The sequence below is a fragment of the Vibrio owensii CAIM 1854 = LMG 25443 genome (assembly GCF_000817815.1).
GTDB classification, from domain to species: domain Bacteria; phylum Pseudomonadota; class Gammaproteobacteria; order Enterobacterales; family Vibrionaceae; genus Vibrio; species Vibrio owensii.
Genome location: NZ_JPRD01000015.1, coordinates 112,561 through 169,753, shown reverse-complemented (window position 1 = coordinate 169,753; position 57,193 = coordinate 112,561). Strand labels below are relative to the sequence as shown.

The 57,193-nt window shown below is 39.9% G+C and carries 65 protein-coding genes (2 of these 65 running past the window's edge); 45 read left to right on the top strand and 20 right to left on the bottom strand.

Translation table 11 applies throughout. From position 1 onward, the window contains the following. On the top strand, positions 1-1,433 hold the 3' end of the coding sequence (locus H735_RS09465) for a conjugal transfer protein TraG N-terminal domain-containing protein (RefSeq protein ID WP_080641555.1). 2,656 nt of this gene lie to the left of the window's left edge; the window shows 1,433 of its 4,089 coding nt (coding positions 2,657-4,089); its start codon lies off the left edge, out of view; it ends in the stop codon at positions 1,431-1,433. 46 nt (positions 1,434-1,479) lie between these two features. Here the strand turns inward: H735_RS09465 and H735_RS09460 are convergent, their stop codons facing one another. Further along, the gene (locus H735_RS09460) at positions 1,480-2,874 is read right to left on the bottom strand and encodes a hypothetical protein (protein ID WP_020194389.1); all 1,395 of its coding nucleotides are present in this window, start codon (positions 2,872-2,874) and stop codon (positions 1,480-1,482) included. Positions 2,875-3,040: 166 nt separating this feature from the next. On the opposite strand from H735_RS09460, the gene H735_RS09455 reads away from it, so the two are divergent. The 6 genes from H735_RS09455 to H735_RS09430 are packed head-to-tail and all read left to right on the top strand — an operon-like array spanning position 3,041 to position 7,107. Next, positions 3,041-3,847, top strand: coding sequence for an OmpA family protein (locus tag H735_RS09455; RefSeq protein ID WP_020194388.1), 807 nt, complete (start codon positions 3,041-3,043; stop codon positions 3,845-3,847). After that, positions 3,840-4,304: a hypothetical protein gene (locus tag H735_RS09450; RefSeq protein WP_020194387.1), complete on the top strand. Its 465-nt coding sequence runs from the start codon at positions 3,840-3,842 to the stop codon at positions 4,302-4,304. Before H735_RS09455 ends, H735_RS09450 begins: the two co-directional genes overlap by 8 nt. Continuing rightward, positions 4,291-5,481, top strand: coding sequence for an EAL domain-containing protein (locus tag H735_RS09445; RefSeq protein ID WP_020194386.1), 1,191 nt, complete (start codon positions 4,291-4,293; stop codon positions 5,479-5,481). Before H735_RS09450 ends, H735_RS09445 begins: the two co-directional genes overlap by 14 nt. 16 nt (positions 5,482-5,497) lie before the next feature. Continuing rightward, positions 5,498-5,905 carry an H-NS family histone-like protein gene (locus H735_RS09440; protein WP_020194385.1) on the top strand — a complete coding sequence of 136 codons (408 nt, stop codon included), beginning with the start codon at positions 5,498-5,500 and terminating at the stop codon, positions 5,903-5,905. Continuing rightward, positions 5,906-6,670 (top strand): hypothetical protein, encoded by a 765-nt coding sequence (locus H735_RS29630; protein WP_020194384.1) that lies wholly within the window; start codon positions 5,906-5,908, stop codon positions 6,668-6,670. Beyond that, a complete protein-coding gene (locus tag H735_RS09430; protein WP_020194383.1) occupies positions 6,652-7,107 on the top strand; it encodes a hypothetical protein in 456 nt (151 codons plus the stop codon). Before H735_RS29630 ends, H735_RS09430 begins: the two co-directional genes overlap by 19 nt. A 62-nt stretch (positions 7,108-7,169) precedes the next feature. Here H735_RS09430 and H735_RS09425 read toward each other — a convergent pair whose 3' ends face one another. Both H735_RS09425 and H735_RS09420 read right to left on the bottom strand, forming a co-directional pair. Next, on the bottom strand, positions 7,170-8,390 hold the full coding sequence (locus H735_RS09425; protein WP_152447573.1) for a YdgA family protein: 1,221 nt from the start codon (positions 8,388-8,390) through the stop codon (positions 7,170-7,172). 6 nt (positions 8,391-8,396) lie between these two features. After that, a complete protein-coding gene (locus tag H735_RS09420; RefSeq protein ID WP_020194381.1) occupies positions 8,397-8,831 on the bottom strand; it encodes a hypothetical protein in 435 nt (144 codons plus the stop codon). A gap of 88 nt (positions 8,832-8,919) precedes the next feature. Here H735_RS09420 and H735_RS09415 point away from each other — a divergent pair, with 88 nt between their 5' ends. Beyond that, positions 8,920-9,672 carry a hypothetical protein gene (locus H735_RS09415; RefSeq protein WP_020194380.1) on the top strand — a complete coding sequence of 251 codons (753 nt, stop codon included), beginning with the start codon at positions 8,920-8,922 and terminating at the stop codon, positions 9,670-9,672. Positions 9,673-9,706: 34 nt separating this feature from the next. Here H735_RS09415 and H735_RS09410 read toward each other — a convergent pair whose 3' ends face one another. From H735_RS09410 to H735_RS09400, 3 genes are read right to left on the bottom strand one after another with little or no spacing between them, the layout of a single operon-like run. Next, positions 9,707-10,453, bottom strand: a complete 747-nt coding sequence (locus tag H735_RS09410; RefSeq protein ID WP_020194379.1) for an SDR family oxidoreductase — start codon at positions 10,451-10,453, stop codon at positions 9,707-9,709. Next, positions 10,450-11,586: a hypothetical protein gene (locus H735_RS09405; RefSeq protein ID WP_020194378.1), complete on the bottom strand. Its 1,137-nt coding sequence runs from the start codon at positions 11,584-11,586 to the stop codon at positions 10,450-10,452. Before H735_RS09405 ends, H735_RS09410 begins: the two co-directional genes overlap by 4 nt. After that, positions 11,583-12,719, bottom strand: a complete 1,137-nt coding sequence (locus tag H735_RS09400; protein WP_161624573.1) for an ABC transporter substrate-binding protein — start codon at positions 12,717-12,719, stop codon at positions 11,583-11,585. Before H735_RS09400 ends, H735_RS09405 begins: the two co-directional genes overlap by 4 nt. A 483-nt stretch (positions 12,720-13,202) precedes the next feature. On the opposite strand from H735_RS09400, the gene H735_RS09395 reads away from it, so the two are divergent. After that, complete coding sequence (locus tag H735_RS09395; RefSeq protein WP_020194376.1) at positions 13,203-13,820, top strand: hypothetical protein; 618 nt, start codon at positions 13,203-13,205, stop codon at positions 13,818-13,820. Positions 13,821-13,918: 98 nt separating this feature from the next. Next, entirely contained in the window at positions 13,919-14,878 is a 960-nt protein-coding gene (locus H735_RS09390; protein ID WP_020194375.1) for a S49 family peptidase, read from the top strand. Positions 14,879-15,177: 299 nt separating this feature from the next. Here H735_RS09390 and H735_RS09380 read toward each other — a convergent pair whose 3' ends face one another. Further along, positions 15,178-16,032: a Dam family site-specific DNA-(adenine-N6)-methyltransferase gene (locus H735_RS09380; RefSeq protein ID WP_080641553.1), complete on the bottom strand. Its 855-nt coding sequence runs from the start codon at positions 16,030-16,032 to the stop codon at positions 15,178-15,180. A 181-nt stretch (positions 16,033-16,213) separates the two neighbouring features. Here H735_RS09380 and H735_RS09375 point away from each other — a divergent pair, with 181 nt between their 5' ends. The 6 genes from H735_RS09375 (at position 16,214) to H735_RS09350 (ending at position 23,180) form a co-directional block, all read left to right on the top strand. After that, the gene (locus tag H735_RS09375) at positions 16,214-17,488 is read left to right on the top strand and encodes a tyrosine-type recombinase/integrase (protein WP_020194372.1); all 1,275 of its coding nucleotides are present in this window, start codon (positions 16,214-16,216) and stop codon (positions 17,486-17,488) included. A 45-nt stretch (positions 17,489-17,533) separates the two neighbouring features. Continuing rightward, positions 17,534-18,424, top strand: coding sequence for a competence protein CoiA family protein (locus tag H735_RS29625; protein ID WP_020194371.1), 891 nt, complete (start codon positions 17,534-17,536; stop codon positions 18,422-18,424). A gap of 245 nt (positions 18,425-18,669) precedes the next feature. Further along, a complete protein-coding gene (locus H735_RS09365; RefSeq protein ID WP_020194370.1) occupies positions 18,670-19,410 on the top strand; it encodes a helix-turn-helix transcriptional regulator in 741 nt (246 codons plus the stop codon). Positions 19,411-19,511: 101 nt separating this feature from the next. After that, entirely contained in the window at positions 19,512-20,138 is a 627-nt protein-coding gene (locus H735_RS09360) for a hypothetical protein (RefSeq protein WP_020194369.1), read from the top strand. After that, complete coding sequence (locus H735_RS09355) at positions 20,135-21,760, top strand: type 2 periplasmic-binding domain-containing protein (RefSeq protein WP_020194368.1); 1,626 nt, start codon at positions 20,135-20,137, stop codon at positions 21,758-21,760. Before H735_RS09360 ends, H735_RS09355 begins: the two co-directional genes overlap by 4 nt. Then, positions 21,750-23,180, top strand: a complete 1,431-nt coding sequence (locus H735_RS09350; protein ID WP_020194367.1) for a VWA domain-containing protein — start codon at positions 21,750-21,752, stop codon at positions 23,178-23,180. The genes H735_RS09355 and H735_RS09350 overlap by 11 nt, the downstream gene beginning before the upstream one ends. Before the next feature lie 92 nt (positions 23,181-23,272). Here H735_RS09350 and H735_RS09345 read toward each other — a convergent pair whose 3' ends face one another. The 5 genes from H735_RS09345 to H735_RS09325 form a co-directional block, all read right to left on the bottom strand. Beyond that, complete coding sequence (locus H735_RS09345; RefSeq protein ID WP_020194366.1) at positions 23,273-23,587, bottom strand: hypothetical protein; 315 nt, start codon at positions 23,585-23,587, stop codon at positions 23,273-23,275. A 4-nt stretch (positions 23,588-23,591) separates the two neighbouring features. Further along, positions 23,592-23,969: a hypothetical protein gene (locus H735_RS09340; protein ID WP_020194365.1), complete on the bottom strand. Its 378-nt coding sequence runs from the start codon at positions 23,967-23,969 to the stop codon at positions 23,592-23,594. Between the two features lie 169 nt (positions 23,970-24,138). Then, entirely contained in the window at positions 24,139-24,354 is a 216-nt protein-coding gene (locus tag H735_RS09335; protein WP_020194363.1) for a hypothetical protein, read from the bottom strand. Between the two features lie 113 nt (positions 24,355-24,467). Beyond that, on the bottom strand, positions 24,468-25,145 hold the full coding sequence (locus H735_RS09330) for a hypothetical protein (RefSeq protein ID WP_152447572.1): 678 nt from the start codon (positions 25,143-25,145) through the stop codon (positions 24,468-24,470). A 92-nt stretch (positions 25,146-25,237) separates the two neighbouring features. Beyond that, the gene (locus H735_RS09325; RefSeq protein WP_020194361.1) at positions 25,238-25,618 is read right to left on the bottom strand and encodes a hypothetical protein; all 381 of its coding nucleotides are present in this window, start codon (positions 25,616-25,618) and stop codon (positions 25,238-25,240) included. A gap of 425 nt (positions 25,619-26,043) precedes the next feature. Here H735_RS09325 and H735_RS09320 point away from each other — a divergent pair, with 425 nt between their 5' ends. From H735_RS09320 to H735_RS09260, 13 genes are all read left to right on the top strand, one after another. Next, positions 26,044-26,568 carry a hypothetical protein gene (locus tag H735_RS09320; protein ID WP_020194360.1) on the top strand — a complete coding sequence of 175 codons (525 nt, stop codon included), beginning with the start codon at positions 26,044-26,046 and terminating at the stop codon, positions 26,566-26,568. Next, on the top strand, positions 26,561-26,905 hold the full coding sequence (locus H735_RS09315) for a hypothetical protein (RefSeq protein WP_020194359.1): 345 nt from the start codon (positions 26,561-26,563) through the stop codon (positions 26,903-26,905). The genes H735_RS09320 and H735_RS09315 overlap by 8 nt, the downstream gene beginning before the upstream one ends. Before the next feature lie 284 nt (positions 26,906-27,189). After that, positions 27,190-27,393, top strand: coding sequence for a hypothetical protein (locus H735_RS30800; protein ID WP_152447571.1), 204 nt, complete (start codon positions 27,190-27,192; stop codon positions 27,391-27,393). Between the two features lie 7 nt (positions 27,394-27,400). Further along, positions 27,401-27,697: a hypothetical protein gene (locus H735_RS09310; protein WP_095665239.1), complete on the top strand. Its 297-nt coding sequence runs from the start codon at positions 27,401-27,403 to the stop codon at positions 27,695-27,697. 401 nt (positions 27,698-28,098) lie between these two features. Then, the gene (locus H735_RS09300) at positions 28,099-29,091 is read left to right on the top strand and encodes a P-loop NTPase family protein (RefSeq protein WP_080641552.1); all 993 of its coding nucleotides are present in this window, start codon (positions 28,099-28,101) and stop codon (positions 29,089-29,091) included. 92 nt (positions 29,092-29,183) lie between these two features. Further along, positions 29,184-29,309: a hypothetical protein gene (locus H735_RS31855; protein WP_020194356.1), complete on the top strand. Its 126-nt coding sequence runs from the start codon at positions 29,184-29,186 to the stop codon at positions 29,307-29,309. 6 nt (positions 29,310-29,315) lie between these two features. Further along, positions 29,316-29,579: a hypothetical protein gene (locus H735_RS09295; RefSeq protein ID WP_020194355.1), complete on the top strand. Its 264-nt coding sequence runs from the start codon at positions 29,316-29,318 to the stop codon at positions 29,577-29,579. Positions 29,580-29,584: 5 nt separating this feature from the next. Then, positions 29,585-29,950: a hypothetical protein gene (locus H735_RS29620; RefSeq protein WP_020194354.1), complete on the top strand. Its 366-nt coding sequence runs from the start codon at positions 29,585-29,587 to the stop codon at positions 29,948-29,950. A gap of 4 nt (positions 29,951-29,954) precedes the next feature. Next, the gene (locus H735_RS09285; protein ID WP_020194353.1) at positions 29,955-30,263 is read left to right on the top strand and encodes a hypothetical protein; all 309 of its coding nucleotides are present in this window, start codon (positions 29,955-29,957) and stop codon (positions 30,261-30,263) included. Between the two features lie 189 nt (positions 30,264-30,452). Further along, positions 30,453-32,270 carry a hypothetical protein gene (locus tag H735_RS09280; RefSeq protein ID WP_020194352.1) on the top strand — a complete coding sequence of 606 codons (1,818 nt, stop codon included), beginning with the start codon at positions 30,453-30,455 and terminating at the stop codon, positions 32,268-32,270. 200 nt (positions 32,271-32,470) lie between these two features. Then, positions 32,471-32,866: a hypothetical protein gene (locus tag H735_RS09275; RefSeq protein WP_020194351.1), complete on the top strand. Its 396-nt coding sequence runs from the start codon at positions 32,471-32,473 to the stop codon at positions 32,864-32,866. Between the two features lie 966 nt (positions 32,867-33,832). Continuing rightward, complete coding sequence (locus H735_RS09265; RefSeq protein ID WP_080641551.1) at positions 33,833-35,287, top strand: Calx-beta domain-containing protein; 1,455 nt, start codon at positions 33,833-33,835, stop codon at positions 35,285-35,287. A 214-nt stretch (positions 35,288-35,501) separates the two neighbouring features. Continuing rightward, a complete protein-coding gene (locus tag H735_RS09260) occupies positions 35,502-36,314 on the top strand; it encodes a hypothetical protein (RefSeq protein WP_020194348.1) in 813 nt (270 codons plus the stop codon). Here the strand turns inward: H735_RS09260 and H735_RS09255 are convergent. Continuing rightward, entirely contained in the window at positions 36,311-36,724 is a 414-nt protein-coding gene (locus H735_RS09255) for a helix-turn-helix domain-containing protein (RefSeq protein WP_020194347.1), read from the bottom strand. The two genes, H735_RS09260 and H735_RS09255, sit on opposite strands and share 4 nt — an antisense overlap. Positions 36,725-36,855: 131 nt before the next feature. Between H735_RS09255 and H735_RS09250 the strand changes: the two genes are divergently transcribed. From H735_RS09250 to lolE, 7 genes are all read left to right on the top strand, one after another. After that, a complete protein-coding gene (locus tag H735_RS09250; RefSeq protein WP_020194346.1) occupies positions 36,856-37,527 on the top strand; it encodes a hypothetical protein in 672 nt (223 codons plus the stop codon). Between the two features lie 128 nt (positions 37,528-37,655). Further along, entirely contained in the window at positions 37,656-37,817 is a 162-nt protein-coding gene (locus H735_RS30795; RefSeq protein ID WP_020194345.1) for a hypothetical protein, read from the top strand. Positions 37,818-38,338: 521 nt separating this feature from the next. After that, positions 38,339-40,747: an Ig-like domain-containing protein gene (locus tag H735_RS09245; protein WP_020194344.1), complete on the top strand. Its 2,409-nt coding sequence runs from the start codon at positions 38,339-38,341 to the stop codon at positions 40,745-40,747. A 243-nt stretch (positions 40,748-40,990) separates the two neighbouring features. Continuing rightward, positions 40,991-42,958, top strand: a complete 1,968-nt coding sequence (locus H735_RS09240) for an Ig-like domain-containing protein (protein ID WP_020194343.1) — start codon at positions 40,991-40,993, stop codon at positions 42,956-42,958. Between the two features lie 329 nt (positions 42,959-43,287). Next, positions 43,288-45,024, top strand: a complete 1,737-nt coding sequence (locus H735_RS09235) for a methyl-accepting chemotaxis protein (RefSeq protein WP_020194342.1) — start codon at positions 43,288-43,290, stop codon at positions 45,022-45,024. Positions 45,025-45,289: 265 nt separating this feature from the next. Next, positions 45,290-45,979, top strand: coding sequence for a lipoprotein-releasing ABC transporter ATP-binding protein LolD (gene lolD, locus H735_RS09230; RefSeq protein ID WP_020194341.1), 690 nt, complete (start codon positions 45,290-45,292; stop codon positions 45,977-45,979). Positions 45,980-45,998: 19 nt separating this feature from the next. Next, positions 45,999-47,243, top strand: coding sequence for a lipoprotein-releasing ABC transporter permease subunit LolE (gene lolE, locus H735_RS09225; RefSeq protein WP_027726558.1), 1,245 nt, complete (start codon positions 45,999-46,001; stop codon positions 47,241-47,243). A gap of 82 nt (positions 47,244-47,325) precedes the next feature. On the opposite strand, the gene H735_RS09220 is transcribed toward lolE, so the two are convergent. Next, positions 47,326-48,552 (bottom strand): tyrosine-type recombinase/integrase, encoded by a 1,227-nt coding sequence (locus H735_RS09220; protein ID WP_020194338.1) that lies wholly within the window; start codon positions 48,550-48,552, stop codon positions 47,326-47,328. Between the two features lie 86 nt (positions 48,553-48,638). Here H735_RS09220 and H735_RS09215 point away from each other — a divergent pair, with 86 nt between their 5' ends. The 5 genes from H735_RS09215 to H735_RS09195 all read left to right on the top strand — a co-directional run bounded on the left by H735_RS09215 (position 48,639) and on the right by H735_RS09195 (position 51,631). Next, positions 48,639-49,028, top strand: a complete 390-nt coding sequence (locus H735_RS09215; RefSeq protein ID WP_020194337.1) for a hypothetical protein — start codon at positions 48,639-48,641, stop codon at positions 49,026-49,028. Beyond that, positions 49,015-49,554 (top strand): hypothetical protein, encoded by a 540-nt coding sequence (locus H735_RS09210; protein ID WP_152447570.1) that lies wholly within the window; start codon positions 49,015-49,017, stop codon positions 49,552-49,554. The genes H735_RS09215 and H735_RS09210 overlap by 14 nt, the downstream gene beginning before the upstream one ends. 160 nt (positions 49,555-49,714) lie before the next feature. Further along, entirely contained in the window at positions 49,715-50,257 is a 543-nt protein-coding gene (locus tag H735_RS30790; RefSeq protein ID WP_152447569.1) for a hypothetical protein, read from the top strand. Positions 50,258-50,268: 11 nt separating this feature from the next. Beyond that, positions 50,269-50,790 carry a hypothetical protein gene (locus H735_RS09200; protein WP_020194334.1) on the top strand — a complete coding sequence of 174 codons (522 nt, stop codon included), beginning with the start codon at positions 50,269-50,271 and terminating at the stop codon, positions 50,788-50,790. 184 nt (positions 50,791-50,974) lie between these two features. Beyond that, positions 50,975-51,631 carry a hypothetical protein gene (locus tag H735_RS09195; RefSeq protein ID WP_020194333.1) on the top strand — a complete coding sequence of 219 codons (657 nt, stop codon included), beginning with the start codon at positions 50,975-50,977 and terminating at the stop codon, positions 51,629-51,631. Position 51,632: 1 nt separating this feature from the next. Here H735_RS09195 and H735_RS09190 read toward each other — a convergent pair whose 3' ends face one another. The 3 genes from H735_RS09190 to H735_RS09180 all read right to left on the bottom strand — a co-directional run bounded on the left by H735_RS09190 (position 51,633) and on the right by H735_RS09180 (position 53,660). Beyond that, a complete protein-coding gene (locus H735_RS09190; RefSeq protein ID WP_020194332.1) occupies positions 51,633-52,304 on the bottom strand; it encodes a helix-turn-helix domain-containing protein in 672 nt (223 codons plus the stop codon). Between the two features lie 219 nt (positions 52,305-52,523). Then, positions 52,524-53,036 (bottom strand): hypothetical protein, encoded by a 513-nt coding sequence (locus H735_RS09185; RefSeq protein ID WP_020194331.1) that lies wholly within the window; start codon positions 53,034-53,036, stop codon positions 52,524-52,526. 15 nt (positions 53,037-53,051) lie between these two features. Continuing rightward, on the bottom strand, positions 53,052-53,660 hold the full coding sequence (locus H735_RS09180; protein WP_020194330.1) for a BrxR family helix-turn-helix transcriptional regulator: 609 nt from the start codon (positions 53,658-53,660) through the stop codon (positions 53,052-53,054). A gap of 263 nt (positions 53,661-53,923) precedes the next feature. On the opposite strand from H735_RS09180, the gene H735_RS09175 reads away from it, so the two are divergent. Genes H735_RS09175 through H735_RS09165 form a run of 3 tightly spaced genes read left to right on the top strand, consistent with a single transcriptional unit; the run spans position 53,924 to position 55,391 of the window. Then, the gene (locus tag H735_RS09175; RefSeq protein ID WP_020194329.1) at positions 53,924-54,196 is read left to right on the top strand and encodes a hypothetical protein; all 273 of its coding nucleotides are present in this window, start codon (positions 53,924-53,926) and stop codon (positions 54,194-54,196) included. A 22-nt stretch (positions 54,197-54,218) separates the two neighbouring features. After that, complete coding sequence (locus tag H735_RS09170) at positions 54,219-55,103, top strand: 3'-5' exonuclease (RefSeq protein ID WP_020194328.1); 885 nt, start codon at positions 54,219-54,221, stop codon at positions 55,101-55,103. A gap of 30 nt (positions 55,104-55,133) precedes the next feature. Continuing rightward, entirely contained in the window at positions 55,134-55,391 is a 258-nt protein-coding gene (locus tag H735_RS09165) for a hypothetical protein (RefSeq protein ID WP_152447568.1), read from the top strand. Between the two features lie 97 nt (positions 55,392-55,488). Here the strand turns inward: H735_RS09165 and H735_RS09160 are convergent, their stop codons facing one another. Beyond that, a complete protein-coding gene (locus H735_RS09160; RefSeq protein ID WP_020194326.1) occupies positions 55,489-55,923 on the bottom strand; it encodes a hypothetical protein in 435 nt (144 codons plus the stop codon). 155 nt (positions 55,924-56,078) lie between these two features. On the opposite strand from H735_RS09160, the gene H735_RS09155 reads away from it, so the two are divergent. Further along, complete coding sequence (locus H735_RS09155; protein ID WP_020194325.1) at positions 56,079-56,408, top strand: DUF1294 domain-containing protein; 330 nt, start codon at positions 56,079-56,081, stop codon at positions 56,406-56,408. A 45-nt stretch (positions 56,409-56,453) separates the two neighbouring features. Here the strand turns inward: H735_RS09155 and H735_RS09150 are convergent, their stop codons facing one another. Together H735_RS09150 and H735_RS09145 are read right to left on the bottom strand one after the other, a co-directional pair. Next, the gene (locus tag H735_RS09150; RefSeq protein ID WP_020194324.1) at positions 56,454-56,792 is read right to left on the bottom strand and encodes a hypothetical protein; all 339 of its coding nucleotides are present in this window, start codon (positions 56,790-56,792) and stop codon (positions 56,454-56,456) included. A gap of 12 nt (positions 56,793-56,804) precedes the next feature. Further along, positions 56,805-57,193, bottom strand: partial view of a hypothetical protein gene (locus tag H735_RS09145; RefSeq protein WP_027726557.1) — the 3' portion only. Its footprint extends 127 nt past the window's final position; the window shows 389 of its 516 coding nt (coding positions 128-516); its start codon lies beyond the right edge, outside the window; its stop codon occupies positions 56,805-56,807.

Below are 57,193 nucleotides of genomic sequence, written 5' to 3'. Positions count from 1 at the left end.
GTAAATTATCCGAGGCTGACCTCAAACGCATTTCTAGTCCTGGTGCTGAAGCCAATCTAAGTATCAATGATGAGGCTCGCGGTGAGTACCAGGCACTAAGAGCAAGTGCTTTGAGGAATGCATTTGAATATATGAATAACCTTTCTGACAATGCATCGTACTTAAACGCTGATGAAGCTATGGGCGCGTCAGGTGTTTACTTCCAGCATGAGGGTTCTCAAAATATCGGTGGTGCTGGTAATTATGCCGGTGGACGCCTTGATGATATTAAAGCGTATGGCGATAAGTTGGTTCAAGTGTCTGAAAACGCATTGAATTCAGAAGTACTTCCGAAACTGACTGATGTAGAGGTTGATAAGCAACTTGCAACTACAGTAGCGAACGGTCAGAAAGCCGTTAATCAAAATATTGACCACCTTAACAGTGAACTCGGTGATATGGATGGTCAATCGGGAGAATCTGTAGTTGCTAATGGTAAGCGTGTAGTTACGGCTCAGCAGAATCTGGAAACTGTAGTGACTGCAGAGACGAATACTGTTGATGGATTGGTTGGAGGACAACTTGTAGATCCGGACTCTCCACAGGCTAATGCTCGACAAGACCTAGCAGAAGGTCAAAAGCGAATCGCGGGTACAGCATCAGATATTATTAACATAGGTCGTCAGGACTTAGTTGATAGAAATTCTGATATGACAAATGACCTTCTTCATACCAACTTCACACAGGACGATATAACAGAAGTTCAAAAACCAGCTAACATTAGGCAAGGGCAGGAAGCTTACAAAGATCTGCAGGCAGTAAGAGACTTTACTGATGATAAGTTAAGTGGTGGCGTTCTAAGTAATAACGGCAAGTTAAACTCATTACTAGATGGCTATAATTCATTTGACGGCGGTGAGAGTCAGAAAGGCCTAGAAAGGTACCTTGTTGAGAGTAATAGATATAATGCTGAGGATGCACAGAAAGTTGCATCTGAGTATCAATCCCTTCGTTCGGAATTTGATAATGAGGTTGCTGGCCTATCGAAAAACGACGGTGCGAAGAAGGTGTTTGCTCTAATCAATCAGGACAGTGATCTGGCTACAACTACGAACACTGATGACTTCCGTAAAAAGCTACTTTCTCACGAAAATAACTCACAAGCTTTGGAAGGGTTAGAAACAGCTAATGTTTCATTGAACGCTCCTTCTGGTGTGGCTTCTAGTCCTGTTCCTACGCCAACACCATCGTCAAAGAAGGAAGGTGGTGTTACTGGTATGCTTAGTGAAATCACTGAACGTTCTGGTTTGGATTTACCAGGTAGTGAATCTGTCAGTGAGTTCATTCCTGGGGCTGGAGGTGACAGCGGAAAAGGTTCTGATGAAAAAGGAGCAGAAGAAACAAAAAGATCTGACCCTTTGCCAAATAAAACATTCACGCCGCGACCTTTTTAGAAACGGTAAACCAATCGAAACCGCCTTCATCTGAAGGCGGTTTCTTTTAGCTTTTAATGATACTGAGCTCTACCGTGGAGTTGTCATTGACCAGTGATTTATCGACGTCTAACCATGGATACTCAATCTTGATTTCCTTAGAACAACGAGGGTAGTCGGTTTCATCAGTAATTGTTTTTCCAGCTGGTTGTACTGTCCAATCGTTCTTGATAGAGCGCCCGTAGTTTTCGTAAAAGATGAAAGGCTTCTTCGCTTGGAAACTGCCAATACGCACTCTCATGTAATAGATCACACCCTCGGCGTCAGGTTTTAAGTAGTCGGAATCAAGTTGAAGATTTGTTGAGTAAGACTTTTGGCGATTGATGTGGCGTTTGGATACCTCACCAGTGTTTAAAGATTCGAACAGAACGTTTTGGTAAGACGCATTCAATGAATACACATAACCTTCATTATCTTTTTTACCTAAGTATTCACAACCACTACGAAGTGGAGTTATTCGCCCAAAAGCCTTCTCTAGTTTACTCATTAATTGGTCATCTTCAGACCACCAATACTTATAGCCACTACTATCGTCATCACTGCGTTTAACGGTCGTAACCTTGTACCATATCTGGTTCTCTTTTACGGCTCTGATTTTTAGTTCAAGAGGCCTATTCAACTGTCGCTCAAAACTGTCGATAGTATATTGCTTAACTTGAGCATTGAGTTCTTCTAATAAGGTCTGCTCACTAGTAAGTTCCCGCTTGCGCTCAATTTCTCTTAAAATATCATCAGCTTTTTGTTTTTTCTGGAAGAGCTCAGCTTGCCCAATAAGATTGACATTTCTTTTGATGTTTACGCGGTTATAGTTCTCAGTTTTTTCGGTTAAGACGTCTGCAATTAAAGAATCGATTTTGCTACTATTTTCTGATGTATAGAGAGTCCGCAGCATGGAGAGTTTCGCATTAATTTTAGAGTCATTATGAAGAAGTTCGTCAAGCTCTAATTCCCGTTGTTCTTTGACATTTAATTGAGCAATCTGTTGTTCCAATGCTTTACCATCAATGCTTACATCGGCAGTAAGTTCGATGCTCAGCGAGTTGTTTTGACCAGAAGTAGTTACGTATTTCTCATTCGAGATTTGAACCAGTCCAGCTGCAATGAATCTTACTCTTTCAGAGTATTTTTTGTTCGTAATTGTCCTTGTTGTAGAAATGTATGTAGGTAGTTCTGAAGATGCTTTTTGGATGAGCTTTTCTTTAGCGCCAGCCTTTGCCGAGACCAATGATTCATGCTCACCAACAATGTATGACACAGTCATTTTCGTTGTTGTTTGCTGGCTTACTATTTGACTACTTTGTTTCGCATAAGTTGGTAGACAAAAGCCCATAAAATTGACTAGCAAAAGGCTAGTAATTAGAACGGTTTTTTTGCGGTGTAACATTGTACGACGGTGTTTCATCTCTAGACCTTTTGACGGTTTTTGTTTGGCTTTTACTGATGCAGTATATCACAGCTGACTTACGGCTCGCTTGACACCGTATTTAGATCAGAAAGACTAGCTTTTTTAACGCGGAATGGTATCCTAAAGGTCCTTCATATTATTTTTCACAAACAGAGATTGACCAATGCGCAAATTGAGCGGATTGTTTACTCCGGCATTAGTATGTCTGCTGTTGAGTGCGTGCTCTTCTAGCCCTGACGATGCTGGCTGTAACGAAGATCCATTGACTAGAGGTAACTCTGCATCGAACATGTCGTATGCAGATTTGTTCCCAGCGCCAGCGAACCTAACTGGCTTTGAAAATATTTACGATCGGTACAGCAACCTTGAAACACTATATTTTACTGTCGATTTCTACTTTGTTGATGGGTCTTTGCTTGTAAACAACGCAGACCATGCTCTCATTAACCCCGGTGAATATAATCACTGGTTAGTTACGCAGACTGGTAAGCACTATAAAATTACCAATGGTGAAAATGATGTGCGTTTGGCCTTAATCTCCAAACGAAACATTGATGCGAAGAATATCCTATCAGACCTTCCTGAAGATTATCGCCACAGTGTACGTTCGGTAAGTACTAAATCTAAGCAAACTAGCGAAGGTAATAAGGTAGTCGCAGTGCATAATGGCAAAAAGGTCTATTTCGCACATGATAGTGACTCGGTAACTACCAAAGAGTCAATGACGTTACAGGATGTGAAAGAGTATCTTATTGAACATCCTGGGAAGGTTTTACTAATCCGTGGAAGAGCTGACAATTCTGGCTCTGACATTTATAACCAAGGTCTAAGTAAACGAAGGGCAAATTCAGTAAAAAAAGAACTAGTTAAGCTGGGTATTAAACCAGAAAGAGTTCAGCTTTCATGGTCTGGTGAATTTGGAAGCGGTAAAGGTCCAGAATTCCGTGTTGCTGAGTTAGATTATGAGTAAATATCGTATCTCAGAGATGTATGCCGATGGAGTGTATATCGATACCAACTGGATTTCTGGCCGTTGGGTGATGATCCTAATTTGCTTTTTACTTTGCTATGGATACCTAGACGCTGCTAGTAACGGTTACCCCAATGTGGCTTTGTTACCAATTTTAAGTTTAGCCGCACTGCCTTTTTTCTTTGTTCGAAAGCGACTGTCTATCTATCAAATCAAGGAATCCTTCGTAGTGGTTATGGAGACACGGATTTTAGAATTTGATATTCGCTCGAAAAAGTGGGAAGTGCCGAAAGACCATCTTAGCTTCAACAAAGGCAAAGAGTCAGGGAAACTATTTAAACGATATGAATCATCCCTTGATACAGTGGATGGCAGGTCGATAGTAATGTTGGGAGAACTTAAGAATGCTCAGGCAGAATTCATTGAAAAGCAGCTATTCCGTGATGAACACTCCTGATAGCAACGCTAATTTTCTAGATAGCAATGATACGAAATCTTTACTCATTATTTCAGTTATGGGTGGTACGTCAGCAAGTAATTTTGAATTTGAGAATGTTGATCTATTGTTTTCTCAACAGAAGACTTTCATTAACGACCTTGTAGACGAGATGCAGCTGCACTCAGTAGATGTCATTTCAATCGTTCGGTTGTCAAATACAAAGATATTAGTATCTTTTGACAGCAGTGTAACACGCGCTATTGTTGATGATTTACTATCAGATCTTTCACTATTTAGTTCATCAAGATTAACGATTACGTATGATTATTTTGAGTTGCACAAGACCTTGAGTAATGATGTCCTGGACTTTATATCTTCATGCGTTAATGAAAGTAACCAATCGCGAATCTATGAACTTTTGGATATGTTTCAGAACGGAGATACCTTTTTTTCAAAGAAAGAATTAGAAAGAGCTTTCGCTAACAATGAGTTTGTAGCACATGTTCAATCTATAGTTGATCTGGCAACAGGCAAAGCCCGCTCCCTTGAGGTCCTCTGTCGTTGGCAGCATCCAGAACTAGGTTTATTGTTTCCAGGTGCATTTTTGCCAAGCATTCTTGCAAATGGAAAAGAACTTGAGTTTGATATTTACATGCTCAAAACCGTGAAGGAAATGATGTTTTCAACTTCGTTACCGCTATCACTAAACATCAACTGTAGTTCATTGCAGTCTGAAGAGTTTGTTAAATCAATTATTGAATTTGTAACTCATTCTTCGATCGGAAATCGCTTGAAACTAGAGCTAACTGAATTGGCAAGCATAGGCGATCATTCAGTTTGTCACAACAACATAACTAAGCTTCAATCACATGGTGTTTATATATCATTAGATGATTTCGGGTCTGGACTTACAAATCTAAATTACCTTACATATTTAAAGCCTGATGAGATTAAGCTTGATAAAGTCTTACTTGATGCCGCATTAGGTAATGACCTGATGCATTCAAGCCTAGCAAAGCAAATGATTTGTTCAATTGTCCAATGGGTTGAGTCAATGCCGAATGTTCAGCTTGTAGTTGAAGGGATTGAACGTGACGATCAGCGGGCCTTTTTGGTTAAAAGCGGCGTAGCAGTGGGGCAGGGATTTATCTATGGCAAGCCATGCCACATTGAAGATTTTTCATTAATAGAATAGAAATTAAAGAGGACATATGAGTCACGTCAATCATACTCAAAACTCTACGGATGATTTCAACTCTGACAAACAACAGTCAGGCGAACTAGGAAGTGGTGTTGAGAATTTACCGAATGACCAGAGTGGAAAGGGTGCTGAGCAGGCTAGTCCGACAGCCCAAAAGAGACGTAAGCGGAGTAATACCAAGATTAAGCATGTATTCAATAATCGAAATATGCTTAATTCACAAATGCAAAAAGCGTCATTAGCCGAATTAAAATCTGCCTCAGAAGCACTTACTGAAACAATTAAAACTCGGGAAGAAGAGGAGCAACGAGCAAAGGAAAAGCTTGAACAGGATAGAGCAGCTGCGGAAAGACTACTAGAGCAAGCAAAAGCTGGAGGTATCGACCCAGCAGTTTTGGCAGAGGTATTTGCAAGTTAAATGCAGAACCTAATCGTTTTCCTCACAGTTTTGTGGGTGATTAGCTTCATCTCTCAACGTTGTGATCTGATTTTGATAAGAAACGGGCATAAATTTCTGGTTTTTATGTCCAGCATGATTGGCACACCAGTGCATGAGTTGTCTCATGCAATTGCTTGCCTGTTATTCAAGCATAAGATAACAAAGATTGAGATGTTTTCACCAAAACCCAACGGTCAGCTGGGTGTTGTTGAGCATAGTTACAATCCAATGTCTTTCTATCAGAAGGTTGGGCTTTTTTTTATTGGAATAGCACCGGTTATTGGTGGTGCCTTATTCGTGAAATTTATCTCGTCAACGGTTTGGCCCGGAGTCGATTTTGATTTATTGATGGACCGTGTTCTTAGAAATATACATCAATATGGTCTGTTGGAAGGTATTTCTAACTATATGTACTGGACAAAAGAACTTCATTCACATTTATTTAGTGTGAATGGAAGTCTTTATCTTCTGTGGGGGTTTGCAATGCTTTCAACTTTGAAGCATATATTCCCATCAAGAAGTGATATTAAAGGGGCATTATTAGGTATACCAACTTGCGCGGCTCTATGCTACACGGCTTGGTTAGTTAACCCGGCGTGGGTATCGAGTAGTGTAAGCAACGCACTGAAATATTTAATTTCAGTATTATGCAGTTTCGGCTGTCTATTAATATTTTTTCAACTAGTAATGGTGCTTGTTAGCACTTGCATAAAAAGGATCTCAACATGTTCAAATCAGCAGTGATTTTGCGCAATATTGCGCTGTTCGCATCTTTAGCGCTTGCTTTTACAAGTGCGGGTAAAGCTATGGAGTTAAGCATTGCAGGTGCAATAAGCTCAGGGGTAGCACTATTGGTTATCCAGTATATTGTATCCGGCATCGGTGCAAAAATGATGAACAACAAGAAAAATCAAAATGCCTCTCCATTAAAGAAGGCTTTGGTTGCTTCAGGCTTTTCTGTCGCTGGATCTATTACTGAAAAAGTTATCAAAGATAAGTACCATGGCGCTGCTTCGAAGGTCTTCTTATTCGCTCCAGTAGCAGCGTTGGCTCTTTGCGCTACTCAGTTTGCACTCGGTACTGAGTCCTACTGGTTACTTGGTCTTCTTATCTCGGCGTCGTTTTTTTTGGCTATGCAGCCAATTTATATGGCACTTCAAAAAGAAGAATCTATTGCTTAACAAGTTTATTCAAGTATAAAAAAAGCCCGCATCATGATGCGGGCTTTTTTATATGGATAGAATTATAGGTTAATAACTTTACCATTTACATTGGCAGTCATGTCACGGAACTGAATTTTAGTACTTAACTGGCCTTCATTGTTTTCAATAAGGCCATCAGATAGAAAGTTCTGTAACCATATTGGGTCAATCATCATGCTCGCATCACTAGCTGGTAACATGACTGTTGCATCTACTATCAATGATTCCAGTATAGAGAAAGCATTGTCTTTATTGATATAGTCTTTTGAATCCTTTTCAAAAGAAAGACTAGCATCAATTACGGTTTTTACTGGCTTATAATCATCCGCTGTTAAGTGAAGTTTAACATTGGCATTATTGGCAGCAAGATCAAAGACGTTTTCAAGCACCTTAGTAGTAAATTCAGTTCGGTTTACTGAATCAACTGATTGAACTAAATCTGTGGCATTCTTAAAGAGTTGAACAGAGGTTTCCGGGACCAGGTTTTTTGCTTGAAGCTGAAAGTTGACATCATCTGTATTCGTAATGCTATCAGCCGTAAATTTAACGTCTAAATCTAAAACGCCATCATGCCCTTTTTGCGTTACAACGGCACTAGGTTTTTTTGCGATGGATACATTACCAACACTGACACTTTCGCTTCTAACTGAAATTGTATAAGAATTGGCATCTGTGATATTCCACATTGCACGCGGTTTTACAATCTTAGTAATCCCACCCAATGTGTTGATTGAAACATCTTCAGACGGTGCAAATACGACATCTGTTTTCTTTGTTTCATGGTCTCTATCGACGATAACTACTGATGCTGGCAGATTAATCGAATTCTGTTCGCTTACAAATTGAAATGGCTCCAGTTCTACCTCAACATGATCGGACTGTAACTTGTGCACTCCAAATGCCGTTGCTCTTAAAGCTTTTGTTTTTGGATTCATAATTTGTGAAACCGCACTTACAGTGTCATCGCTGTTCGCAATTAACTTGGTTTGTGAATAAACACCTTTATTTTGAAAGTCAAGCTGAAGAAGCGACACAACCTTCCATTCATAACCATACCAATCTGAGCAATCGGATGTTACGGCCATGACGCCACTATTCATTGAATATGTAGGTTCTGAGGTTTTCATACAGTATCCACTGTTTGAAAGCGTTTCGTGAAATTTCTGCGCAACATAATATTGCCCACCCCAATATCCGACTGCTGATGCGGCTACGGCAATACCAGCTACAACACCAAAAGCAATTTTAGTTTTCTTTAACATGATCATTTATTCCTGCGTGATAAGGACACAAATTTCCGGTGGAGCACTTCGCACCTGGTCTTTCCGAAGAACCACATAATTTAATTCAAGGCCACTAGTTTGAGACACAACCTCAGTTTCATAGGAACTATCATTAGTTAGACGTTCGAATGATGAAATTGAAGTGGTATTAGCGTGAGTACTCAAAGCTGCTGAAGCAAGCATTAATGCTATGTTTACTTTTGATGCACATGCAGAAAAAGCTAAGACAGGTTCCCCAGACTTTGAAATGTAACTAGCGCCAGTGAAGTAATCACTATACCAGTTTTGAAGCCCGCTATCCATGTTATCAGTACTGTACTGTACCTCCGCCGTTTCTGTTGCGTAGGACGTAATTGAACCAGTAACAAGTGCAATAAGGACTGCACTAAAGGCTATTAATGCTTTATAATTTAGTCTCATCCACTTCTTTCTTATGATTAATTTTATTACTTGGCATTGTACCATCACCTCACTGTATGTGCGTGTCCGTGTAATTAGATCAGGCATTATGATTTTACAAACTTTTTTTGACTTGAGTTGCACTACTCATACCCGTCTAATTTGGGCATTTAGAGACTCAGCCAATGGCGGTTGGTCATCATCACTTTCTGGTTCAATTACAATTCCGGCTATCCTTGTATCTAATGCTGAGGTCGCTCGATTTGAATTGGCTTGCATTCATCATATTTTTGTTCGACATACACTAAATTATGCTGGCGAAGGCTCTAAGCTCAATGTGGTCGTATCAAACGATTCTGCTTATAAAACGCTACTCTTCGCATTAGGTCGTGAGCCAGAAAAAGACCGAATTGCGTCATGTCTAGATCAGGACGCAACTAGACGGCTGGCATTTTATGCGGATTTTTCAAAATATGTATTTCCGGAAGCTAAGGTTGATTTCGAAGGACGGGCGGCGCTAAAGAACCTACCAAGTAAATTGCGGCATAAAGAGCATTTCACATTTGCAGATGTCGAGCAGTATCGATTAATACGATTACCTTCAATGAAGCAAGCTGAAAATGATGCTGACGTGATTTTCACTAAGAAAGGTCTTGAAGATTTCAATAAAGAGCTGTCGGCTACAAACATAAAGCCTAAAAATGTTCTAAAGGCAATTTCTACGGCATTTATGAATAGTGAACTGGTGAGGGAAACATCTGAACTAATTATTCGTTACTCAGTTAGTTATGGCATCTATTTCGTAGCAGCAGTAGATGAGATTTCGGGAGGTCTATCAGTAACATCGGTGTATAGAAGATAGAGTTCCCGCCTTCATTGGAGGGAACTCTATTGCTCTAGTAACCTTTAAAAAAGCCGCCATCTAGCATTATGTTTTGCCCAGTCATATGATTTGATAGTGGTCCAAGAAGAGCCATTACAGCACCAACTACATCGTCAATTGATGCATACTTTCGAAGCGGCACGTTCGAAACTTCGTTTTTCATAAGTTGTTCAAACGAAATGTTTTGGTCTAAGGCCTTATTTTTCATTTTCTCTGTGTAACTAACTGTCATAACACCACCAAGTGATAGTGTGTTTACTGAAATACGCTTTTCCCCAAGAGTTAGTGCCATGGCTTTTGCTTGTCCTAACCAGGCCGAACGCAGGCAATTGTTTGTAGCATAATGGGTAAGGGCAGATTTGGAGCTAATGCCCGAAATCAGCACGATTTTTGCACCATCGTTAACAGCATTACCTTCAAAAAGTTGACGTAAAAGACTTAGTGGGTTGATGAAATAATTTTTGTATAGTTCGGCCCACTCTTCATCAGAAGGAAATATGTTAGAAGATGGTGGTATCCTTGGTATTATAAAGACTATTCGGTCAAGCTTGCCTGCATCAACTATCTTTGCGGATGCAGCTTGAACGCTACGTGTATCAAAAAAGTCTAATTCAACAGAAAATGCTCTGTCTTCTGCAAAGTCGCAAAGCGACTGGAGTTTGTTTTGATCTCTACCGGTTAGAATCAGGTTGTCTTCAGTTAGCGCTCGAGCAATCTGGCTCCCCATACCTGAAGTTGCACATGTAATAAGAGTATTCATGAAGCTGCTTTGTCCTCAATTAGATTGTTATTGTTAGCAAGGAGTTGGATAAACGCATCTCTGCAAGCATTAGTAACTTCAACTTCCTCCTCGCCAGTTTTACTTTTTAAAATCACTTTCAACTTCTTACCGGACTCAATTAATGTGACATGGTTTCGGTTTCCTATATATGCCTTATTGAGCATGACCTTTCTATTAAGGTGTATGAAATCGACATGAAAAGCAGTCATGATATCTGAAAGAGAGCTACGGAAGCTTCTTTCTTCTTTGGATTTCGAATAGATTTTGGCGTCTGGATGATAATAGGAAATGTAAATAACCTCATCATTGATTGGAAAAACCTTTTTATTACCATTTGAAATCTTTTTTAGGATACTAATTCTTGCTTCATCAGTGGTTTCGACGTAGCTCTGTTCAAGAGCTTTTCGTATTTCTAATTCCTTTTGAGCGAGTTCATTCTGGTGCTTGGCTTTTAACTCAGTAATTGCAATTTCATGGTTCTTATCTTTTTCATAAACCTTTGAATCAAAGATGTTTTTAGCAGCTTTAATGTCAGTTTCAACTTTGATACTAGCTTTTTTTAGCTCAGCACGATACAGCATGTAAATAAGTAAGACAGAAAGTAGATTTATCACTAAATTGAGTGTTATGAATCCTTTCTTGTTGCGAATTTGTTCATAAAACGGTGCTGTACTCTTTGTAGAGATGTAATACTCAACCGTGCCAAGGGACTTTGCGCCAACTTTTAACTGTATTTCACCAGTAACCAGTTCAAGTTCTTTCGCATTACTCGTTAGTCGAGTAAGGGTTGTGCCAGTGGTGCAGTTGGTGCGATGTTCTTGATCTCTGTTATTGAAGTTATGGATGGTAGCAGAGATACACATCCCTGCATTAATTGAATCAGCATTGTAAGCATTGATGAGTGTGGAGATGCTATCATTCACACCGTCAATATTGTAGGTGTACACTCTATCTAGAAATGAGTCTGTATGTACCCATGCAGCTATAATGCTCTTAGTGATGTTGATGTTCTTGTCCGGAGTAACAGTCGTGCTCGTTACACCAAAAAGGAGCAGGTTTAACCCAATGATTATGCCAGAGTAAATTACTAATCGATTCTTTATAGCTTTCATTTGATGCCTTCATCGAATTTCAGTGTTTTGACAAGCTGATTTCCGTCTGAGGTGATTTTGTAAAGGTACATTGGCTTGTAGTTGTATCCCGCTTCATCGAAGTTCATGGGGCTACCATCCATAGTTGTGATATATCCCGAAGACCGCAGAACATTAATAGCATCGGATTTTGATGTTAATTTTTCTAGTCTGGAGCTTTCATCAATAACAAGTCTTAGAAGGTCATATGAGTATGTTGTTAGAAATGTACTTTTGTCTTTTGGACAGTACGCTTTGACGTAAGCGCGTAAATCCCTGCTGTTAGGCCCTTTGACTTCACCATTCCAATTTTTGACAAACTGCAGGTCAACATTATCCGAAAATTCTTCTACTACATCATAGAACTCACTTCGACCACCAACAGAGTCGGTACCTAAAATAGTTATCTGTTTTTGGCTTGCGACTGCAGCCGTATAAACCATAGCAATGTGTGGATTAAAAAGTGGGGCAAATACCACATCACCATCTTTCAGGCCTTGCATAAATCCATTTATGGTCGTTGATTTGTAATTTGAATTATAAATCTTGATGTCTGGATTCAGCTTCATTAATGAATGAACGAATTGATTCGCAATTGTAGAAGAATATTGGTCCCCAGAGTTTCGAAGGATATGTATGCTGTCTTGCTTATGGGATTTGATAAAGTGTCGAGCTAATAATTCAGCCTGAATCCTATTGGACGGCATGATCGACAAGCCAAGCTTATGGTCTTTGATAACTTCAGTTGATGACGCGGACGTGACAAACGGTGTGTTGAATTGAGTCAGAATTCTCGAGGCTACCTGTGCTTCTTTAGATATCAGAGGTAAAAGAACTATATCTACATCTTTAACAAGAAGCTCCATCACTGCATCTGCCGTACCTTTTGCTGACCTTTTATTTTGTACAAAAACGAATTCAAGGTCTTGTGTTCTTTGGCTTGCTGAAGATGAAAGGTTTTTCAATATGCACATTTTTTCGGCATTAGAAGGCGAACTTTCAGCATTAAGACTGCCGACAATTATGCCTACCTTTGTGGCAGATGCTTGAAATGTAAACACCATCATTATCAAACCTAATGCGCAAGTAAGGATGGTGTTTTTAGCAGGTTTCATTGTAGTCATGAACGAGTAAACTGAGCATTTCATATTTCTCAGGTGTCCTATTCGTTAAAATATTCCATCGGGCTTTGATGTCGTAACGTGTTGTTTTCAAAGCGTTTGTCGGATTTTTTTAATAAACTTCATATTCTAATTCATCCTAGTGAACCAATTCTACTTTAATTTACCTAAAAATGACATAAAATTTACAGTCATATCCACAAGGTACATAGTGGAAACTGGAAAGTTGAACTGTGCATTTCGGAGGTGCAAAGTTTATTGGCTTTCCTGGCAAGTAGAAAACGGCGCTGAGTCACGGAAAGTCCGGCACGTTTTGTAAGTTGATAGTCTGAATGTAAATTTGTGAGCTATGTATAAAGCATAATTAATGTAGCCGCATTATAGTATAAGCATTCAAACGATTATCTTTTGTCTATTTTCGTCTGCCTCTGCATCAGACAGAGTGCGGAACTTTTGAGTTGTTGTGTGTAAAGAATTATGAGTATTTTCGCTACAGAACTAATAAAAGCAGATGGCTGTCTATCCCCAATTGATTCGTATGATATCTCATCATTATTGAATGAGTCCGATGATGTCATAATGACATTCTTTTATAATGACCCCTTATCTACGATATCTTTGGCCTCGACTCACCTACAGAGTAAGTTTGTTGGTGTTAAAGAGGCTGTAATATTTCGTGAGAATAATCGCTTAAACAGGGCATTGAACAAAATTAGAGTTCGCATTAGTGAGCTGCTCACTGAATGCGATGATTTTGACTACAATAGATTTATCAACATTGTGGTTCAAACACGCTCAGCTATTGATACCATTTGTAGTGACGAGAGATGGAAAGACTCTGTTAACGTTGATTCTTTGATTTCGGCTGCGATGATTGCTATAGCATTGAAACACCTTCCCGACGATGTCATTCATTACTCTTTAATGGGCCATGAGATAGATGCTTTCCTTTCCGACGAACTCTATCAGCTAACTCAAAGCTCTCGCAAAGTAGTATCAATCGATCGCACAGAGCCACTTTTCGATGAGTTGGCGGCGATGCGAGCAATCAACCGTTATGTGATTGAAAAAATCAGTATTGCACCATTTTATTAATTGTAAATATTCTTTGCTATTATGTTTCTCGCCATTAGAATTGAAGTTGTATGTATGCAAATAACATAACTATAACTTCAATTTAATGGAGAGTTTCCATGTCTAAATCCGATCCAGATGAGTCAACCACTAATGTGTTGATTGATATTAGAAATCAGCTTTCAAAGCTTTCTCGCCGTTCTACATTAAAGTCATTCGTACCAATTTTCTTTTTTCTTCTTGTAGGCGTTCAAATGTTTGTATGGCTTGGTGAAGACCCAAACGAGATCCCTGACAAGCCTCATATCGCTTTAATCAAAATTGAAGGGGCGATAGGCCCGGGAAGTAAGTATGGCGATGCTATGAAGATCGTGGCTGCATTAGATCAAGCTAATAACAATGACAACGTTAAATCGATTCTTATTGAAGCTGATTCTGGTGGAGGTAGCCCAGTTCATGCAGAGATCGTTAGTAACGCAATTGATGACATCCGAAAGTCTGGGAAAAGGGTTGTTTTCTCCATCGGTGAGATTTGCGCTAGTGCGTGCTTGTATATAGGAAGTCAGGCTGATGAGGTTTATGTTCATCGAAACTCTCTTGTTGGTAGTGTCGGTGTTAAAATAGAAGGTTGGGGATTTACTAAGTTGATGAACCAAGTAGGCATTGAACGCCGTTCATATTCGAAAGGGCAGCATAAGACTTTTCTTGATCCATTCCAGCCTGAGGATAGGGTTGTAGCCGAGCACGTTGAGGATAACATCTTGACACCTCTGTTTGGTGAATTTAAACGAGTACTAAAAGAAGGTAGAGGAGACAAACTTTCAGATGACCCACGAGTTTTGAGTGGGCTCGTTTGGACTGGAAGTGAAGCGGTTGATTTAGGCTTGGCTGATGAGATTGCGGATAGTTGGACACTCCGGGAGAAGCTAAAAATCCAGTATGTTGTCGATGATATTATTGCCTACAATAAAAAACGAATAAGAGTGAAAGACTTACTAACATCAGACTTTTACTCAGAGGTCATCAGCAAGACGTTATTGACGATATCTGAGTCGTCGGATGGCAAATTAATGTACTGAACTTTGTCAGCATTTAACAAGGGTAGCTTAGCTACCCTTTTTATTATTAGCGATTTGTCTATATTTGAATGCGCGCTTTAAACTAATTACTCCTAAGGTTACGGCTAAGCCAAAGTCAAGTAGAGCCTTTAGTTTTGTTTCTGTAGTATGGACGTCTGTTTGTGTGTAAACGCTTAAAATGCCAAGTGCGCATGTTATAGCAAAGAAAAATACGAGACAAAACCAGAAGGCTTTAAGAACGGCATACTTCTCTACATCCTTCTGGGTTGCTTTTCTAAGTTTTGGTAATCTCATTTTGGTTATACTCGGATTTTTTGTAATTCTGGACATAACGTTCTAACACGTTGCGTCGTAAAATTTTTCAACGCAATGAGCTCAAACTCCGGTTTGCGTTCAGTTACGTTTCTGCTTATTCGTCTTGGAACCAGCGATTTGTATATGCTGTACCCAGCATCTTTGTATGCATGAATTAGAGGTTTGCTTTTAATCGAGTTGGTAGCAATGATAGGGCAGTTGGCCTTATCTAATGTTTCGATAACTTTTAATTGGTCTTCGAAAGTGAATTTACCATTGTACCCAGTAAATGTCCCCTCATATGGCGGGTCAGCAAGGATTAAGCCAGCGCCTTCAATTCCATCCACTTGTGTAAAGCATTTGTTTGTAAATTCCCACGTTTTTACATGTTGACCGAAGTTCTTGCATAATTGGAGCTTTTGATGAGGGTAGCGTTTGTAATCACCAAACGGTACGTTCAATCTTCCTGTTCGCTGTGCTTTTCGGAAAAGACCATTATAGCCTACGCAGTTAATGTAGTAGAAAATGCTGGCGAGCTCTTCACCAAAATCATTGCTTTCAACTAGGTCGTTATATCTATCCCTGTATTGGTAATACGCTTCCTTTTCTACGGTAAGTCCAGAGTCGGGAATGAAGCCTGATTTTAGATGGTTGTAGAAGCTGATTAAAGGCTTATCTACGTCATTAGCTATTACATTATTGAACCCATAGAACAACGAAAAGCCAAGCGAGCCGGCAAATAGTTCAACAACGGAATCATTCACGTCTACATCTTTTTGGATTAAGCGAGCTAAGCGTTTAGCCAGCCACATTTTATTTCCAGCCCACTTTAAAGGGCTTACAACTACTGGTTTTTGCATGGCATTAGAAACTTGTTGACAGAATTGCTCTGAAATTAGTAAGTAAGAGGTCGCATTTATTTTGCTATATTGTAGTATATAGGCATATGACAATTGTTTCTAGGGGTAATCCCAAATCATCTGGGTGCTCTTTCTAACTGCCTGTATTGCGGCAGTAATTTCTGATAAAAGTGGTTTAGCTATGCAATTTTACCCTCTGTTCCCACCCATTGGTAGCATTGAAGATTATACAGTTTGCGTTGAAAGTTCGTTGCTTACAACAATACGCAAAATCCCCACGGCTATGGCAAGTTATGAATGGGCCATTGAGTATCTGAAAGAATTTGATAATCAACCAAACTCTTTTCTCGCTGTGAGAAAGGATCTGAACCTGTTTTTTAACTGGGCATGGTTAGTTGCTGGCAAAGATATCATTGAGTTAAACCGTGTTGATATGAATGATTTCATCAAATTCGGGAACACCCCACCACTGGAACTTATTGGCAAGAATAGCCCGTCAATGTTCCTGGTTGATAAGAAAACAGGTCAGGTCTCAATCAATCCAAATTGGCTACCATTTACCAACAAAAAACTTCCACAACCTTATCAACGAAAGCAATCATCTTTAACAGCTCAGTTATCGAATTTGTCAGGTTTTTTCATATTCCTTGCTGATGTTGATTACTTCGAAAAGAATCCAGCAGCTGTTGCCATCAGGAACTTAACATCAAACCGGTTCTCAAACTTGGCTGTTGATGATGACGATATGAAGGACAAAGCGCTAAATGGACTTCAGTTAAAATATGCGCTCAGAGCTGTTGAGCAAATGGCTAAAGAAGACCCTGTTAGGCATGAGCGTACTCGTTTTTTAATTTACTTTTTGTTACTAGCGTATCCGCGAGTCAGTGAAATTAGTGCAAGATTTGGATATTCGCCAACCATGAGCGACTTTAAAATGCGTAGGGGGGAAGGACTGAAAAAACACTATACATTTTTCATCCCCTCATCGAAAAGAGGGAAAAGCAGAAACGTTATGATTACTCAACGTTTGCTCGATGCTTTGAGTCGATATCGTAATTATTTGGGGATGTCAGACTTTCCTTCAAAAGATGATAACACTCCCTTATTTGTGAGGCATCGAGCTGGCACTCATGGAAGGCAGGCGCACGAACTCAATGCTAACTTAGGTAAGGGTCAAATCGGGGAGTTAGTTAAAGCTGTATTTGCTCGAGCAGCCTCATTACTTCGAGAAGATAATTACTTCGAAGATGCAGATGATATCACCGGTCGCTCCTGCCACTGCTGGCGTCATACTGGAATTTCAATGGACCTTCATTCTGGACGCCCAAAGATGGTTGTAATGAAATGCTCTGGTCATAGCACAGAAGCTGTACTGGCGATTTATACGCACTCTGATATTGAGCAAAGGGCAGAATCGTTAAGTCTAAAAGATTCATACATTTTTGATAGCCTATAGCGTTTAACAGCAGTAACTGTTTGAGACATTTGAGGGGAATTGTATATGTCATCAAATCTTATTCCTTTTGGTTTACATATTTCGTCTGGCCGATTATTGGATATTTCAGAGGTAGAGCGCGGTAAAGCGTGTGAGTGCGTATGCCCAGCTTGTAAACAAAGGCTAGTGGCACGATTCTGTGTCGATCGTTCGGACCACTTTGCTCATGATAAAGATTCAAGCGATCAAGGTGTCAATGAGATTGAATGTTCACTGAGTTTTTATGTTGCAATGCGATTGATGATAAAACAGTGCCTGCGAGAGATGCCGGATCTTCTCGACTTCACTATTCCGCCATTGGAATTTAATCTTGGAATGAAGGACCGTAGCGGTAGATTGCATGAGTATAAGCACACCGTCACAGAACCTAAACAAGTTAACTTAAGGAATGTTGTCGTAGAGACAAAACTTGATACTTACGATATCGATGTGGCATCAACCCTTGGTGATTATGTTATAGCCCTCCACTTTTATTATCCAGGTAGAGAGCGTTTCAGTGGTGAAGTGGACTCAAAGGTTTGTCTGATCGAGATTGATTTAACTGAGTTGGATTCTATTTATCGTGATTTCGGTAAGGATGAGGAAATCGACATAAGCTTTAAAGAGCGGGTTGTTAGATTTGTATTTGGGAGCATCATGGCTAAGTCCTGGTTTAGCCACCCTCTAAAAGAAGAGTCATACCAGATTGCAACTGAACACCTTAGAGAAGTCGTAGCAAAGGAGAATGAGTCTTTGAAACGCATTTTTAAAAGTAAGGAAGAACGATACGGAAAGCATAAAGGAGCAGGGGATTATTATTGTCCTCGCTGCGATGTTGCATGGTTTAGCGAGCATAAAGGCACATCCTGCGACCGATGTTTTTTACCAGGCAATCCTCTTCCATTTAAACCTCAGTAGCTTTGTGTTTAGTTTGAATTTTAATGAATCGACGGTCCCTTTCCGGGACTTTTTTATTATGAGCGGGCTAGGGTGGTTTTCTCTTCAAAGTGACGAAACTTGAGAGTCTATTGTTATCTTATTGATATATATAAGATGTCTAGTTCATGTCTACCTTGTGTCTAGTTAATGTCTGGCTTTGTTTCTTGAGTGAGATTACAATTTACACAAATCTATAGGCCATCAAACACTACGGAGAGTTACTCATGTCTGTATCAGTTCATCTGCCAGCTTTGAAAGATATTCGGGTTGCGAAAGGTTTTACTCAAGAAGCATTGGCCGCAGCAATTCATAAAACAACTAAAACTATTTCACGCATCGAAAACGGTGACCCGACATCAATTGAGACCGCCAAGCTTCTTGCGCAGGTATTGGAGCTGAAGTCTTTCGCGCAACTTCAATCAATTGAATCGACAGGTTTGTTTAAGCAATTTTTAAAGGAGATTTTTTCCATTGTCGCGTCTTCGTGGACTTCGACTATGAAATATCTTCCATTTTTTGTTTTCTTCAACATGTGCGTAAATGTGGGAAGTACGGATTTGGGTGTTTTAGATACACCGATTACGCTAGGAATGGTCTTAGAGTCTGCAGGGAAGTGCATTATCCCACTATTCACATTTAGTCTCGGATTTAGTAGTTACCGCTTTGCTGATTCTTATTCAGGTGAACTATACACGAGTGCGTTTAATCAATGGGTCAAATCAGAGTCTAACTTGAAGTATGTTTCTGATACGAATATAACACTAGGTCTATGCTCAGCTGCAGCTGGTATAGTTCTCCCAGTTATCTATAACAATACTGATGTTTCTAATATTAGTCTTTTACCATTGTTTCTACTGTCCTTAGTCTACATAGTCGGGGTGGTAGCTTATGCGTTTCTCTTTAATCGACTAATCACAGGTTGCTTTGTACTTTTGAGGAACTTGAATCACAACGCAACACGCTAGTTTCCCATTATTGCAAAGCAATAAGTCAGTTTTGTCTTATTGCTTTGTAGAAGAGCATATAATATGCTTTAAAATCTTCATACAAACTTCTGGAAAATTTGATGGCACACGCTAATACCGGCAAATCCTGTGTTGCACAGGAACTGCTTTCGTATGTACTTTCTGATCGCGTTTCTGTTGAATCTACTGAGTTCTTGCCATTGTCAGCCGCTTCGATCTTACTTAATTCTACAAGTACGACGTTGAAACAACGTATAGAACAAGGTGAGTTAAGAGAAAAGTCATTTATTACTTCTAGCCCTGTAACCAGAACTTTTATTGGTGTTGAGGCAGGTGGTGTTAAACGTCTACTTCTCGAGCGGATAAAGTATATTGAGCTGATAAGAGAGCATGTTACTAACGTTATAAAGGCTAAAAGTCTAACTTCTTATGGTGCGGTATTAGACCTGATCGAATTGGACTGGAAATCTCCACCAGCACGTAAATTGTCTAACGATATCCTCGATCTACTTAATGATGAGAGCATTGGTAACATAAGTTCTTCAAGTTCATGCATGATAACCGCAGTTGTTATTTCGAAATCCAAAAACATGCCGACAGAACATTTCTTCAGCAAAGCCATTGAGACCGGTTTACTTGAAAAGGATGCAGATCAGATTCAACGAGTTACGTTTTGGAAAACTCAGCTTGAACTTGTTTACGAAAAATACGGGGATGATACAGCATGAAGAGTCTATCAATTTTCAAAAGATTATCACTCACTGTAACTTTTCTTCTTCCATTCTATGTTAGTGCCGATAGTGAGTCACACAATGTTACACCGCAAATAGAATACAACATTGTTTCTCCCGGACCTCACTCCTTAGCTTTGGCTGGCAACATTAATGATATATTTCTCTTGGCTGCAAATGGGTCGGATAATCAAACGGCTCCTAAATCACTTTTTTATAAGAATTCCATAAGCTTTTCTGCATTAACGAAAAAAACCTATAAGGAGCAGTTTAGTGATTATACGGCGGGAGACACGCCCTACTTCCGTGGTACTTACGAGTCAGTTGTTCAACTAGCATCAGATGTACAAAATGTGCCTGAATTAAAACCAGTAGTGATCTATCAGCTCAATGAGCCTGTAGGGGACATGGTATTAGTGGTTAATTCATCGATTCAGCATCTCTCTGACTTGTGTGGTAAAGAAGTATTCGCTCCAGACACAGGTTACTCTACAGCCATGATCAATGTTCTGATTAAGTCCATTACATGTGACGATAAACCATCAATAAATTGGTCAAGCAGCAAAGAAATAATTGAATCACTGAGAAATGGAAAATCGGTAGCATCTTTTGTATCAGGGTATTCATTAAAGAAAGTTAATCTAAGTTCGACCAATTATCGCATCTTGTTGGACGATACGGTTGCTCCGGAAATCTCGGGGGACGTATTAGCTGTTCGTAGTGATTTTTATGAGAACAGGCGATACCTCGTCAATAAACTGGTAAAAGGGATTGAGCAATCCAAGTTAAAAATCCAAACAGTAGCAAGCGACGATCGTTATATGGAACCCTTGGACCGGTTGAGTTTGTCTATGTCTCTGCTAATGACTGGTGATGAAGGTGTGGCAGAAATAATTAGAGAACATTTAATCCAAACCTCAATGGATCGCAATAACCTTAATGTAGTGTTGTTCGATAGTGGTAGTAGCAATTATTTTGTTGAGAAAGTGGACAAAGCCAATGATGCACTTCTGAATCTTGGTGTTATTAACAAGCCTTCAAAACCTAGTTTGGGTGATATGTATGATCAATTGCTTTCTTACGATAGCGAAATGCAACGTGATAGTCGCTACCCCATAAAAAATAAGATAGCCGACATAAGGTCATCTTTGTTCAGTTTTTCTGTTGGATACGGCATAGAGCAAACTGATTTCTCACATAATCAATATGCTGTGGTTTATGACAAAGTTGCAAAACTGTTGGAAATGTTCCCTGGTACGTCATTAGTGATTACAGGACATGCTGACCCAATAAATTTCATTAGAGCGCTGGAACGTAATGCTTCTCTTGCTGACTTGAATATGATCAAGCAGGTTGATAAGAATCACTCGCTAATTCTAGCTGAGCTCGTCAAGGCATCGTTACTGAACCATATTGAGTTCAGTGCTAACGACACTGAACAGATACAGGTTTTTACTCGGGGCAAAGGGATATCGGAGCCATTGTCTGGTGGCTGTCGCCATGGGGTCTGCAAGCCAAAGTCTTGGAGCGAATGGAAAAGTAATCTTCGCGTTGTCATAGATGTTGTACCATCAAAGTCATCTCAATTTGAGGTAATAGAGGTAAGCGGTGAGCAATAAATCGAAATCAGCACTAATAGTGATCCTATTAGCAAGCATCGCAGGTTGTAATAAGGATACTGGTACTGTAAGTAAAACAACAACTTCGGGAACTGAGGTTAAAGAACAGGCGCTTCCAATTAAGCGTATAGTCTATGCGAATAATGCTTTGGATGAAAACTGGTTTGATAACTCTAACGGAGCTCAAATGGTAGGTGGTGAATCGAATTTAAGTAGCATGATGGCAAAGAATGTGTACCTCATTCTAGATGCGAGCTCAACTACGACAAAATCATCATGTTTTGGCTATGGTTCTAAGCATCAGGTGATGGAATCCGCTGTGTATGATTTTATCGATGAGCTCCCGAGTAATACAAACCTTGGTGTAATCAGATTCGACGCTAATGGTCCAAATGAAATAACTTCTTTGGAACCTGTAAATGGTACGTTCCTTAAGCAACTGTTAAGTGAAACCAATGCTGGTGGTGAAAATCCATTAGCGATAACGGTTAGTTATGCATATAAGAGTCTACAGAAGCAAGCAATAAAGCAGCAGGGATATGGTGAATATCACATTGTTTTACTAACTGATGGCGGTAGCGACAATGAAAGTGAATTGCTTGCTGCTACAAGAACTATCACTGAGTCTTCACCTGTGGTGATCCATGCATATGATTTCTGTCCAAGAAGTAACAATGTCCTATCTTCAAAGAGCAATATTGATTATAAACCATTGCTTAATGAAGAAAATCTCCGCAACGCAATCCAAAACACTTTCCCCAGAGTTTCAATGTCCTATGATGCTCCTTTTAAAGAAGGTGAAAATGACTCCAGCTTAGGCGAGTTAGAATTCGATGAACAAGAAAGTTCGACGGAAGCCATTAAGTCAATTGACGATGTAGAAGTAGATCAGTCTGCTGAAGTTGATAGAGACTTGGCCCAAAAATTAACTCCTCAATCAAACCTGAAGCCCGTTAAAGAAACTCATATAGATCTTGTTGATGATACGGTGTCTATTGACGATAAGCCGTCAGAGGCTTATCTAATTGAAGTTCCCGCAGCTATTGCAATGGAAGGTTCAAAACATCAGCAAGTTAGTGATGCAAAACAGGAGTTGGAGGCGAATGGTTTGGCTAAAGAGAGCCCCATGCCTAATAAAGAGAATGAATCGAAGTTGATTCACAAATCAGGAGTAGAAAAAGGATTTGATAAGGGCGAGTTCAAGACAGAGCCAGACGTAGTATTTGAAAGTGCAGTTGAAGAAGTGGCAGAAACTGATACTACAGACAGTTTGAGCAGTAATGTGCTCCTGGCTGAGAAAAAAGAAACCCCCGCTGATCAAAAAAACATTATTAGTAATGCCCCGACCAATGAGAGTGCCCCATCTAAAGCTGTCGTGTCGGATGTTGAAATTGATGTGACTGTAGTTAATGAGCAGTGACTAAGCGAAGATGAATATAAGAAAAATCAAAAAACCGACTCAGAGTCGGTTTTTTCTTTAATGCTTACGCAGGAAGTGAAGTTCTGCCAGTGTTAAAGCCGGTACAACTTACTCAGGTCTATCGCGAGGTTAGACTTTGAAGATATTTCTTCAATCTTCCTTTCAAGCCTTGCAGTAAGCAAACGGCGAGTTGTCTCAAGGCAATTGTTAGGGAATGTATGAAAATCAGCTCTAAATTTCGCAAATTGGAAGTTTTCAATGTGGCCTAAAAGCCTGTTAGACTCTGCTTGATTAGCTATCGTTGTAAAAGAGTGCTCTCGGACAATAATGTTGATAATTTTTCTTTCAATGGCTTCGTGAGCACATGGCTTTAATTCAGCTGTATTGCGAAGGTTTGTTTTTTCCATTCGGTCATGTCTTTAAAAAAGGGGATGGATCGACTGTGAGAAAAGCATTATTTCTAATGTTATGATCGAATCTAATGAATGCCCCTTTTCTGCAGAACCCTTCTTTATTTGATGTGGCGTACTTTAAAACTTTAAAATGTGTATGAATCATCAAAACAGCTTTTGCTTGAGTCATGCACTCACCAGTTTTCTTCCACGTCCCATCCACTAAATCAATAGTATCTACCTTGAGTTGCTCAAATGTGGTTACTGCTCTAATTTGATTTGCTGGTCTAGCGTTTAATCGAAAGATAACAAAAACAACTAATAGGAGCATAAGTACCAATATCATGTCTATTGGTTCTATTAGGTTTAAGCGTTTGGGAGGTTTTAAAGTCATCATTGTTTTACCTACCTTTCACATTAGTTGTCAGGCTTCGTTTTCTGTTTCATCTAGCTCGGCCTGAGTGAAGCAGAAACATTCAAAGCACTGACCTAAAGGAGCTCCTAAACAGGCTTCACATTCAGTTACGGTTTGCAATTTAGGCATATCCTTAGTCTCCATTTTCAAATCATTGTAAATGCGTAAGGTCTTGTTCAAATTGTTCTGCATTTGAAATCCGTGACCACGGTATGTCGCCAATCCGCTCGACTATAAATGCCTGATTTGCTGCGCGATCAATTGCCACAATCCCTTTAGTTTTATCTCGGACATAGTGATCAGATAACTGCTTTGATTCTGACCAACCCGTTTGGTTTAAATATTCCAATATTTCAGATAAGTCCATTTGTTTTCCACGTTTAGATAATAGATTAGATGTGCCACAACACGATTCGAATCCATGTATTTTAAAGCACATCTAGGTTCGTTGCATGTAATAGCAGTAAGAGTAGTTTCGTTCTATGCAGCCAACAGCAACAACTCTAAGTAGCGACCATCACTTCCATTGCATAAGTCACCTCTTTTGAATTCGGATTTTTTGAATATTAGCCCAAATACAGTAAACCATTCCATAGATACTTTTTTCATTAGCCAGGCGTAATGCTTTTCGTTGTCGTGAGCAAAGGTGTACTTCTCGTCCAGTACTTGAACTTTATCTAGAGTAAGATTGTTGTCTCGAATGAACTCTATACTTTTTAACCTGCGTAACTGCTCAACTAAAAGATCTCGTTCCTTGTTAAGTTTCATGATTTCAGCGTTGGTGGCTTTAAGCTTGTTAGAATGCTGTTCAATTTCGTGAGTGTTGGTATGACTATCTTGATTTAACCATTCACTATCAATTTGCACTGCACTTTTTAACCATCTACGGAAAAATCTTAATTGCACTGTTCTGACATGGTGAGCACTCCCTACTACTCTAAATAGAATATCTCCTGATATCGAGCCGTGATCATCGGTAAGGTTTTCAATATCGATGATAACTCTAACTTCTTCGTTGATGTGCCATTTGGTACCAATGAGACTCATATGCTCTTCGACTGTCTTCGGTTTGTTTGTGATCATGGTGACCAACTCCAATGGTGTTTTAGAAAGTTGAGGTACATTAACCATATAACTAAGCTGCTTAATGTCCGTCACTCTGTATTACTCAGTTAATTGTTCTTATTCAGGTGCTTCAATGACTATTGCAGATGCTTGAGATTTGTCATGCCAGTCAATAACTACGGTCTTCAGAGATACTTAAGAGTAAAGGTGTCAATGAGCACCTCATAAAGAGTAGGCTTTTTATACTCAGTATATGGCTCAACGGCGATTAAAATATCAGAGACATTTTCCTGAGGGAATTTCTTTTCCGTAATAGTGATTGCCTGAGTTAGACATTCACCTTTAGTGTTGAATACCGACTGGAGGCAAGTGCGGTAGTGGTTTAGAAGTTCAGTGTTCATTTGTGAATTAGCGGAAAGTTCCAAGAATATCTTGTACTCCTCCATGGCATAATGACTTATTGTCTTCTGCATACCAAAAAGCATGACTAAGCTGACTATGCTTCCAACGACCATGGACTTATGCATGTAGTTTGTAAGCTTGTTCTTTTTCGAAAAATCAATCATATATGAACTACCATTCTTATCTTACTTTTCAGAGAATAGAAAACCCTAGTAAGTGTATTGGGGTAAAGGCTATACGTGACGTGGGTGTTACAGCCGGAAGTTGTACGTATGTTGAATATTAACTTAAACAAAATCATCGTAATTTGTACTGTATTCCGATCAAAGATTAGGAGTTCATTAGTTGAAGCTTTGGCATAGGTATAGACTAAGGAACAACAATGAGTAACCATGTTTGTATGATTAGCTGATCAGAGTATATTTCAATGGGTTATGACAGTATGGGATTGATTCAGAGACGTCTGTTGGAGGCGTTAGTTGAAGTGAGTCAATGTTCCTTATGGTGATTATTTCGACTCCAGCATTAATAGCATTGTAGTCTCATATTAAACTGAGAAGTTTTTTCGAGTATTGTAAGGTTCAAAAGCATGATAAAGGTCTTCGTTCTAATTGGTAAAGGAGTTAACGCTCTGATTTACCTTGTTGGGTTGTTTGTTATTAGTCGATCTATCGTTGACTATGGCTATGGTTCCTTGCGTTACAGCATTGATTTTAGCAATTTTTACGATACTGAGTTTCACTGGTTATGGAATAAGTCCCAAGGCTATATGTATAAGGATTTCGATTTCTTACATCCAGTAAGTAAAAATAGTATTATTGATCCTGATGGTACAAGAGATTCAACTATAGCAATCGATGGTACCGAGTATCTACGAACCTGCCCAAATTACAGAATTGATAACGGCAGACCACTTTTCGATTTCAATAGCGACGGTCGTCCAATTTGTTGCTCGTCCGGAGATGAGCAGTTCTGGGTTCCTGCTAAAAAGGAAGGTGGCACAGTATCGTTTATGTGTAATTTCTGGCCGAACACGCAGATTGTCACTGTGGATGCTCTGAAGTTTGATGAAGCTCAAGAACAACTGAGAATAAAGGATGAACAGTATGAATAGACCTAATGGAATTGACCCGGACCTTTCTGATAAAGAATCTGATGTGTTTGCTGTGTTTGTCAGTAAGGTAATAGACACCCTACAAAGGGTGCACGGTCGTCCTTTATCTAAAATGGAAAAATACGAGTATCTTACATCTAAAGAGAAGATTGATACGGTAATCCAGAAGCATGAAACGGGAGACATCGAGCTTAATAAAGCAATTAAGTCCCTGCTCATTATGGATACAAGATACTTCGAGCAGATCACTACTGGAAGTGTGGCCTACTTGCTAAAACTTATTAACAACGAAGAGGAAGACAACAATGGATCAGGCACAGGTCATTTCCACGCTTAATCGCTACGCCTTGTCTCGACAAAGAGATGTGTCTCGCGGTATCGAGTCTCCAGCGATATCAGCATTGATAGTGGAGAAATATGCCATAGGCATGATTGATGTCATTCGTACGTTACAACTCACAGAGAGCATCGATATTAATACAATCCATGAGGAAGCTGATCGTCTTTGCTCAATGATATGCCCTAACCATGTCCAACTACGTACGTTACGATATCAACGTTACTGTGACCTGGATTTATCTAAACCACGCACTTCAAGTTAGCCGCATGGAGTAAAATTATATGGATCGTTCTTTTTCAAATGCACTTGCTTTAAGTGCCAGTGCAATTGGCGCAGAACAGCAGTTATTGGTTTTGGTTAGAGCTGTGAAAAGCGGCTATTACCAAAAACTATTAGATGCGTCGAACCCTCATTCACCTTGCTTTCATGGTAAGGTTGGGCGAGGTAAATCTTCCCGTAAATGTAATAGAAATAAGCGTTGGTAAGTACGTCATGTTGCAAGCTCTTGAAGTATCACAGCAGATCATCAAACACAGAGAAAGTTTGGTAAATCTGTATGGCATACCAGAATTTCTGGAATTATACAAAAAACACAGCCCTTCCATTCAAGCGGTCATGGACGAATTTAACTGTAGCACCTTTGAAGCATTGACCAAGATATTATCACTGGAAAGAATTCAAGCCGATGGAATGGCAATGTTGGTCATGATTGGGGTTGCCTGCGAAATGCAGTCACCAAAGTATTCGCAAATTACCGATAAGATCGCGGAGTTCACGTCAAAGGAATAATCGGTCTTAATTTTGGTTAAATCATTCTCTTATCACTTTTGGGGTCGATAACATGAGTTATTTTTGGTGGTTTTTATGCCTATATACAGCTGCTAGCGTGGTATTTGCGGTTTCTCAGTTAGGCTATAAGGGTAATGACTATCGATGGTGGACATGGGTGATTGGTGCACCTGCTCTTGTGATTGCCGCTACTTTTGGGATGATAGTGTTCCTAATTGATTATTTTGGAAAGGCTATTCGGCGTTTGAGTATTGGATGAACTTTGCAATAAGTGTTTGATTGTGCAGCAGGTCGATTGTCTGTGAGTATAGTATTAACAACGTATGTGACTGAAAACGTAATATGATCAGAAGGAGCTAGATTAGTTTTAGATATTATCCGGTTATATCAACTGTTACCGGATGTTTTTAGTGCATAGCAGTCAATACCACCAACCGCAACAGATAACGCCGTTGTTGTTGAATCATAAAATCTCATTATCAGACGCGAAATCGAGTGATAAGTCGTATTCGAGCGGGAGCTTAGTGTTAGATAAGGCGCTTGGCACTCAAGGTTACACCGTCACTCGAATGGTGGAGATTTCTGGTCATACAGGAGCAGGGAAGAGCACCTTAGCTCTTCACGCTGTTGCTGCATGTCAGGTGTCCGGAGGAACAGCCGCTTTTCTGGACGCAGAACACGCCCTAGACCTGTCTTATGCTATGAAGGTAGGCGTTGATACAGCTTCATTGATATTCTCTCAACCAAAGACCGCAGAGCAAGCCTTTAGTACCGCGTTAGTGCTAATTCAAAGTGGGTTAGTGGACATCATTGTCATTGATTCAATAGCCGCATTGTTACCGATGAATCATCAGAATAAATCTTTATTTCATGATGAAGAAAATGCACTTGAACACTCTAGGGTGTTAGCAAATGGATTTACTACTATTAGAGCTGCGTTGAAATCATCAAGTTGCACGGTGATTTTTACCAATCAACTAAGGCAAAAGCCTAACAACTCAGGGAAAGAAGCTTTTGAGAGTGTTGGTGGTCGTCCTGTGTTGAACATGATGGCAACGCGAATCAGACTAAAAAAAAGTTATGATATATTACGTAACAATTCGTTGATTGGTCATCACTGCAAGATCAAAGTATTGAAACACAAAGACGGTGTAGAGGGGGCTTCAGTTACTCTTCCTTTAATATTCAATAAGGGCATGGCATTAACGCATGAAACGTTAAAGTACTGTTCTGAAAATGGTTACTTGAAGCAAGATTCTTCTGGAGCGATATTTGTAAGAGGTCGGTATTTGGGACCTAGTATAAATCAGGTGGTTACGTATTTAGATCAGCACCCTAAATTAAGGAACTCATTAAATCGTAGATTGCTGAACATATCGAGTCGCAGATTTTGATGAACGAAAAATCATATTGCGATCGTACATTTTCTAGGGGTCACCACACTAAACGCCAGGAAGTGATCCTATTTTCATTTAAGAGGTTTGTCATGACAACTGAAAGTAAACTAGTCACGCACAAAGTGCACAGTTATTCCGAGGCTATTGAAGCAATTGAGTCTGGTGATTACCGCTTTGTCGAGCTTGATTATGATATGAGCACGGCTCAGCCATGAGAGGCTATGTATCTGTTTCAACTTGGGAGTAAGAACAAGGTCTCTGTACTGCATCTAGCTCAAATGGCGGTTACAGTAAAATCGTTTAGTGCGCTAGAAAGCAATTTGCTTAAGTCAAAAGAAACCTATAAGCAACGTTTTATCCACTTGGAATTTGACCTAAGCTTTGAAGACTTTGAAAAGTATCAAGCTTTAGCTTCTGAGATGGGTGATATGATTCTACCAAAGGCCTTGGGTATGGAACCAATGGCCTCTGAAGTGTGGAGTTAAATGGAATGGATAATAAATTCGAACTTGATACTCGTTATTGGGTAGCAAAGACAAAAGATGTGGATGCAGCGCTGTCACAAGACGAGAAGGTTCAATTAGATAAACTTCTCGGGAAAGTTGCTTCTTACCGACTGTCATCAGGTAAGTCACAATTAAAATGTGTTGTAATTGAACATGACTGGCCGCTGTATGATGAAACTGTGGCTGGTATTCAGCGGATAAGTGAAGGTAACGTAGCGACCGTAGAAAGTACAATCAGTGAGATGGCTGCTAATGCTCGAGAAAATGGGTACCCAGAGCATGTAGAAGCCTTGCAGCAAGCTCTTGACCGCTTAAATGAAGAAGGATTAATTTCGAGCAAAATGGAGTAGCTGAATGTCCGTAAATGGTTTTTTGTTGGTCATTGTATGGCTGGTGGCTTCTTCAGCAATTAATGTTGTTGTATTTTCAACGGTGTTTCCTCAGGTTGAGAAATATCGCCGCCATTCGAATATCGTGTTCGCTGCATTATATGAGGTGGCACATACAATGGCTATGGGCCTAATTTTAGCACTATATAATTATACCCAAACCGATGCAGATGGTTTGTTGATAGTTTTTGCGTATTACTGGCTTGGGCTTGGGATTCTTTCATTGGCACTTTTACTAACGGCCAACAAATTCCGGTGGGGTACCACTTCCTGATAAGTGTTGTTTTTTACTTTTCTCTGTGATCTAATGATTTTGACCTGATCTTTGGGGGCTAAAGGGTTCCAGCCGCTGCCGTGGCATAGTCGTATTGACATCCTTTGTGATTAACCAGGTCTACTTTTTTTCAATTTGACTCGCATGGTTTGCATGTGTGGTCAGGCAGCAACTACTAAAGGTGTAACTATGCGTATTGCCATTCTCAGGGCAGATCTACCTGCCAAATTCAACAAAGTCGCTAAATATATGGGACGTCACTGGCCTGCAGGCAAACTCGCCCATAACAAATCACGCGAAACCCTCGCTTTACTACTAGGATACAACTCGTACTATGAGTTAGATCAGGTAGCTGATAGCCAAGAGCTTCCAATCCAGATTCAGGTGAACAAGATTGTAAGTTCAATGGTAGTACGAGCCGTGATGTATTGTGACGTTTCGATAGAAGCTGCGAGCGCTCTATGCGCTAAACTGCCTCTGAAAGAGCTTTCTATTTATAAAGTTACTGATAAGTACGTAGAAGATAATTATGTCCGAGAACTATCACGATCAGACCCTAAGTTTCAGCAAATTATTTTCGATGAAGCTCATCTCTTGCAGAGTTATAAGTCACCAGCAATAGTCATAAATCAGTACCATGAGGGAGTAATCCCACCTTATAGTTTTGCTGTGAGTAAGAATGGGTTGATATTTAGCGCGAGCCGTTATGAAAGGCTTATTGAGAAAGTAGGGGGGATTACCGATGACATTCTTGAATCTGAGTCCATAACTCGGCAAGAAATTATCGATAAATTCATCATGCCTAAGGCCTGGTTGCCAATTGATGAGTACCTTCATGAGAAAGATGCTTCGGGATCTTTAATGTGGCGCACACCGAATCAAGTGCAGGTTTTCAAATGCGATCAAGGCTATCTGTTGTATAACGCAGCACTTAAAGCGTATTATCCTAACATTTACTCGGATTTCACTGGTGTCACTACTGCATTGAAATCATTGTATTTAGGCAAGCCAATTGTCGAGATCTATCCATTGTCTGGTAAGGTTGAGGTTTGTTGGCTGGGTAGGACTGTCGAGTCTGATTATGAAGGACATTCTAGTACCGCTGATTTTAGTCAGTATTTAAAAGTGGATGTGAATGAGCAGGTCTTCTATCTGACTAAGACATACTCTTCACTTGGCAACTTAGGTTTAATACCATCTCTCTCTGAATTTCAACCAATGTCTGGAGAAAATGACTATCAGATTCCGTCAGAATTTGTTGACCCAACGGTTTTGGCCGAATATTGCAGTCTATTCAAAACACTTCCATTTATCCGAAAGCGAATTGAGCGAAAGGTCAAATTACTCAATATTCCTGACTTGAAAACCGTGTTTTCCAATCTATCGAACAGTAACTCGATGACCGAGGGTGATGCTGTTCAGTTTATCAATGATGATGAAGATTGTACGGTTGAAGAAATTGAACATGCTTTCGAACTTGGAGGTCGTGTACTCAAGATGTATCCGGAGTTGGCTGGTCAAATTGACCAAACATATTTAGGATATAGCTATCAACAATTCAGTCAATATGAATATTACAATAGCCGTTCGATTATGGTGTGGGGATGTGATGATCGTGAGCCTGAGTTCCTAGTCTTTATATTCTTATCCCTGCTTGGTGCAGTTAAGCTCCATGAGCATGAGGATTATACGTTTATTGCTGGTGGTGCAGTTCTTACGCATTACCTTCAGGATTTACTTTCTGGCAGCTTTGATGCCGATCTGTTAGTAAGAGAATTCAAAAGCATTAGGTTATTACAGAAGCAATTTCACAACCGTTGGGAAAGCCTACTTACTGTTGCTGATTATTGTAAGTTCCTCTCTTCTCAAAATGAGGAGTACCTTTCACATGGTTCGCCGTCACCTTACACTGAAAAGTCTGGATTAGAGCGATTCTCCGAGATTGCACGGCTGTACAGAAAGACTGGTGTGAGCGGGTTAAATGTAATTAGTCAGTCTGCTGATTGATGCGAGACATTTTGGGCAATCAGGCCGCTACCTTTAGCGGCTTATTGCATACCCATTCTCAATCTATGCGTATCGTTAAGTGTTTCCCCGCGTATATTTTGACCGTTTTGCATATTTATGAATTACTATGCACTTTGAGTGATGTAATGGGCGTTGGTTTTTTGATTGTTTAATTCTCAAGGTGCTTCGTTTAGAGTATTATGAAAATTCAATCTGAACCTTGGTTCGTATCATTTCTATATTTTATTTCGGTGAAAAACGTGCATTGTTTTAAACTTTTGGACGATGAAGATAAGTTCTGCCCACACTGTATGAGTAAACTCCATGAGAAGAATGAGACCATAGCCTGTCCGGACTGGCAGTCATGTGGGTATGTCTTCAATGACGATAATGGGCTGCTATTTAATCTAGACAATCCACTTAACTTGAAAGAAATGCTGGTGGTAGCCAAAAGCCGGCAAGAGAAGCGTCAATCTCAACTTTCAAGAGACCTCAGAGAAACAAATTCTACTCTAGCAATGATAGAGGCTGAGCTTTGTCGTATTGAAACCGATGAGATTGCGCAAGAGGCTGGTTTAGAGAGAAAGGTCGGATAGAACAGCTGGGTGAGTTAAATGACAAGTTTTAAAGTTGATTGGTAACCATCATCTACTATTGATTTGCGACATTCTACGTCATAAACCGTATCTGACGTAATAGTGAAGCATACAAGCGTAATTATATCGTCGCTCTTAATAAATCGAGTGTATTGCATAGCTAAGTCATAGGATAGAAGTCTAGAGCTTTGATAGCCACCAGCTAACAGTTCTTCAGGCATCAATTTGCTAAGAGGTTTGGAATATATATTTGTAATAATCCCTTTGAACTCAGTACCGTCGAAATAGTTACCAATGGAAATGGCCCCAACTCTTAACTTTGGCTCTTCATGGCAGAAGAATGCAATGTAGGAGTCACCTGCAGAGATCGTTCTGAAGTGTTTGTTGTTTAATTTAATCACTTGCATAAGGAAGTAAGTTGGCAGTAGTGGCCTAATCTAAACGTGGGTATCAATGAAACTGAAACTTCTATGCTTGATAAAAGCATCGTTAAGCATAAAAGAATATAGAAAGACCTTTCTAGTAGCAACCAATGCTAGCAGTAATATTAGCTTAGCGTGGATTGTGTCTTACTTTAATGTCGATATGCCTTTTACTAGGTAATATAAACTATTTTCATACTCCCTCTTGAAACGTGAATGAATGATATGTATCTTTGAACGCAACTAGCATCATTCTTCCATGACATCTAGTTTTTGCATACAACCCTTTTTCAGCTCGACATCGCATAACTTGCACAAATAACATTCTTTAGCTGCCACCATTCACTTGTGTATGGTGGTTTTTTTTTGCGGTCTAACACTGTTTAGCAATGAGAGATAGAGTATTAAGCCTAAGTTCAATTGAATGGAATAGCTTTGAAATTCGCAATGTGGACGCAAAAAGGTTATATTTCTAAATTGCAGGCTGAACAACCGCGATATGCTTAACTAAACAGCCGAATCTTGTACCTTGGAGTCCTCTGTAATGAATAAAATACACCTCTCTAGTATGTTAGGCTTTGTTTGTTGCCTATCGGTGCCCGTGTCACATGCGACCGAACTACATCCAATTTCAGCTCTAAATCAATCGGAATATGTATATGATTACGCTGACCAACCCACGCCACAAATTAGCGCGGGCCCTTTCTATACAATTCAAGAGAATATTGCAGTAGGCAGTCAGTTAGTATCGTTGACGCTTGAGGATAGGTCTGAGATCAGCCTTATGATTGATGAGAAGACTGTTAATCCAGGGGATTCAATTCAGGTAGAAGTCGAAGCTGACGAAAATGGTATTATGAAAATTCCATTCAAGAGTCTTGTTGATGGGGCGTCTGGCAAGGTTTGGTTTGAATTTCACATTGCAGAACTTTACTCAGAATTAGACGTGGTGCCTACAATTTCCATTGCAGACGTTGTCGTTCCTGAGGGCAATATAGGAAGTTCGTTTGTGAACGTTGAAGTGTCACTTGATGTCAAAACCGGTCACGAAGTGACTGTCGATTACATTACAAGTGATAATGATGCATACTCGATTGCGGGTGAAGCTACTAACTTAGCTTATGATGCGTATGGTAACCCATTCATTTCTGTAGTTGATAATGCAGCTGGCGGTCGCTTAGTCCTGGATGGTGGCTTCCCGAAATTTTATAACAATACGTATTCAAAGTCTGGGGACCAATGGCGGTACCTGAATAATGCTATTCAATGGATCAAAAGAAGCGGTGGAGGAAATAAAATCCTTCTGTTTGGTGGTAATCCATCCAATAGCGGTAAAAGCTACCGTGTAAAAGGTACTGGAAGTGGTCACTTTTACAATTCGTTTAACCAGTGGGCGAGAGATTATGGGTATTCATTGACAGTGAAAGATAGTCTTGATTTTGGTGGCGTTGGTAATGTTAATGTTCCTTTAGATTACTTGAATCAATATGATGCTGTAATTTACATGGGCTCTAATTATTCTAACGTTAAGATCTTCAATAAAGAAGGCGTTGCTAATTTCGGAGATTACTCTAAGTTGGGCGGAGGTATTATGATCATTACAGACCATGATGCATTTCAGGCTGGGGCGAACCAAGTAGCGTCTAACTTTAACATCAGATTTTATGGCAATGTAAACCGTTCTAATGTTTCAGTATCGTACTTAAAGAGCAAATATGGTGATCATGAATTGTGGAATGGATTAACAATCGTTCCTGCTGGTGGGTCTGAAGGCAATGTAGATATAAGTGCAGTTGACGTATCTGAGATTGATTACGAAGGTCAGGGGGGAGTGATAAGTTTCCCAGAAGGTGAGACCAAAAAAACATTGAAGGTTCGTATCTACGGTGACACAGTGAGAGAGAACGATGAGACGTTTTCTATAGAACTTAGCAACCCTGTGAACGCTTACCTTAGTGATAAAACAAGTGGCAACTTTACGATCTTGAATGATGACTAGTAATTTTTAATGACTAAAAGAATTTATTCAGAAGGCACTTAAGGGTGCCTTTTTGTTATTCACAACATTGTGAATGCTTAAGAGTGAGTGCAGTAAAGTCAGAGATACGTTTTGAAAGTTACTGCTGTCCAATGGTAAGTACTCCATGGGATAATGTTTTTAAGATTGAGTACAAGGTCGGTTAACGTCGCTAAATGAATAGGAGAGTTGACTCATGAAACTTTATCTGTTGCTTGCAGCAATGGCCTTTATCCCTCAAGTATCCATAGCAAAAACGGATAAAGCTGCTCGGCCATCACCATATACAGGCTCAGAAGTAATGAGTGTTGAAATAGAAAGGCATGGTTACTTACTAGTAAGTTTTATAAACACAAAAGGCAAGCCTGATGACGTAAAGTGCGCTCGGTATTCAAAGAAAAGGGCGCTTGTTCCGACAAGGAAAGCTCAGACAGCTAAAATGAAACCCATATGCGATGCTGGTTTAAAGTACTATTTGGAAACGCCTTATACCGAAGCCGATATCCTTGGTGGTTACCTTGATGGGGAAGATAGGGTTAATGTGTATGTGTCTGACCGTCAAGGGGAAATGATAAAGATTGACTGTGCTGATTTTGTGAAAGGGACAATTCAGTTGACTAGCGCTGGCAACTCTTACAAAAACAGAGATGTTTGCGTCAATTCAATTTTGGCGATGCAGGATAAGAAGTGGAAAACAAGTAGGGATTTACCCCAAGACATGCAATTGGTGAGTGAGTATGTCAAGTATTACAAACAGATGTATAAAAATAGAATCTCGAATACTGTGATCATGGAAAAAAAACTCGCAAGGCAGAACTGTCAGGTGCGAGTCATTATGAATCCACTTAGTGACAAAACGTTTGAGGCTCAAATTACCGGATTACTTGGTAGTGATGTTCTATGCGAAATTTTGAAATCAAGCATCGAGGGAATTGGTATTTTCAAAAAACCAGAAAGTGACTTTATGTCACGAAGGCTTAAAGAGTTAGTATTTGAATTCGAGTACTAGCATTTGAGGTTTTTTGACGAAGAAATTTTCTCCCAGGTACCGTCATTATGAAATACGACACCACTTACCATAAAATAGTGAAGAATCTTATCTACGGTTTTTTTTCGAACTTCACTTTTACCTCTTTCGAAACATCCAAGAGAGGTTGCGCTAACATTTGAGTTTTTTGCAAACCCCTTTATTGTTAGGCCAAGAGCTTCTCTAGCGGAGCGGCATTGAAGCCCAGTTAGAGTGTATTTTGCTTTCTGGTAACCAACTTTGTTCAGTTTAAGATTCAGTTCTTTTGCCCAGGATTGGGCTGTTGGGTACGATATATGTAGTATTTTCGCCATTCCACTTAAATTACCAGCGTCATTGTATGCTTGTTCAATTTGCTCTCTAGAGTAAGAACGCTTTTTATTTATTGGCATAGTATGACCTTTAGGGGTGGTGACCTAAGCTTAAAGTATTCACCTGCAATACAAGAGCATGGATATTATCGCATGTTGCGGTAGGGTTAAAGCTTCTCATATTGAGATGAGGCGAGTGTAGGAGAGGGAGGATGAAGAAAATTCTAATTGTCGGGGCCATAATGGTCGCGATATTTACTAGTGTTCTCAGTATTGTGTTTTTGTTTCTTCAGGTAAGAGCTTGGTTAAGTCAACCTGTTGAAATATCCGAAAGGGTAAATTCGGAGCCATTTGACGTTTCAATATTCGTACAAAACAAAACAAACAGTGCAGTTTCATTTGGTTTGTTCGACATTAAACCAAAAGGCATCCTTCAGTTGAGAACTCTATCAAACAAAGTATTCATACGATGGGAGGGAGTTACAAAGTATAGTCGCCCGATAATGCCGGCAGACAGTCTAAAGCTAGAAAATTCAGTTTATGGCACATACAGCTTGGATCTTGATAGGGTTGACTGGAAGTGGCTTTTACGTGCACCGATTGCTGATGATTACTGTAACCAGTACGCGGTAAACTTCATCAATCCAATGCCGTCTAGCGGCCTGTACATGGAGCTCAGAGATGAAAGCAATTCGAGCATAATTCAAGCGATATACTTTACTGAAAAGCCGGATAACGGAAGTTTCGGACTTGAGCTCGAAGAGTCATTTAGAAAGTATTCAACGAAAGGAAGTAATTTTACATATCGATATGCGTGCAGAACGTCTGGTCATTCAGATCGAACTGGTGCTTTTTTCAAAGTTGTCGATCAGTTGACTCAATGAAGGTTCGCTGTTGCATCATAGTCCTCACTAAATTGAAGGTTCAGCGGTAAACGTAGGAAGAAAGTGTTGGACATTAATTCGTTCATGGCATTCAATTGAGTCATAGAAACGTAATTTGGGGAGCAAATATGATTCAAAATCGAAAGAGCTTTATTATTGCTGGTGGAGCTATTGTAGGCTCCGGGTTTATTGGATTGTTAGATTTAGGTCCAATAGCAGTGTTGCTAGGAGCGATAGGTGGCGCAGTCACAGGTTTAATATTGCGATCATGTAATGTAACCGCTGAATAATGCGAAACATTCTATATGGCTATAATGGGGATTATAGCTACCTAATTGTCCTATGTGATTGATAGGGATACACTTATCGTGTGTTGAGTTGTTGATACTAGGTATTCTCTTACTCCTATAAACGCAGTTATAGGAATTTCAAAAAAGAACTTCATTAAGCCACTCTCAATTGATCTAAACTCAATGTTCTTATCATCGTGTTCCTGTACATCTTTTCTAGTTGATCTCTCAACGCACGTTGCACTATCATAAATGTGCCATATATGGCTATCATTCGAATTGCGTTCTAGAGATATTGCTCACCTTCAAAGCTAGTTTTGGTTCAATAATATTTCTGAGCCGCTAATTCAATCTTCATCAAGCGTTGTAGTCGCAGGCCATCTACATATTCGGTGCGTTGCGTTCTATGGGATTTTGTTGCGTCGTAGCTAATTACTTACTTTTTAAGTGTTTTGGCAATGCGCATAAAAACTGACCTCGACTGTTCTATGTGCTCAGTCTGGAAGAAATTAGGTACTATCATGATCTGTCCCCCCCGTTTTAAGAGAAGTTTCGCTCTGATTGCCAGCTCTTTCTTAGTTAGTTCCGCTGCTGTTGCTGGTATCGAACAAGCGGTTTTTTCGGATACAACCGGCGCAACACAATCTGTAGAAGGTAACGATCTAGGATTCACTTCAATTAATAGCGCTATTCAACTTTATATCTCCTCAGGTTTAGACCGTAAGTTAGAAGTTCAATTAGTTAGCAACTCTGGGATTATTGTTGATGATGTTGAAACATCAGTAATAAACATATCAGATAGAATCACCGTAGGTGGCAATGATTTCTACGGCAAAATCGTTACCTTGGATGCCCCACCCTCAGACGGTTCCTATAGGTTTGTTGTAAAGAGCTTGGATTTATCTGGTTCAATTACATCAACCTCTTCTTACAGCTTTGTTCAAGATACAACTGCGCCGACCATTGCAGGGTCGTTTACACTAACTCGAAATGCCTTCTACGCGACCATCGATAACTTTGGTCAAACAAACACCACGAAGCAGCTAAATATGAGTGGTGTTACTGATGCAAATGGAATAGATCATGTTGAGTATTGGGTTAAACAACCTGATAATACAAAAAAGTATGCGGATGTTCAGTATAACAATGATAGCAACTCGGTCGTTATTGACGGCAGTATCGCGGCATCGACAAACATGGTTCCATCCCCTGGTTACTATGAGATTGGCATTGACGTTTTCGATGTGGCCGGGAACAAAAGCACTAAAAGTCGATATTCACATATTGACTTGACTTGCCCATCAACGGCCAACGATGTAACTCAAGTCTACAACGCAAATTCTGGGGTTTGGCAAACATATTCACCAGGCATGGTTATATATGCTAATCCTGTAAAAGTACGTTATAGACGCAATCTTAATGATTTTGCGACTGCTTCAGCTCCATATGGCTGGAAGATTGGCAACGCAATTAGTTACTCTGATGGAAACTATGCTTATTATGAGAGAACCTTTCCATATAAGCAGCAATATACATATTTTCACTTCTTTTCTGAATCTGGTCATGTTTGTCGTACTCACCACCTTCGTTCATTCAATTTCACATTAGCTAATGGAGTAGACTTGGCTCCAGTGCATACAAAGCTTGCTTATAAAACAAACCTTTCTAACGACTGGATAACGTCAGAAACCTTCAGAACTTCAAAGCCAGCGACCATTACAACTGTGAGATTGTTCGGCCAAGCTAGGAGTTACCGTCAGAAAAGAACTCTTAGTAGTGGTGGCACTTGTTATATCGAGATTGGATCAACTTATTGCGATATTTCCACAAACTATAAATTCTCAACAGGTCGCGGATACATACCATACGCCCATCATGCTTATAAGGCTGATGGTACCATGGGCCTTCATTCAGGTTACTTGTATACCTATTGGGATTTTAACAGTCCTCAGATCAGCAGTTTGACCCAGAATAAAATGGGCAGATCAATCCAGATGAATACTTTCGATGCTGATACTACAAGTGACTGGCGATCTTCGATGTGGGTAATCTCTTCTGTGGGCGCGTCAGCTGTTGTTGACGGAAATGTAATTGCTTTGTCGTCCCCTACAATGAACAAAGTTGATTACCAGCACAGAGAATATACGTTTGACACTTCATCATTAGATGTTGCGGCGATTGTTCCAATTACATTTTTTGTGGAAGACTCCTACGGAAATAGAACCGAAAAAACAGAAAGCTACGCCATTGATACTAAGAAACCGGAAGTGTTAGTCACGTATAACGGTACAGTCTTACCTGAAATTATTACTGATATTAGAGACTTGGAGTTTAAAGTAGAAGACTTTTCAGAGGCTTCTTTAACGAGCGTTCAGTTGACTGGTTCAGATGCCAATGAGAACGTATATCTTGCAATCGTTGACAAAGGGGATGGGAATTTTAGCGTAGAAAAACCACGCATCTTCCCTACCCTCGATTATGATTCAGGTGAACGATACACTCTTAATATGATTGCACAAGACGAGTTTGGAAACTCAGTTACCAAGTCTATTGTTTTTGGATATACACCTGAAAATTTAATAGTAGTTGACACTCAACAGTACTTACCTTCGAATGGCGCTGCGCTTTATGATGTTTCAGATCATGCAATTGCAAGTATTTATAGTGAAGAAATCCTCACATTAGATAGCAGTCAGATTGCAACAGGTAAGCAGCAAGCAGAGATATCAAATCGAAAGAACTCTGATTTCCCGATTGTTGTGCGCGGCAATGATGGGTTGGTAACTGTAGCTCCAGGTGAGACGAAAACGATGGTCGTAGATTTAGGTGTTTCTGGATCAAAACTTGATATTGAGGTTTACCCGGCTAACAACACAGAAGGTTCTGCTGAGTTTATGTTTAACATTCCTACACTCACTACGATTTATTAAGTTCTTAGTTTATATTAAGTAGGGCACCAACAGAGGGTGCCCTTTTTGTTGCGGCGTTAATCATAAATGTTAGTTTAGAGCCGAATAACAACCAAATCTGGATTGATTTTTAAGCAAAATATAACTTAAGATATAGTGCACCCGTATCTAACGCTTCGTAGTCTCATGTAACCTGTCATTTGATGAATCTTTTTGATGTTGCGACGCGGACGCGAGCCAATACAATCTAAAGGACTCTAACTTATGTTTAGTTTTAGACGAACTGACATTGCTCTGGCGTTGTCATGCTTTGCTGCATCATCTTATACTCTGGCTGCAGACTATGTAGATCTTCATAGTTGGACCCAAGCTGGTGCTTCAAGTGCTGGTAATTGGTCAGTAGCATCGAGTGGTCACAGCGTTTATCAAAGCATAAACGGTAATCCCACTGCATTTATGAGTACAGAAAAATACTCTTACCGTACTTTTAAAGGCAAAATTAAAGTTGATTCAAACGCAGGCGATGATGATTGGATCGGGTTCATTCTCGGTGAGCCAAATTCTGAATTTTACATTTTTGACTGGAAAAAAGGTGATCAGTCTGGGGCTAAAAAAGGTTATAAGCTGATCCATCATAAGGGATCACTAGCTTCATTCCAGGCCATGGGTTGGGGACCTTCACACGAATCGAACACTTCTACGAACACTATTTTAGCTCGAAATACAAGCAAAGGTTGGACTCACGGTACCTCATACAATTTTGAGATGCAGGTTTATGCAAATCGAATTGTAACGAAGATTGACGGAGTAACTATCTTTGACATTTCTGGATTAGACATTAAGCCTTCTCGATTCGGGTTTTTTAACTGGTCCCAAGGTAAAGTTAATTACAACGCAATTGAACAACTTTATCCTCCAATTGCAGCTAACATAACTGAAGAAATAGTACAGGGTGTGTCGAAAACTGTAAGAGGCTCCTGGACCGATCAGAATAATACTGACACTCACACATGTAAGTTGCTCGGTCAACCAAGATACGGCAGCGTCACTTTTGTTTCGCCATGTTCTTTTACGTATGTACCGGACCCAGATCATGATGGTGCACAGACCTTCCAGTATCGAGTAACTGATAACTCAAATTTGTATACGGACGGAACTGTAACACTCAATGTGCTATCTGCGGGTTCCTCGATTGTAATGCCCCACTACATCGAAGCTGAGAAAACTACAAACGTCAATATGAAGCTGAAGTCAGAAGGTACTAGTGTATTCGATAATCCGAATATAAGTGTTACGAATATGCCTAGTTTCATGAGTTTTGATAAAGACACAGGCATTCTGACAATGAAGCCCGATTTAGACGATCTTGGTCTTTATGAAGATATTCGCTTTAAGACAAGCAATAATGGCCTTGGTTCGTATGATGCCGGTGTATTTGATTTGGCAGTTATTCCACAAAACAACAACGATTTCTTGAAGCAATCATTTGTGGTGGTTCCATCTGATACTCCGTTAGCCGACTACCAAGACAATCTGGTAGCAACCATTAAAATACCAGCACTAAAAAGTGGTGAAGATAAGTTGGTCGAAGGTCCTCATCAGGTAACAATCAAAGCGGATGCTTCTAACCTTGCTCCTGTAATAATTGAAGGAACTGAGATTTCTCCGGGTGAATCGGTCAGCATGACTATTGATTTAGTTCGTTCTGGAACAAGCATTCCAATGAGGTACTCTTCAAAAGAAGAAGGTGTTTCTAAGGTAACTATTAATTTCCCATGGATCGATTCACCGGACGATTTGCGTTACGTGATTCAGAGAACTTGTGCTTCAACAGACTCGAGTCGTTGTTCTCCCGTTATGGAAATGGATAGAACTAAGGTTCCAAACGGCCAAGTTCAGGTAGCAATCCGAAAAGCAGTTGATGCTAGTTATCTGACTTATGGCTTTGCAGCTTCTAATTGGGCCTCGACTGATTTAGCAAATCAAATCTCAGGTCTTACTAATGATGACATTGTTGCAGTAAACCTAAACGTTAATAATTCATACACTAAAGCCCTACTTTCCGCACTATCATCGAAACTAGGCAATAGTGAACTTACTAGTGCAATTGGCTCTATGGGAGCGGATTCATCATTTGTTTACCAAGTTGGAAAAGGTTTGGAGTCATTCAAAACAGATAGTGGATATCGTTGGGGTACTTCTGCGGTCACATGGATTAACTTGGATGATTAACGCCATCTTGCAATAGAAGAATTAGGCCGGACAATTGGTTCGGCTTTTTTTATGGTCGTCACATATATTCCAAAGATAAAATACATTATTGTTAATTATGTTTGGCTGACTTGAATATTCCTTATACAATCCAAAAATGGTTTATTGATTGTTTTAGCAGCAATAAGCTATCAAAACAAAAACTCTGAGGTTCTATGAAATTTACGCATAAAGTAATTACAGCATCAACCGTACTATTGGTATCGATACTGTCAGTCACTTCCACTTTTCAGTACATAATGGTAGACAGATCGCTAAAGAATCAGGTTGCGAGTGGAATACCAAATATTATGAACGGCGTTGAGGGTGAGCTCGCCACTTTTATGAATGAGAAGAAACATCTAGCTCAGTACGTAGTAAATCAGGTGAATGAAAATCCGGAGAAAGATACTCTTATTAAGGCATCCGGGGACAAAGCAATACTTGAATCGTTTGAACTAGTAGGAGGCGCTTTTGAAATCGATGGTAAGGCAACTTCGGGTAATACATCATGGTCCCCACCAGATTCATGGGATGGTCGTCAACGTCCATGGTATAAGCAGGCGAAGCAAGCCGGTAAATTAATTGTCACCCCGCCGTATCTGGATGCAACGGATAATGTAATGATTATCTCATTTGCTGCTCCGATCTACGATAAAGGCGAATTTATAGGTGCACTATTCTTTGATGTTAGTTTGCAGGGTATTGCAGAGTTGGTAAATAAGGTGAATTTGTTTGGCGCAGGCAACATGATTGTGACTACCCGAGACGGAGTCATCGTGGCAGATCAGGACGCAAGCAACAATGGCAAAGTTGTTAGTAGTATTTATCAAGGGGCTTCAGTAAAAATTCGAGAGCAGCAGCGCATTCAGCTAGATGGCAAAGAATATGTATTGCTATTTTCTGCAGTTCCTGGAACTGACTATTTGGTGGGTGGGATATTGGATGAAGACATTGCCTTCAAAGCTGTAAGCGAAGTCCGAAATACCTCGATATTAAGTGTACTACTTGCAATTGTTGTATCAGTCTTTGTGCTGCTTCTGATCATTAATCATCTTATGAAGCCGATTCGTACATTGAACGTTGCGTTGAATGATATTGCTGTTGGCGATGGTGACTTAACAAAGCAATTGGATGAAAAAACAGATCCTGAATTTGCGGAGCTTGCTAAAAACTTCAATGTTTTCACTAAAAAATTGCGTGATCAGGTAATCAGCCTGAAAGAGATAGCTGACACTTTAACAGGTATCTCTCAAGGCACATTCAAAGCTTCTGAGCAATCCGCCACGGCTATGACCACTCAAGGTCAAGAAATCGAACAACTAGCAACAGCAATGCATGAGATGTCAACGACTGCCTCAGATGTTGCTTTAAATGCGCAGAACGCAGCTGCAGCGGCTCAAGAAGCAGATGATGCAACCAACTCAGGGAGTAAAGTTGTTGAGTCCACCGTAAATGCAATCTCAAAGTTATCTGACTCAGTTGTTGAAACTTCCTCACGTGTCGTAGAGTTAGAAACTTCTACTCATGAAATCAATACAGTAATCAACGTAATCAATGAGATTGCAGAACAAACTAACCTACTTGCCTTGAATGCCGCGATCGAGGCAGCGAGAGCTGGAGAACAAGGTAGAGGATTTGCTGTTGTGGCCGATGAAGTCCGAAACCTTGCTAAACGTACTCAAGAATCAACTTCAGAGATTGGTTCTATCATATCGAAGCTTCATTCTGATACTCAGTTTGTAGTCGATGCAATGTCGTCTAACCGAAGTTTAAGCGAAGAAGCTGTTACTCGCGCTCATGATACGAATAAAGCACTATTGACTATACGTGAGGCTATCTCAAAAATATCTGATATGAACTTACAGATTGCATCTGCCGCGGAAGAACAAAGCCTTGTTGCAGAGGAAATCAACGCTAACACCAGTAAAATTCAAGAACTGTCCCTTTCAGTTAGTGAAAATACATCCAAAACCCACGATAACATTGATTGCCAGGTTGGAGTCATTAATCAGCAGTCGGATATTCTTTCTCAATTTCGAGTATAAGAGTCAAGGTGGCTCAGTCAAAAAATCTCATTGACCACTGAGAGGTTCAACAAAGGTCTGGCTTTTTAGTCAGACCTTTGATCTAATATATCTAATTTTAGTAAAACAAGGCGAGGCACTTTTATTTTTGGTGCCCATTCCCCAATTGTGAGTTATTTATTCAAGGTTTTATTAGTAGCTGTACTTAAGGTTACCCTGAGACTGTCTGCAATTATTATCATCTCCTTTCGTGAGTTTACAGTTGGTCTTATTGAGGTTCTGAGATTTGAATAAGCTACTAGAATGTCGCGACATTCGAAAAATTTATCGTGAGGCTTCGGTAAGTACTGAAGTGCTAAAAGGCGTAAGTTTTGATATAGATAAAGGTGAGCTGGTTTCTATCGTCGGCTCATCTGGGTCGGGGAAAAGTACACTTCTGCACATCCTTGGAGCGTTAGATGAGGCTTCTCGAGGAGAAGTAGATTTTTTAGGACAGAATCTGTCTGCATTGACCCCCAATGAACAAGCTGTATTGCGCAATAAGCATCTTGGCTTTGTTTATCAATTCCATCACCTGCTTTCCGATTTCACTGCGATTGAAAACGTTTCAATGCCACTTTTGATCGGTGGAACTAAAGTGTCAATTGCAAGAACAGAAGCAAAAGCCCTTCTTGAGAAAGTTGGTTTGGGTCATCGGATGGATCATCGCCCTGCTGAGCTCTCTGGTGGTGAACGTCAACGTGTGGCTATCGCTCGAGCTTTGGTAAGCAAACCTGATTTAGTATTAGCCGATGAGCCTACTGGTAACTTAGACCACACCACGGCGTTAAAGGTTTATGACTTAATGCGTGAATTGAGTATTGAATCCAATGTTGCATTCTTAGTAGTCACGCATGACAACGAGCTTGCAGTAAAAATGGATCGTCAAATGTACATGCGGGACGGTTTATTGGTAAACCGTTTAACACAGAATTAGCAAGCAAGAGGTTTTGATTTTGTTTTCATCTTTAGCTTTGATGATCGGTGGACGTTTTAGTCGTGCTAAAAAGCGTAGCAAGATGGTGTCTTTCATTTCACTCTCCTCTACCATCGGCATTGCGGTCGGTGTAGCAGTCATCATCATTGGCTTATCAGCGATGAATGGCTTTGAACGTGAGTTGAAATCGCGAGTGCTTTCTGTGATTCCTCATGGTGAACTAGAGGGCGCGAATGGCCCTCTAAAGCACTTCAACAAAACCATGAAACAAGCCTTAAGTCACGAGCAAGTGGTTGCCGCTGCGCCATATGTTCGACTTACAGGGCTGGCAGAGAAAGGTAGCAAATTAAAAGCTATTGAAGTGCGTGGAATTGATCCTGAGCTTGAGCAAGCCGTTTCACGAATAACTGATTTTATTGACCCCAACGTCTGGCAAAACTTTCATGCTGATAAACAACAAATAATTATTGGTCGAGGTGTAGCCAATGAGCTAATGGTAGATGTTGGAGACTATATTACATTAATGATCCCGCAAGCTAGCCATTCAAATAAGGTTCAAGCCCCAAGGCGCGTTCGAGTTAAGGTCGTTGGATTCCTAACGCTAAATGGTCAAATCGATCACTCATTAGCACTAGTGCCTCTTAAAGATGCTCAAGCTTATTCTCGCTTAGGTGATGGAATTACAGGCATTTCGCTGAAAACTGATGATGTATTGAATGCTCCATCGATAGTTCGTGAAGTCGGTAGTCTAATTGATGTTTATGTTTACTTGAAAAGCTGGCAACAAAAGTTTGGCTTTTTGTACCGAGATATTCAACTCGTTCGCACCATCATGTATTTGGTGATGGTATTAGTTATTGGCGTGGCCTGCTTCAATATTGTCTCAACATTGATGATGGCGGTAAAAGATCGTGCGGCCGAGATTGCAATCCTTCGTACTATGGGAGCACAAGACGGTTTGATTAAACGGATCTTTATTTGGCAAGGTGTGTTTTCAGGTGTGTTTGGTAGTCTTTGTGGTAGCATTATTGGGGTTTTAATTGCTCTCAACCTTACACCGATAATTAAGGGGATCGAGAGGTTAATTGGTCATCAATTCCTTTCAGGCGATATTTACTTTGTAAACTTTTTGCCATCTCATGTTATCTGGACCGATGTGGTTTTAGTGTCTTGTACTGCTATTGTTCTAAGTTTGATAGCGACCTGGTATCCCGCTTCACGGGCATCGAAATTAAACCCAGCCTTCGTTTTGAGTTCAAAGTAAACATTTTAAGTTTATACCCCTCCTGGCATTAGGCTGGATGTTGGTTTCTTATCCACCTCCAGCCAATGAAGCCTCAAGAGAATCAGAAACTAAGAATACTATTTACTGTTTCCGTATTTGGTTCAAACCCTCTTCCATATTGATAAGCAATAGCCTCCGTTGACCATCTACCAAGCTTCATAATTTCGCCAAGTTCGACTCCAGCAGCCCACAGAGCCTGACAAGAACCAACGCGTGTTGAGTGTGTTGAAAATGGAGTTTCACCGATATGATTGAGCTCAACAAGTTCATAAGCTCTTTTATAACAGCGGCTTAATGCATCTTTACCAATACATGCGCTTTTGTCACGATGTAGCGTATGGCGTGGAGTCAGCCTACGAAATACAAATTGCTCCTTGTCATTTAGATCAAAGTTGGCCGATTTAAGGTACTTCTCAATCCATCTTAGTGCCATCTTACTAATTGGGGCTATGTCAGGCGCACCTGAGTGATTTGTTTTGGTAAAAGGAATCGTGAGTTTTGCTCTAGTGAAATCGATATGACCTAACTTAATACGACGCAACTCACTTCCACGTAGTAGGCATGAAAAAGCGGTACCCAGTATGGCGAGGTCTCTAATATCGTGCAAACTACTTGAATGTTCGTAAGATTCTGAAATTACACGCAGGTCATCAAGTGTTATAGGTGTAGCCTGCTTAATGCCAGTTCCTGCCTCAACTTGCTCGTCACTGATGGTTTTTACCAGTGCCTTTACCGCGGGATCATCGCATGGTTTACTAAAGCCAGCGTTGAAATGAATAGTATTAATGGCCCACAGATCGCCTTTAAGCGTATTTCTATGTACCAAAGCCCCTCGTTCGGAAAGATAACTCATTAACACTTCGTGTTTGACTGGTAGTGGTTGCTCCCCACACCTAAAACAGAAAGTAACAAACAAACCCCACCGACTTTCAAGCTTATCCCAAGAGCGGTTTCTTAACCCACCTCTTGTTTGTTCAAGTTCTTCAAGAAATCGCTTTGCTTGTCTTTGCACCTCTGGAGTGTTTGCTGCTGCTGTAGTCGGTAACATGGTCAACATGCGAAGTTGCGCAGGGCGCAAACTATCATAGTTTGAACCCATTGATGATTCCATCAAGCTCGCGCCAATGCTATTATCTGCAACTAACAAAACAAAAAATCCTCGCTTCAATCGCCCTGCTCTTATCGCATTGAGTATAAGGGCTATTTTATAATTTGCACAGTTTAACTGTAAAAATATACAGGCAATTTGAAATGTGATGCGATCAGCAATTTCGAAAAAACGTAACATGATCAGAGCACTAATTCATGGTTGCATTTACAACCAATATATCTTTTTACTTTAATCTCTTAGGTGCATAAAAGGTTCGGTACAGAATGACGATTAAGAACACTGTTGAGCAATGCAATCAAAACGGCTTCTCATATCATAGTGGATCAACCTTACTTACTGGAATTGATTATGAGCCGGTAGTTGTCTCAAATAAGCCCCTCTACTCTACCCAAATAAAAATGGTACGAATGGCTGTATTACTGGTTGTTATGTATCTTTTGGGGGCTATTTTGCTTCCGTGTTTAATGAGTGCTCTTGATGGGACTGAGACCTTCAGTCTTGAGTCTTATGCATTAACCGTCGTTGCTTCAACTCTTTGTTCAGTAATTATGTTTAGTTTTGCAATCAACACGTTTGACAGTGAGATTGTTGTTTCTGAATCAAGTGCATCAAATAATATATTCGCGGAGAAGGTGTATAGTGAGAATTTGTAGACATGGTATTTTCTATAGAGTTACAACAGATCTATGTGATGATTTTAGCCAAGCGGAATCGTATGCCTGCAGAATAGGAACATCTGTATTTAACTGTATGATTGTTCTTTGTGCGTTGCGAGTTTATGGTGTTGTTTCAGCAATTGGTTTTGTTATGTCTCCTTCGTGGAGTGAGATTGTATTTATTCTAATTGGAATCATTGCACATCATTTGATTGGACCTTTCTTTTCATACATGTCTGTTGAGTTTATGCGTTCAACAAAACCATATAACACTTTCTTTAAGCCATTGCCTAAATTGGTTTTTCTTGGAGCACACAAGTATGTACTTACTGCGAAAGAGTTAAAGGCGCTAAAATCCTCGCTCACAAAGTTCGTTGAACCAAAACTCCAGGAAGTCCTATCTTCAGTAGACAATGTTACAGCTTACGACGCGGTTAATTTGTTGCTACTAGATTACCAGTTTGGCATTCCAATGCAATCTGCGGAAGAATTGCAGAATACTAAAAAGGAAATTCAAAAATGATGACTAAAACTTGCAATTCAAAGACAGGAAAAGTGTAGTCATAAATTGCAGCATTATTAGTATGCCAAGTTGCATGATATGTTTTGTTATGGGGATGTTTCCAGCAATTTTATAGAGCTAGTTATGTCTTCGGTTGATTATCTAGTATGTAGAATCGAGTATGAAAAGAATTTTTTATTCTGAACCAAAAAGTAAGTTGCGAAAAGTTGTTGTTTCAGTGTTACGTATTGTAGGGGGTCTAGTTTTTGTGTATGCAGCATTTATGGCCTTAACAAGTTACGACCTGCCAGCTGAAGATTTGAATCATCGTTTAAAGATCTCCCAACGAACAACGAGTTTGTCTGATTCGACTAAGAACACCCCAGAGGTAAAGCGGAAACACTATCAAGCCTACTGTTTGAATGGTGTGGTTTATTTCTCGGGGTCCACTACCTGGCATCCTAACTTTGATGATGATGGAAGGGTTATGTTATGCCGCGATTATGGTGATAAATTGGACAGCATCAGCTTGGTTGAAGCGTTCGATCTTGGAAAAGCCCGTAATTTTCGATTTCGTTGTGTTGATAACAAGTTATACGTCCGTGATAAGATCTTTAAGAACTCAGTGATGGTTCCGATTTTTGACGCTGAGACTAGAGCCATCACTCGATGCAATATGAGTGACCAAGCGATTGGCGATATTATCGATCTACGTAAAAACTAATATGGTGATTTATGCCCTCAGATTTACATGAACACTTATGCTTAAAAGCGGCCTACTGGTTAAAGTCTCAAGGTTTTGGTGTTGTAGGCATTAACATTGGTACAGCCAAAGCTCGTGAGAAAGTTGATTGCATCGGATTTAGAAGTAATTGCTCAGCGATGATAGAAAGTAAAGTTAGTTTAAGCGACTTTGCTGCTGACATGAAGAAGGCAGAGCGGATTCATACAGAGCTGGGGGTAGGATTATATAGATTCTACATAACGCCACCAAATCTTATCACGGTAGATCGATTGCCTGATGGATTTGGCTTACTCGAGCTTCATGGTCGTAAAGTGGTACCAATTAAAGCACCACCAAATAATCAATGGCCGGGACCCATACATGACCAATTAGAATGGCCTTACCCAGAACGAACCGTAAACGAATGGTTGCCTTTTCAGCACCCTATTAACGAAGAAGCCGAACAAGGAATGCTCTATTCGTTAGCAAGAAGAGCTGCAGATGGCAAAATAGTTAATAGCACCAGTCATTGATTAAGTTTTGCGGCCAAACAATGTTTATAAGCCCTTCATCACCAAATGTAGGGCTCAATTCACGAACCTATCAGCATTTACTCTAGAACTAACCCCACTATCACTGTAAAATAATTTTTGCCCCCTCCCTCAATTACAATGATTTCTGGCAGAAGCCAAATCAGTATTTCGTTGGTGAATTATTATGTCGAATGCTCGTTATAAAAAATCTTTGGATCAAGAAGCTGATGAAGTTATAAGTGTTCTTTCTAACGTCAGTATTAATAACGCCCAAAGTCTTATGGCTGAAGGTTCTGACTTGCGTCAAGTCGTACTCAATATGAAGAACAACCTGATAGAACACGAAAATTCGAATCTACTTGCCCGATTAGAGGATGCAGAAAAACAAGCCGAGGCCACGTTACGTTTATCTGTGTTTGAGTTTGAGTGGGGGATTTTTGGAAACGCCTGGTCTCCGGATACGGGCTACTTCAATCATTTGGTACGAGTGAGAAACTTTCTTGATAAACCCGAGCAGAATCAGTCCAAAGGTACTGCGAAGCACTTCTCACCCAATGAGGAGCGTCATTGGGTGCATGACAGGCTTTACAGCTTCGAAGAGAGTTTAAGCAAAAATCTAATCAAGTATACGGATCAACTTAAATTCTTTAGCTCTGATCAATACAAGTTTAATCAGTATTTCCGCAATCATAAGGCCTCAATGAAACGCTTATGCCAGTTGATCTATTGGTTAGTGGATAATGATATCTCCGCATTTCCTGTAGACTTCATGGAACGTTTAAACTGGTTAGCAGGAAAGTGCCAGGTACATCGCCAGTCACAAGTTGCAACCACTCAATAACTCACTGATACGTCAACTTGACCTTGTGGGTTGATTTAATGATAAGCCCGGTAGTAAGTAGATACCAGATCACATATGAAGCAAGCACGAGCTTATCTTGAATCAGAAGCATAAACATAACTGCGATGAGGCCGATAGCAATCATACTTTTATCAGAATAACGTTTCCTGATTTGAGTTTGTTCTATATTAAATTTGGAAAGTGGCAATGAACGCTGCGGCTCGATGGAGTAACTTTTGTAATTAAGAAAGCTTGCCAAAGGCACAATGAAACATGAAGTAAACAAACAGTATCTCACTAAGGTATCGACAGATGACTTTTCAGTAGCAACATTACCGATTATAAATAGGTAGAATAGGACTATGAAAGTCAATACGTGAGACTGCCACAGCGTCTTAAAGTATAAATTGCTAACCTTCAGGGCGATACCTAGTCTGGGATGTTTATACGTTTCACTATCTCTGTTCTCTACCAATTCAGTCCAATGTGTCAACCCCAAAGCAAAAGACAGTTTTTCCAAGATCTCCTGTGATACCTTTTCACCATTTTCGGCTCTCGTTATTGTCCTTCTAGCCACACCGGAAACCTCGAATAATTTGGTCTGTGACCAATCCATTTCTGTGCGGTACGTTCTTAAAAACGGAGCAAAATACATCGATTCCTTGACTGGCACATGTCCTCCTTAACCATCACTCTTTTATAAAAAAACCATTAAATGAATAATACTGTATCAGATCCATTTGATCAGTACTGTGAGTGAAATATGTTCGGCATATGCCCATAAATTCACTTACTTAAGTGCTGGTAGAAGTGAATTTATGGTTTTTTGGAATGTAACTCTATCTTTTGTCGGCAGAACATGTGCCAGCAATTTGGGAGTGGCTGTAAACATTCAGAGTGAATCAACAAAACGAATCGGATGATCACTATAGTATTCGATTTCAAATCCGCTAAGATTAATTGGTTTATTTATGAGGAAAATGAACCTCATGTCATTTTTACGGATCTTTCCTGTCCCTGGGTCGAACCGAAGTCCAACACGTTCGTCCGAACCAATTGCAGTACCGGACAGTTCTGTTTCATGGCTGTCACATTTCAGCGTTTTCGGTTCAACTATAAATCGGTTAGTTAGTTCCGAAATCGCCCCTGTTGCTTTGATGATACAATTCTCTGGTTGAATATCTTGGATACGCCTTACCTGAACAAAACCATCAGTTGTAATTTCGGCTTCTATAACGATCGCACTATTGGAGGAGTAGAACGAATATTCACCATCTCTTGGCATGTAGGGGTCAGAAACTTTTGGTTTCATTATCATGTCGTCAGGAAGCGTAACCGTTCTAAGGTGTTGGTTACACCCTGTAATCAGCGAAGTAACGGCAAGAACTAGAATTGCTTTGTTCATGAATTTTCCCTCGAGTTAGTAGCTAGGAGCCTGCTTTTCTGGACCAAAAAGGTCATCGATCGCTGTTAAAAACTTAAGTGCACTAATGTCTTTAGGAAGATAATAACGTTTAAATATGGTCGTCTTTCTGTAGCATGACATTTGCCCTTGAAGATGATAACGGAGATTTGCACAGGAATCTCTATCCTCCTTGTAGGCTTTTAGTACATGTCCGGCTCGGCTTCTATGCATTCCGAACTGATTTGCAATAGTTATCGGGCTTATGATTTCGTGTAATTCGACATAAGCGTCAATGTACTTTAAATAGACATCTTTTGTACTAGAGCCAGAATCACCGTATACTTCTAATATTGAGCTAAGAAACATCTGAGGGCTCAGGTTCATCAATATCTGTCTTTTGAATTTTGATGTTCTTATGTAATTAGAATGACGCCCATTTTCCTTGTACTTGATATTGTCCGCGGTTAATTGATCCTCACAATATCTTTTGATTAGTTTACTTGCTTTGCCTCGGTCCATTTTAAATTGGCAACGCAAATCGTTCGGGCGCACCGAACCATCTGTGTCTAACTTGGCCTCAATATATGCCAAGAACAGACGATCTGTTACTTTCGTTATACTCATGATAAACCATTTGTCATTGACTTTGGGTTAGTGCGGTATTTTGCTATACCTTTCCACTATGATACACTTTGGTTTGGTTGTTTTTCAACTGACCTTCTAGTGATACCTACGATATAGCAAACCAGTAATGGCTGTTCTGAAAAGGTGGTTTGATCAGGTTTCTTGTATGTTGATTAGATCAGAATAACTTTCAGGTTTAAGTGCTAGACTTCATTCACTCGTTCGTTACAGAGAACGTAACTACTTACAAGTTAGGGTTTTATATGTCTAATAAAATTAATGCTCAAAATGCCGCTGGTCGATTTGCTCGATTAGTGGTAGCCGTTGTTATCTTCTTTGCTTCTTTGTTATTTGTCCCAATTATCACCTCGCCAATTTATAATTTGGTTGGCTCAAACAACATTGGGGTTCAAGGCACGCTTGACTTTGTCATCGTGTGCGCGATCGTTTTCATTTTTGCTATCTACCCTTTCTTCATCGATGTTAAGCGTCGGTTGAACAGCAAAAATAATCAAAATGACACCTCAAATCAGTAACAAGTAATTGTTGAAACTTGCTATGTCTGAAACGAAAGATAGCTTTGAACAGTCCCTAGAGGATGCCTGCAGGAACAGTGAAGCTTATGGTGTAACACGGCTTAGGGACCAATTTGGTTTGAAACCGGCTCCAAATCAGAAACCGCATAAGTTTGTAAAGTCGCCATATTCGAACCGGTCAAACCCCATTTATCTAGTGTCAGGTTGTATCCCAATCCGTCGTTTTAAAGAAAAAAAACTTAAAAAATTAACTGAGCGCCAGATTCGAGGGAGGAAGCTCTCAGGACTCAAGGCTAAAAGACGCTCAAGATGGTACAAAGCAAGCAAACTTTTAGCTGAATTCATTGAGAATCGAGATGTATTTGTCCTGGACACTGAAACTACTTGTGTCAGTAACGACGCTCAAGTAATAGAATTAAGCATAATGGATAGGCATGGGAACGAAGTATTCTATCAACGCTATAGACCTACAGTGCCTATTTCAGAAGGAGCTTTTAACGCTAACGGGATGTCGCTTTCCGAATTAGAGGAGTGTCCTAGTTGGGATACTCGTAGTGATGAAGTGAAAAACCTTCTTTGCAGTAGACCAGTGTTGATATTTAATTCAAAGTTTGACTTAAGGCTTATCAGGCAAAGCTGTATAGCTTTTGGCTGTGATGAATTATGGGTAGATAATGTAGAGAATATGTGTCTGATGTACAAAGCGGCCGATATTTATGGTGCGACCAACAAATACGGTTCGATATCATTAAAGAATGCGGTCGCAGCTGCTGGTATTGAGTGGCAAGGAAAAGCTCACACAGCTACTGCTGATACCAGAATGACAATCGCTTTGCTTGATGAAATGGTGAGGAAACATCATGAATTAGATCAAGAAATCCATAAAATTGAAAATAACAAAATATAGGAGTTCATTATGAATGGTGAGAGTGTTGTTATGAAGGAATTGTCCTCGACGTCTGACTCCAAGCTGGAGTTTGTGCCTACCGGCCTTGAAGATGTACAAGGTACATCTATTCAATTGAAGGATGTGCTATTTAATGTGCTGGAGCCAAATGAACCAAGACTGTTGGTACAAGAAGCTAAGCTCGGTAAGTTTAAATGCGGTGAAATTGAATTGTCGGGTTCTTTCATCAAGGACAACAACCTTGTAGTGCTCGGCAATTACGAAGTTTCACCAGAGATTTACCCTTAACTTATACGCCAGCATCCAATATAGCCTGTCTAACGTATTGATCTTCAGTCTTAAAAGTAATCAAGTGCAGTTAAATGTCACGCAATGAATCAACGTCTTAGTGAACTATCATTTGATAATTAACATCAGGTGATTTGCATAACGTACCGTTTTGTATGTACAGAGTAACCTCAATCTGAGGTCTCTTATATTCCTCAATTAATTGGATGACGTTGATTTTGTTTTCATAAACGTCATTCAGTTCGCCCTCGAGAGGAAATAAAATGACCCAACTTTGTCCACATGCCCTGCCATCCTTATGTATTAGGTTTAATGTATATCCTCCCATGGTAGGGTCTTCCATGTCGAAATCCATAACAAGCCACTCTTGTTCTGATTGCATCTCACTGATTGCTTTTTTGCACTCGTCTTCAGTTGTTCTTTCTATGAAAACTCCTGTGGTAATGATACCAGGGTATCCATTTGTTTTTTTAGTTGAGCAAATGAGCTCATCTACTTCATTAAGTAATTCAATTAATTCACTCGAATGCATCGAGAACCTCAAATGGCAGTATGTGAGTAGTTGTTTTTGATAGAATTTAATTATAGATTTATATGATTATACACTTCAATCGATTAATCTACATGCTTACCCCGACAACCTTTTTTAGTCTTAGTTATTTGGCGTTTGTAGGAATGTGCGTATTGATGCAAAAATCGTCAATTGTGATTTTTGCGGCCTACTCTGCTTTAAGTGTTTATGGATATTTGATTTTTGCTCTAGATAAAAAAGCCGCAATTAATGGTGGGCATCGGATGAGTGAGAGATGGCTTATTGTAACATGTCTTTTTGGGGGGTGGCCTGGAGTTCTTTTTGCTCAAGTAAAATGTCGCCACAAGACAAAGAAGCAACCTTTCAAAACTCTTATGTGGTTAGCTATTGTTGCAAATTGCGCCATATTTTTAGTGACGATGTCACCAGTAGGGGTTCGTTCTATAGATTCTTTTCTTCGTGTTTTCGAGTTCACAATTGCTTAGGCATTTCAAAAAATACACCAGTTTAGAACTGGTGCGACATGATAATCAACTTATGGATTTGTGTAACTTTCCTTGCTGGTAGATCTCTTCCTTCTCGAATTTAATAGCTTCTTGTCTTGAGTTGAACGGACCATATGTTTTGTCATCGATGTACACTGTCCAACTACACTCCCAATGACGTGTCCATTCAGCCACTTTACTTTTATCATCAACTAAACTTCGGAGGATACGAAAGCACTGACGCATGAGCCAATTCGTTGGTCTAATATGGGAGACCCTCTTTCGCGCTATCTCGGTAATTCCCAATGAGTTGAAGTCCACTTCATCAGAGAATCCAGTGATGACCCCATCTTTGATGACGATTCGACGTTTGCCTTTACTCATGTTTGTTTCCTATCAATCCAAAGAGATTTTTCGAACGGTAGCTTCTGGTTCGAGTTTATGTTGTTGCTTCAAATCAGTTGCGACGACCGTGTTCTCAGTATCACTTGTTCTTTGCTCGAGGTATCTATGACAGTTTGCACGGTCCTTCAATTCCTCTAGGCCAGAGAGCTCTTGCCTAGTTGATTGAATCGTTGAATTAGTTCCGGAACCCACTTCTATTTCATAGCCACGATACAAGGCGTAAAAAGTAATAATGACAATGATAACGAAGTACGGTCGTATCAAGTCATTCAATATCCCATGATCAGAAGGTAAGTTTATATTCAATACAGTGCTAAGCACTATAGGATATGAATATATTGAAAGCCCAACCATTGGCGTAATAAGCCTGATTTTGTTAT

Coding starts and splice junctions, on each gene's coding strand:
- H735_RS09460 (WP_020194389.1), bottom strand. CDS start 2,874: ATGAAACACCGTCGTACAATGTTACACCGCAAAAAAACCGTTCTAATT.
- H735_RS09455 (WP_020194388.1), top strand. CDS start 3,041: ATGCGCAAATTGAGCGGATTGTTTACTCCGGCATTAGTATGTCTGCTG.
- H735_RS09450 (WP_020194387.1), top strand. CDS start 3,840: ATGAGTAAATATCGTATCTCAGAGATGTATGCCGATGGAGTGTATATC.
- H735_RS09445 (WP_020194386.1), top strand. CDS start 4,291: ATGAACACTCCTGATAGCAACGCTAATTTTCTAGATAGCAATGATACG.
- H735_RS09440 (WP_020194385.1), top strand. CDS start 5,498: ATGAGTCACGTCAATCATACTCAAAACTCTACGGATGATTTCAACTCT.
- H735_RS29630 (WP_020194384.1), top strand. CDS start 5,906: ATGCAGAACCTAATCGTTTTCCTCACAGTTTTGTGGGTGATTAGCTTC.
- H735_RS09430 (WP_020194383.1), top strand. CDS start 6,652: ATGTTCAAATCAGCAGTGATTTTGCGCAATATTGCGCTGTTCGCATCT.
- H735_RS09425 (WP_152447573.1), bottom strand. CDS start 8,390: ATGTTAAAGAAAACTAAAATTGCTTTTGGTGTTGTAGCTGGTATTGCC.
- H735_RS09420 (WP_020194381.1), bottom strand. CDS start 8,831: ATGAGACTAAATTATAAAGCATTAATAGCCTTTAGTGCAGTCCTTATT.
- H735_RS09415 (WP_020194380.1), top strand. CDS start 8,920: ATGATTTTACAAACTTTTTTTGACTTGAGTTGCACTACTCATACCCGT.
- H735_RS09410 (WP_020194379.1), bottom strand. CDS start 10,453: ATGAATACTCTTATTACATGTGCAACTTCAGGTATGGGGAGCCAGATT.
- H735_RS09405 (WP_020194378.1), bottom strand. CDS start 11,586: ATGAAAGCTATAAAGAATCGATTAGTAATTTACTCTGGCATAATCATT.
- H735_RS09400 (WP_161624573.1), bottom strand. CDS start 12,719: ATGAAACCTGCTAAAAACACCATCCTTACTTGCGCATTAGGTTTGATA.
- H735_RS09395 (WP_020194376.1), top strand. CDS start 13,203: ATGAGTATTTTCGCTACAGAACTAATAAAAGCAGATGGCTGTCTATCC.
- H735_RS09390 (WP_020194375.1), top strand. CDS start 13,919: ATGTCTAAATCCGATCCAGATGAGTCAACCACTAATGTGTTGATTGAT.
- H735_RS09380 (WP_080641553.1), bottom strand. CDS start 16,032: ATGCAAAAACCAGTAGTTGTAAGCCCTTTAAAGTGGGCTGGAAATAAA.
- H735_RS09375 (WP_020194372.1), top strand. CDS start 16,214: ATGCAATTTTACCCTCTGTTCCCACCCATTGGTAGCATTGAAGATTAT.
- H735_RS29625 (WP_020194371.1), top strand. CDS start 17,534: ATGTCATCAAATCTTATTCCTTTTGGTTTACATATTTCGTCTGGCCGA.
- H735_RS09365 (WP_020194370.1), top strand. CDS start 18,670: ATGTCTGTATCAGTTCATCTGCCAGCTTTGAAAGATATTCGGGTTGCG.
- H735_RS09360 (WP_020194369.1), top strand. CDS start 19,512: ATGGCACACGCTAATACCGGCAAATCCTGTGTTGCACAGGAACTGCTT.
- H735_RS09355 (WP_020194368.1), top strand. CDS start 20,135: ATGAAGAGTCTATCAATTTTCAAAAGATTATCACTCACTGTAACTTTT.
- H735_RS09345 (WP_020194366.1), bottom strand. CDS start 23,587: ATGGAAAAAACAAACCTTCGCAATACAGCTGAATTAAAGCCATGTGCT.
- H735_RS09340 (WP_020194365.1), bottom strand. CDS start 23,969: ATGATGACTTTAAAACCTCCCAAACGCTTAAACCTAATAGAACCAATA.
- H735_RS09335 (WP_020194363.1), bottom strand. CDS start 24,354: ATGGACTTATCTGAAATATTGGAATATTTAAACCAAACGGGTTGGTCA.
- H735_RS09325 (WP_020194361.1), bottom strand. CDS start 25,618: ATGATTGATTTTTCGAAAAAGAACAAGCTTACAAACTACATGCATAAG.
- H735_RS09320 (WP_020194360.1), top strand. CDS start 26,044: ATGATAAAGGTCTTCGTTCTAATTGGTAAAGGAGTTAACGCTCTGATT.
- H735_RS09315 (WP_020194359.1), top strand. CDS start 26,561: ATGAATAGACCTAATGGAATTGACCCGGACCTTTCTGATAAAGAATCT.
- H735_RS30800 (WP_152447571.1), top strand. CDS start 27,190: ATGGATCGTTCTTTTTCAAATGCACTTGCTTTAAGTGCCAGTGCAATT.
- H735_RS09310 (WP_095665239.1), top strand. CDS start 27,401: ATGTTGCAAGCTCTTGAAGTATCACAGCAGATCATCAAACACAGAGAA.
- H735_RS09300 (WP_080641552.1), top strand. CDS start 28,099: ATGTTTTTAGTGCATAGCAGTCAATACCACCAACCGCAACAGATAACG.
- H735_RS31855 (WP_020194356.1), top strand. CDS start 29,184: ATGACAACTGAAAGTAAACTAGTCACGCACAAAGTGCACAGTTATTCC.
- H735_RS09295 (WP_020194355.1), top strand. CDS start 29,316: ATGTATCTGTTTCAACTTGGGAGTAAGAACAAGGTCTCTGTACTGCAT.
- H735_RS29620 (WP_020194354.1), top strand. CDS start 29,585: ATGGATAATAAATTCGAACTTGATACTCGTTATTGGGTAGCAAAGACA.
- H735_RS09285 (WP_020194353.1), top strand. CDS start 29,955: ATGTCCGTAAATGGTTTTTTGTTGGTCATTGTATGGCTGGTGGCTTCT.
- H735_RS09280 (WP_020194352.1), top strand. CDS start 30,453: ATGCGTATTGCCATTCTCAGGGCAGATCTACCTGCCAAATTCAACAAA.
- H735_RS09275 (WP_020194351.1), top strand. CDS start 32,471: ATGAAAATTCAATCTGAACCTTGGTTCGTATCATTTCTATATTTTATT.
- H735_RS09265 (WP_080641551.1), top strand. CDS start 33,833: ATGAATAAAATACACCTCTCTAGTATGTTAGGCTTTGTTTGTTGCCTA.
- H735_RS09260 (WP_020194348.1), top strand. CDS start 35,502: ATGAAACTTTATCTGTTGCTTGCAGCAATGGCCTTTATCCCTCAAGTA.
- H735_RS09255 (WP_020194347.1), bottom strand. CDS start 36,724: ATGCCAATAAATAAAAAGCGTTCTTACTCTAGAGAGCAAATTGAACAA.
- H735_RS09250 (WP_020194346.1), top strand. CDS start 36,856: ATGAAGAAAATTCTAATTGTCGGGGCCATAATGGTCGCGATATTTACT.
- H735_RS30795 (WP_020194345.1), top strand. CDS start 37,656: ATGATTCAAAATCGAAAGAGCTTTATTATTGCTGGTGGAGCTATTGTA.
- H735_RS09245 (WP_020194344.1), top strand. CDS start 38,339: ATGATCTGTCCCCCCCGTTTTAAGAGAAGTTTCGCTCTGATTGCCAGC.
- H735_RS09240 (WP_020194343.1), top strand. CDS start 40,991: ATGTTTAGTTTTAGACGAACTGACATTGCTCTGGCGTTGTCATGCTTT.
- H735_RS09235 (WP_020194342.1), top strand. CDS start 43,288: ATGAACGGCGTTGAGGGTGAGCTCGCCACTTTTATGAATGAGAAGAAA.
- H735_RS09220 (WP_020194338.1), bottom strand. CDS start 48,552: ATGTTACGTTTTTTCGAAATTGCTGATCGCATCACATTTCAAATTGCC.
- H735_RS09215 (WP_020194337.1), top strand. CDS start 48,639: ATGACGATTAAGAACACTGTTGAGCAATGCAATCAAAACGGCTTCTCA.
- H735_RS30790 (WP_152447569.1), top strand. CDS start 49,715: ATGAAAAGAATTTTTTATTCTGAACCAAAAAGTAAGTTGCGAAAAGTT.
- H735_RS09200 (WP_020194334.1), top strand. CDS start 50,269: ATGCCCTCAGATTTACATGAACACTTATGCTTAAAAGCGGCCTACTGG.
- H735_RS09195 (WP_020194333.1), top strand. CDS start 50,975: ATGTCGAATGCTCGTTATAAAAAATCTTTGGATCAAGAAGCTGATGAA.
- H735_RS09185 (WP_020194331.1), bottom strand. CDS start 53,036: ATGAACAAAGCAATTCTAGTTCTTGCCGTTACTTCGCTGATTACAGGG.
- H735_RS09180 (WP_020194330.1), bottom strand. CDS start 53,660: ATGAGTATAACGAAAGTAACAGATCGTCTGTTCTTGGCATATATTGAG.
- H735_RS09175 (WP_020194329.1), top strand. CDS start 53,924: ATGTCTAATAAAATTAATGCTCAAAATGCCGCTGGTCGATTTGCTCGA.
- H735_RS09170 (WP_020194328.1), top strand. CDS start 54,219: ATGTCTGAAACGAAAGATAGCTTTGAACAGTCCCTAGAGGATGCCTGC.
- H735_RS09165 (WP_152447568.1), top strand. CDS start 55,134: ATGAAGGAATTGTCCTCGACGTCTGACTCCAAGCTGGAGTTTGTGCCT.
- H735_RS09160 (WP_020194326.1), bottom strand. CDS start 55,923: ATGCATTCGAGTGAATTAATTGAATTACTTAATGAAGTAGATGAGCTC.
- H735_RS09155 (WP_020194325.1), top strand. CDS start 56,079: ATGCAAAAATCGTCAATTGTGATTTTTGCGGCCTACTCTGCTTTAAGT.
- H735_RS09150 (WP_020194324.1), bottom strand. CDS start 56,792: ATGAGTAAAGGCAAACGTCGAATCGTCATCAAAGATGGGGTCATCACT.